The sequence below is a fragment of the Rhodoplanes elegans genome, from assembly GCF_016653355.1.
Lineage (GTDB): Bacteria > Pseudomonadota > Alphaproteobacteria > Rhizobiales > Xanthobacteraceae > Rhodoplanes > Rhodoplanes elegans.
Window position 1 is genome coordinate 1 of sequence record NZ_NHSK01000168.1, and the last position, 49,397, is coordinate 49,397.

General features: G+C 71.6%; 48 protein-coding genes and 1 pseudogene. 22 read left to right on the plus strand and 27 right to left on the minus strand.

Annotated elements, in window-relative coordinates:
- Positions 1-121 (minus strand): annotated as a pseudogene (locus tag CCR97_RS32350) (IS110 family transposase); the annotation flags it as partial.
- A 325-nt stretch (positions 122-446) separates the two neighbouring features.
- Here CCR97_RS32350 and CCR97_RS21065 point away from each other — a divergent pair.
- Positions 447-791: a hypothetical protein gene (locus CCR97_RS21065; RefSeq protein WP_111360567.1), complete on the plus strand. Its 345-nt coding sequence runs from the start codon at positions 447-449 to the stop codon at positions 789-791.
- A gap of 298 nt (positions 792-1,089) precedes the next feature.
- On the plus strand, positions 1,090-1,785 hold the full coding sequence (locus CCR97_RS21070) for a TerC family protein (RefSeq protein ID WP_111360568.1): 696 nt from the start codon (positions 1,090-1,092) through the stop codon (positions 1,783-1,785).
- 5 nt (positions 1,786-1,790) lie between these two features.
- Here the strand turns inward: CCR97_RS21070 and CCR97_RS21075 are convergent, their stop codons facing one another.
- The 4 genes from CCR97_RS21075 to CCR97_RS21090 all read right to left on the minus strand — a co-directional run bounded on the left by CCR97_RS21075 (position 1,791) and on the right by CCR97_RS21090 (position 5,934).
- Positions 1,791-2,399 carry a DUF2478 domain-containing protein gene (locus CCR97_RS21075; RefSeq protein WP_201159814.1) on the minus strand — a complete coding sequence of 203 codons (609 nt, stop codon included), beginning with the start codon at positions 2,397-2,399 and terminating at the stop codon, positions 1,791-1,793.
- Positions 2,400-2,495: 96 nt separating this feature from the next.
- Positions 2,496-3,203: a TetR/AcrR family transcriptional regulator gene (locus CCR97_RS21080; protein ID WP_201159815.1), complete on the minus strand. Its 708-nt coding sequence runs from the start codon at positions 3,201-3,203 to the stop codon at positions 2,496-2,498.
- A gap of 83 nt (positions 3,204-3,286) precedes the next feature.
- Positions 3,287-4,675, minus strand: coding sequence for an ABC1 kinase family protein (locus tag CCR97_RS21085; RefSeq protein WP_111359943.1), 1,389 nt, complete (start codon positions 4,673-4,675; stop codon positions 3,287-3,289).
- Between the two features lie 104 nt (positions 4,676-4,779).
- Positions 4,780-5,934 (minus strand): alpha/beta fold hydrolase, encoded by a 1,155-nt coding sequence (locus CCR97_RS21090; protein ID WP_111359942.1) that lies wholly within the window; start codon positions 5,932-5,934, stop codon positions 4,780-4,782.
- A gap of 289 nt (positions 5,935-6,223) precedes the next feature.
- Here CCR97_RS21090 and CCR97_RS21095 point away from each other — a divergent pair, with 289 nt between their 5' ends.
- Positions 6,224-6,412: a hypothetical protein gene (locus tag CCR97_RS21095; RefSeq protein WP_111359941.1), complete on the plus strand. Its 189-nt coding sequence runs from the start codon at positions 6,224-6,226 to the stop codon at positions 6,410-6,412.
- A 319-nt stretch (positions 6,413-6,731) separates the two neighbouring features.
- Here the strand turns inward: CCR97_RS21095 and CCR97_RS21100 are convergent, their stop codons facing one another.
- Both CCR97_RS21100 and CCR97_RS21105 read right to left on the minus strand, forming a co-directional pair.
- On the minus strand, positions 6,732-9,950 hold the full coding sequence (locus CCR97_RS21100) for an efflux RND transporter permease subunit (protein WP_111360104.1): 3,219 nt from the start codon (positions 9,948-9,950) through the stop codon (positions 6,732-6,734).
- A gap of 184 nt (positions 9,951-10,134) precedes the next feature.
- The gene (locus CCR97_RS21105) at positions 10,135-11,355 is read right to left on the minus strand and encodes an efflux RND transporter periplasmic adaptor subunit (protein WP_111355570.1); all 1,221 of its coding nucleotides are present in this window, start codon (positions 11,353-11,355) and stop codon (positions 10,135-10,137) included.
- A 104-nt stretch (positions 11,356-11,459) separates the two neighbouring features.
- Between CCR97_RS21105 and CCR97_RS21110 the strand changes: the two genes are divergently transcribed.
- Positions 11,460-12,059: a TetR/AcrR family transcriptional regulator gene (locus CCR97_RS21110; protein WP_111355571.1), complete on the plus strand. Its 600-nt coding sequence runs from the start codon at positions 11,460-11,462 to the stop codon at positions 12,057-12,059.
- Here the strand turns inward: CCR97_RS21110 and CCR97_RS21115 are convergent.
- From CCR97_RS21115 to CCR97_RS21140, 6 genes are all read right to left on the minus strand, one after another.
- Positions 12,056-12,715: a phosphoribosyltransferase gene (locus CCR97_RS21115; protein ID WP_111355572.1), complete on the minus strand. Its 660-nt coding sequence runs from the start codon at positions 12,713-12,715 to the stop codon at positions 12,056-12,058. The genes CCR97_RS21110 and CCR97_RS21115 overlap by 4 nt on opposite strands.
- Positions 12,716-12,768: 53 nt before the next feature.
- The gene (pncA, locus tag CCR97_RS21120) at positions 12,769-13,398 is read right to left on the minus strand and encodes a bifunctional nicotinamidase/pyrazinamidase (RefSeq protein WP_111355573.1); all 630 of its coding nucleotides are present in this window, start codon (positions 13,396-13,398) and stop codon (positions 12,769-12,771) included.
- 67 nt (positions 13,399-13,465) lie between these two features.
- Positions 13,466-14,290, minus strand: a complete 825-nt coding sequence (locus CCR97_RS21125; protein ID WP_201159816.1) for a universal stress protein — start codon at positions 14,288-14,290, stop codon at positions 13,466-13,468.
- Between the two features lie 93 nt (positions 14,291-14,383).
- On the minus strand, positions 14,384-14,944 hold the full coding sequence (locus CCR97_RS21130; protein WP_244670593.1) for an Hsp20/alpha crystallin family protein: 561 nt from the start codon (positions 14,942-14,944) through the stop codon (positions 14,384-14,386).
- 199 nt (positions 14,945-15,143) lie between these two features.
- Positions 15,144-15,668, minus strand: coding sequence for a phasin family protein (locus tag CCR97_RS21135; RefSeq protein ID WP_111355575.1), 525 nt, complete (start codon positions 15,666-15,668; stop codon positions 15,144-15,146).
- Positions 15,669-15,727: 59 nt separating this feature from the next.
- Positions 15,728-16,414 (minus strand): helix-turn-helix domain-containing protein, encoded by a 687-nt coding sequence (locus CCR97_RS21140; RefSeq protein WP_111355576.1) that lies wholly within the window; start codon positions 16,412-16,414, stop codon positions 15,728-15,730.
- 175 nt (positions 16,415-16,589) lie between these two features.
- Here CCR97_RS21140 and CCR97_RS21145 point away from each other — a divergent pair, with 175 nt between their 5' ends.
- The 6 genes from CCR97_RS21145 to CCR97_RS21170 all read left to right on the plus strand — a co-directional run bounded on the left by CCR97_RS21145 (position 16,590) and on the right by CCR97_RS21170 (position 21,315).
- Positions 16,590-18,131: a PAS domain S-box protein gene (locus tag CCR97_RS21145; protein WP_244670594.1), complete on the plus strand. Its 1,542-nt coding sequence runs from the start codon at positions 16,590-16,592 to the stop codon at positions 18,129-18,131.
- Positions 18,121-18,780 carry a response regulator FixJ gene (gene fixJ / locus CCR97_RS21150; RefSeq protein WP_111355577.1) on the plus strand — a complete coding sequence of 220 codons (660 nt, stop codon included), beginning with the start codon at positions 18,121-18,123 and terminating at the stop codon, positions 18,778-18,780. Before CCR97_RS21145 ends, fixJ begins: the two co-directional genes overlap by 11 nt.
- 202 nt (positions 18,781-18,982) lie before the next feature.
- Entirely contained in the window at positions 18,983-19,462 is a 480-nt protein-coding gene (locus CCR97_RS21155; protein ID WP_111355578.1) for a response regulator, read from the plus strand.
- Positions 19,463-19,622: 160 nt separating this feature from the next.
- Positions 19,623-19,871, plus strand: coding sequence for a nucleotidyltransferase family protein (locus tag CCR97_RS21160; RefSeq protein ID WP_338049123.1), 249 nt, complete (start codon positions 19,623-19,625; stop codon positions 19,869-19,871).
- Positions 19,871-20,218 (plus strand): HepT-like ribonuclease domain-containing protein, encoded by a 348-nt coding sequence (locus CCR97_RS21165; RefSeq protein WP_111355580.1) that lies wholly within the window; start codon positions 19,871-19,873, stop codon positions 20,216-20,218. The genes CCR97_RS21160 and CCR97_RS21165 overlap by 1 nt, the downstream gene beginning before the upstream one ends.
- 116 nt (positions 20,219-20,334) lie before the next feature.
- Positions 20,335-21,315, plus strand: coding sequence for an NADPH:quinone oxidoreductase family protein (locus tag CCR97_RS21170; RefSeq protein WP_170145691.1), 981 nt, complete (start codon positions 20,335-20,337; stop codon positions 21,313-21,315).
- Between the two features lie 132 nt (positions 21,316-21,447).
- On the opposite strand, the gene CCR97_RS21175 is transcribed toward CCR97_RS21170, so the two are convergent.
- Entirely contained in the window at positions 21,448-23,112 is a 1,665-nt protein-coding gene (locus tag CCR97_RS21175) for an MFS transporter (protein WP_111355586.1), read from the minus strand.
- 201 nt (positions 23,113-23,313) lie between these two features.
- Between CCR97_RS21175 and CCR97_RS21180 the strand changes: the two genes are divergently transcribed.
- From CCR97_RS21180 to CCR97_RS21190, 3 genes are all read left to right on the plus strand, one after another.
- Positions 23,314-25,374 carry a glutamate synthase gene (locus CCR97_RS21180; RefSeq protein WP_111355587.1) on the plus strand — a complete coding sequence of 687 codons (2,061 nt, stop codon included), beginning with the start codon at positions 23,314-23,316 and terminating at the stop codon, positions 25,372-25,374.
- Positions 25,375-25,527: 153 nt separating this feature from the next.
- Positions 25,528-26,385 (plus strand): substrate-binding domain-containing protein, encoded by an 858-nt coding sequence (locus tag CCR97_RS21185; protein ID WP_111355582.1) that lies wholly within the window; start codon positions 25,528-25,530, stop codon positions 26,383-26,385.
- Between the two features lie 4 nt (positions 26,386-26,389).
- Complete coding sequence (locus CCR97_RS21190; RefSeq protein WP_201159817.1) at positions 26,390-28,174, plus strand: ATP-binding protein; 1,785 nt, start codon at positions 26,390-26,392, stop codon at positions 28,172-28,174.
- Positions 28,175-28,459: 285 nt separating this feature from the next.
- Here CCR97_RS21190 and CCR97_RS21195 read toward each other — a convergent pair whose 3' ends face one another.
- Entirely contained in the window at positions 28,460-29,335 is an 876-nt protein-coding gene (locus CCR97_RS21195; RefSeq protein ID WP_111359102.1) for an HpcH/HpaI aldolase/citrate lyase family protein, read from the minus strand.
- A 161-nt stretch (positions 29,336-29,496) separates the two neighbouring features.
- Between CCR97_RS21195 and CCR97_RS21200 the strand changes: the two genes are divergently transcribed.
- Positions 29,497-30,228, plus strand: coding sequence for a DUF429 domain-containing protein (locus CCR97_RS21200; protein ID WP_111359101.1), 732 nt, complete (start codon positions 29,497-29,499; stop codon positions 30,226-30,228).
- Between the two features lie 169 nt (positions 30,229-30,397).
- Here the strand turns inward: CCR97_RS21200 and CCR97_RS21205 are convergent, their stop codons facing one another.
- The gene (locus CCR97_RS21205) at positions 30,398-30,682 is read right to left on the minus strand and encodes a DUF2312 domain-containing protein (protein ID WP_111359100.1); all 285 of its coding nucleotides are present in this window, start codon (positions 30,680-30,682) and stop codon (positions 30,398-30,400) included.
- A 162-nt stretch (positions 30,683-30,844) separates the two neighbouring features.
- Complete coding sequence (locus tag CCR97_RS21210) at positions 30,845-31,189, minus strand: DUF1244 domain-containing protein (RefSeq protein ID WP_111359099.1); 345 nt, start codon at positions 31,187-31,189, stop codon at positions 30,845-30,847.
- A 195-nt stretch (positions 31,190-31,384) separates the two neighbouring features.
- Here CCR97_RS21210 and CCR97_RS21215 point away from each other — a divergent pair, with 195 nt between their 5' ends.
- The 3 genes from CCR97_RS21215 to pyk are packed head-to-tail and all read left to right on the plus strand — an operon-like array spanning position 31,385 to position 34,730.
- Complete coding sequence (locus CCR97_RS21215) at positions 31,385-32,671, plus strand: glycerate kinase type-2 family protein (RefSeq protein WP_111359098.1); 1,287 nt, start codon at positions 31,385-31,387, stop codon at positions 32,669-32,671.
- A 29-nt stretch (positions 32,672-32,700) separates the two neighbouring features.
- A complete protein-coding gene (locus CCR97_RS21220; RefSeq protein WP_111359097.1) occupies positions 32,701-33,303 on the plus strand; it encodes a DUF1036 domain-containing protein in 603 nt (200 codons plus the stop codon).
- A complete protein-coding gene (gene pyk / locus CCR97_RS21225; protein ID WP_201159818.1) occupies positions 33,300-34,730 on the plus strand; it encodes a pyruvate kinase in 1,431 nt (476 codons plus the stop codon). Before CCR97_RS21220 ends, pyk begins: the two co-directional genes overlap by 4 nt.
- Positions 34,731-34,879: 149 nt before the next feature.
- Here pyk and CCR97_RS21230 read toward each other — a convergent pair whose 3' ends face one another.
- From CCR97_RS21230 to CCR97_RS21250, 5 genes are all read right to left on the minus strand, one after another.
- A complete protein-coding gene (locus tag CCR97_RS21230) occupies positions 34,880-35,455 on the minus strand; it encodes a tetratricopeptide repeat protein (protein ID WP_245429334.1) in 576 nt (191 codons plus the stop codon).
- Positions 35,456-35,664: 209 nt separating this feature from the next.
- Complete coding sequence (gene ykgO, locus CCR97_RS21235) at positions 35,665-35,790, minus strand: type B 50S ribosomal protein L36 (RefSeq protein ID WP_111359374.1); 126 nt, start codon at positions 35,788-35,790, stop codon at positions 35,665-35,667.
- A gap of 245 nt (positions 35,791-36,035) precedes the next feature.
- Positions 36,036-37,724 carry a methyl-accepting chemotaxis protein gene (locus tag CCR97_RS21240; RefSeq protein WP_201159819.1) on the minus strand — a complete coding sequence of 563 codons (1,689 nt, stop codon included), beginning with the start codon at positions 37,722-37,724 and terminating at the stop codon, positions 36,036-36,038.
- A 177-nt stretch (positions 37,725-37,901) separates the two neighbouring features.
- A complete protein-coding gene (locus CCR97_RS21245; protein WP_170145992.1) occupies positions 37,902-38,138 on the minus strand; it encodes an MJ0042-type zinc finger domain-containing protein in 237 nt (78 codons plus the stop codon).
- 136 nt (positions 38,139-38,274) lie between these two features.
- Positions 38,275-39,450: a DSD1 family PLP-dependent enzyme gene (locus CCR97_RS21250; protein WP_111359371.1), complete on the minus strand. Its 1,176-nt coding sequence runs from the start codon at positions 39,448-39,450 to the stop codon at positions 38,275-38,277.
- 212 nt (positions 39,451-39,662) lie between these two features.
- On the opposite strand from CCR97_RS21250, the gene CCR97_RS21255 reads away from it, so the two are divergent.
- Positions 39,663-40,022, plus strand: a complete 360-nt coding sequence (locus tag CCR97_RS21255; protein WP_111359370.1) for a hypothetical protein — start codon at positions 39,663-39,665, stop codon at positions 40,020-40,022.
- A 160-nt stretch (positions 40,023-40,182) separates the two neighbouring features.
- Positions 40,183-42,255 carry a methyl-accepting chemotaxis protein gene (locus CCR97_RS21260; RefSeq protein ID WP_201159820.1) on the plus strand — a complete coding sequence of 691 codons (2,073 nt, stop codon included), beginning with the start codon at positions 40,183-40,185 and terminating at the stop codon, positions 42,253-42,255.
- 87 nt (positions 42,256-42,342) lie between these two features.
- Here CCR97_RS21260 and CCR97_RS21265 read toward each other — a convergent pair whose 3' ends face one another.
- The 5 genes from CCR97_RS21265 to CCR97_RS21285 form a co-directional block, all read right to left on the minus strand.
- Positions 42,343-43,455, minus strand: a complete 1,113-nt coding sequence (locus CCR97_RS21265; RefSeq protein ID WP_111359810.1) for a M24 family metallopeptidase — start codon at positions 43,453-43,455, stop codon at positions 42,343-42,345.
- A gap of 83 nt (positions 43,456-43,538) precedes the next feature.
- A complete protein-coding gene (locus CCR97_RS21270; protein ID WP_111359811.1) occupies positions 43,539-43,940 on the minus strand; it encodes a carboxymuconolactone decarboxylase family protein in 402 nt (133 codons plus the stop codon).
- Positions 43,941-44,062: 122 nt separating this feature from the next.
- Complete coding sequence (locus CCR97_RS21275) at positions 44,063-44,362, minus strand: type II toxin-antitoxin system RelE/ParE family toxin (protein ID WP_111359812.1); 300 nt, start codon at positions 44,360-44,362, stop codon at positions 44,063-44,065.
- A complete protein-coding gene (locus CCR97_RS21280) occupies positions 44,359-44,646 on the minus strand; it encodes a type II toxin-antitoxin system ParD family antitoxin (protein WP_111359813.1) in 288 nt (95 codons plus the stop codon). The genes CCR97_RS21275 and CCR97_RS21280 overlap by 4 nt, the downstream gene beginning before the upstream one ends.
- 78 nt (positions 44,647-44,724) lie before the next feature.
- Positions 44,725-45,891, minus strand: a complete 1,167-nt coding sequence (locus CCR97_RS21285; protein ID WP_111359814.1) for a zinc-dependent alcohol dehydrogenase — start codon at positions 45,889-45,891, stop codon at positions 44,725-44,727.
- A 337-nt stretch (positions 45,892-46,228) separates the two neighbouring features.
- Here CCR97_RS21285 and CCR97_RS21290 point away from each other — a divergent pair, with 337 nt between their 5' ends.
- The 3 genes from CCR97_RS21290 to CCR97_RS21300 all read left to right on the plus strand — a co-directional run bounded on the left by CCR97_RS21290 (position 46,229) and on the right by CCR97_RS21300 (position 49,231).
- Positions 46,229-46,708 (plus strand): MmcB family DNA repair protein, encoded by a 480-nt coding sequence (locus CCR97_RS21290; RefSeq protein WP_111360494.1) that lies wholly within the window; start codon positions 46,229-46,231, stop codon positions 46,706-46,708.
- Positions 46,709-46,814: 106 nt separating this feature from the next.
- A complete protein-coding gene (locus CCR97_RS21295; protein WP_244670595.1) occupies positions 46,815-48,128 on the plus strand; it encodes a DUF898 family protein in 1,314 nt (437 codons plus the stop codon).
- 5 nt (positions 48,129-48,133) lie between these two features.
- A complete protein-coding gene (locus CCR97_RS21300) occupies positions 48,134-49,231 on the plus strand; it encodes a M48 family metallopeptidase (protein WP_338049124.1) in 1,098 nt (365 codons plus the stop codon).
- Positions 49,232-49,397 lie beyond the last annotated feature (166 nt).

Sequence of the window (49,397 nt, forward strand, 5' to 3'; positions counted from 1 at the left end):
ACGCCTCCACCTCCTTGCGACGAAGCCGCTTGCGCAGCACCGGCTGCTCGGCCGCGTCCACCCCGTGCAGTTGAAAGATATGCTTCGACGTATCCATTCCGATGCGGATACTCTGGCTCACGGACGGCCCCCTCGTTTGAGATCTTCACCGACCTCATTCTGGCACAGCGATGCCGTAGGGGGCCGTCCACACCATCAACCCCTGTCTTTCGTGAGTCACTGCCGCCGGGCGCACCGGGCGTATGGATCCCGGGCACGCGGACCTGCGGTCCGCGCCCCGGGATGACCATACTCTCGATTATCCGAACTCCGCGCGACGATCCCCCGTAGATCTACGCCCCCGGCGATGCGGATTTTCGCCGGCCGAACGGCTGCCTAACTCTATATGCACGGTGGCGCCTCCCGTCCTTGGGCCGGCGCCCGTCGCGCGTCACGAGGAGGGCCCGATGTCGCTTCTCCATCCGTCCTACGATCACGCTCCGCTCCGCCGCGAAGGCTCCGGCCCGCGCATGTTCGGGGTCTATTCGCTCGCCGCCGTGCTGCTCGTCGTGCTGGCCGCCCGCCTGGTGCCGAGCACGCTGGCGCTGCCGGCGCTCAGCCTCGCCGCGCTCGCCGCCGCCGGGCTCTTCGCGCTCGTCGCGACGCTGCGGAACGAGCCGCACAGCGGCGACGTTACGAGCTGGGACATCGCCGGCGTTCTCGCTCTGGTCGGCTTCTCGGCCGCCATGCTGAGCGAGGCCGAGCACGTCGTCTCGGCCTTCGGCCACATGCTGGTGGCGATGGCGCACTGACGACGGCGGAACGACGGCGAACTGATGTGAGTTGGTAAGAAGTCTTCGGGCGTCGATCCGCTTGCGGATCGCGTCCCGGCCGGTCCGGGCCCCTCTGGCAGCGTCCTGCTGCGATGTCGGACTGGAAGTCCCTTGGGAGTGGCCCGGTGCTGTTCGTCCTATCCTTCGGCGCAGATCCGCGTCGCGGTGAGCCGTTCTCGCCGCGGCGCAGCTGTGCTCCGACGGCGTCGCTTCAGGTTCTCTCCCGCCCGAAACCGGGCGCCCCGCGCGGGCGCATCAGCAGCAGGAGAGAGATTGGATGTGGGAGACCCTCACCACCGAGTTCCTGACGAGCAGCGCGCTCACCGCGCTGGCCCAGGTCGTGATGATCGACCTGGTGCTGGCCGGCGACAACGCCATCGTCATCGGCCTCGCCGCCGCCGGCCTTCCGCGTGAGCAGCGGGCGCGCGCCATCCTGCTCGGCATCGGCGCGGCGACGCTGCTGCGCATCGGATTCGCGGCCGTCACGACCCAGCTTCTGCAGATCGTCGGGCTCTTGCTCGCCGGCGGCCTCCTCCTCCTGTGGGTGTCCTGGAAGATGTGGCGCGAGCTTCGCGCCCAGCACGTCGTGGCGAGCGACGCCTCGGGGCGGGTGGACGACGTCCGCATCAATGCCGACGGCACGCTGACCGCCGTGACGCGGCAGAAGACCTTCGCCCAGGCGGCTTGGCAGATCGTCGTCGCCGACATCTCGATGTCGCTCGACAACGTGCTGGCGGTCGCCGGCGCGGCGCGCGAGCATCCCTGGGTGCTGGTCTTCGGCCTCGGCCTGTCGATCGCCCTGATGGGCATCGCGGCGAACTACATCGCCGCGCTGTTGCAGCGGCACCGCTGGGTGGCCTATGTCGGCCTCGCCGTGATCCTGTACGTGTCGCTGGAGATGATCTGGCGCGGCGGCCACGAGATCTGGCCGATCGTCGGCACGTATTTCGGCGTCTCGCCGGCGGCGGGCTGACGCCGTCACTCCGCGACGGCAGGCTCCGGCACGCGCCCGGCGACGGTCCGGGCGCGTGGCTGGCCCGCCCACCAGGCGTCGAGCGCATCGGCGTCGGCCGCGACCGTCACGGCCAGCGGCCCGGCGAAAGCCGACCAGGCGGCGGCGAGCGCCGGGGCCACCGAGGTGACGACCGGCAGGTCCGCCGCGATGGCGTCCTGGAACGCCTCGACGAGGCCGTGCCGGTCGACCTCCACCTTGCCGAACTTGGACAGGATCACGAGGTCGGCGCCGGCCGCGATCGCCGCCTGCACGAGGCCGCAGGCCTCGGCGAGGCCGCCCGGATCGAGATTGCAGGCGGTCGACTCGCGGCCGAGATTCTGGCTGATCGAGATGCGGCGGCCATCGCCGAGGTCGCGCAGGAACAGGCCCCCGCAGGGGCCGTCGCCGCAGTCGGCCTCCTCGACGACGCCGACCACACGCACCCCCTCGCGCATGCGCCGCATCGCGAAGGCGGCCATCAGGGCCTGGATCTCGGTGCCCGTGGTTCCCGACAGCGCCGCGACCGGAGCCTGCGGCTCGTCGGCCGCTGTCCCGTGGGCCGTCCCGCCGGGCTCTGGGAGGTCGCTGGTCATGCCCGCCATCCTGGTATCGGCCCAAATATCGACCTATCCTATATCGACCGAGGAACAGCTTCAAGGCGTCGCCCCGGGGTCGGCCGGCCGCCGGCCTCACGGCCGCTGCGGCCGCCGCGGCCCCGGCCGGCCGGGCTTCGGCGCCCCCGGCCCGCGGGCGCCATCGACGAACAGGCGGATTCCGCGGCGCAGCCGCTCGAGCTTCTTGGGTGTCATCCGGCCGTCCTCGAGACCGAGCACGACGAAGCGGCGCGGTCCGAGAACCGTCGCCTGCAGGAAGTGCTGAGCTGCGAACACGCAGTCGTCGAGCGCGAGCTCGCCGCGGGCGACCGCCTGCTCGAGGATCTTGCAGACCGCCCCGATCGAGCGGGCGCCGGCGAAGTCGTAGAGGATCCGGGCGAGCTCCGGGAACCGCCCGACCTGGGCCGTGACCATGCGGTCGAGCGCGACCGATTCGGGCGTGGTGCTGATCCGCAGAAGCTCGATCGCCACCCGCTCGAGCAGCTGCTCGATCGGCGCGCCGTTCGCCGGGACCGCATCCAGGCTCGGAAAGTTCCGCTCCGCCAGGCGGATCACCACGGCGGCGAACAGGTCGGCCTTGCTGCCGAACTGGGCGTAGAAGGCGCGCTTCGAGACGCGCGCTTTGGCGACCACGGTGTCGATGCCGGTGCGCTCGTAGCCGACGCCGAGGAACAGCGTGGTGGCGACGTCGATGATGCGGTCGGTGGCTTTCGCCGCTGGGTCCTTGTCCGGGGGGGCGGCGACGCGCTCCCGCGCAGGGGCGGACCTCTTGGATGGCGACATCACACCGGCTCACGGTTCGAGCGACAGGCTGTTCCTTTAAAGCAGTCGCGCCACGATGCAAGACGGCGGGTTAGGCTAGTACCCTAGCCATTACTAGAGGGGACCGGCAACCCGGCCCCGGTCAGTGCCCGGCGCTGCCGCTCCGCCACCTGGTCGACCGAGAAATGCTCGATCGCCTCGTTGAACAGGCGGTGATAGTTCAGCCGCGAATCGAGATGCAGGAAGACGCCGCCGAGCCCGATGGCGGCGCGGTCCATGAACACGAACTCCTGCGGGATCGTCACCGGCCCCTTCTCCTTGAGCGCGCGGTGCACCGTGAAAGCCTCGCGGCGGCCGTACTCGCCGGGCTTCACGCCGTCCGCGATGGTGCGCACGCGATCCTCCATCACGGGTCCGAAGATGAAGCGTGCCCAGATGTTGAGGATGTCGATCAGCTCGTTGGAAAGCCCGCGGAAGCCCCATGCCTCGTAGGCGGCGACGATCCGTTCGCGATCGTTCGCGAGGAGCCCGTGATAGAGGTCGACGACACCCGCGACGAAGCGCGGCGGGAAGATGCGGATGCAGCCGTAGTCGAGCAGGTTGATGCCGGCCGGCGCGCCGTCCACCAGGAGGGCCGTGTAGTTGCCGAGATGCGGGTCGCCGTGGATGACGCCGAAGCGACTGAACGGCAGCCACCAGGCGCGGTAGAGCGCCTCGGCGAGGCGGTTGCGGACCTCGATGTCGGCGGTCTTGTAGGCGAGCAGGCGCTGGCCCTCGAGCCAGTCGAGGGTGAGGAGCCGCTTGGTCGACAGCTCCGGCCGGACGCCCGGCACCTTCACGGTCGGCACGTCGGCCAGCACGGTCTGGTAGAGCCGGACGTGCTTCGCCTCGCGCTCGTAGTCGAGCTCCTCGCGCACCCGCGCGGCGATCTCCTTGGCGATCTCGCTGGTGTCGATCGCGGCGTCCATGCGCCGGTGCAGGGCGAACAGCCAGCCGAGCTGCTGGAGATCCGCCTCCACGGCCGACTGCATGTCGGGATACTGGAGCTTGCAGGCGAGCAGCGCGCCGTCGTGCGCGGTCGCCCGGTGGACCTGGCCGAGCGAGGCGGCGGCGGCCGGCTTGTGCTCGAAGTTCGCGAACCGCTCCTGCCAGCCCGGTCCGAGCTCGGCCTGCATGCGGCGCTTGACGAAGGCCCAGCCCATCGGCGGCGCCTCGCTCTGAAGCTTGGCGAGCTCCTCGGCGTATTCGGGGGGCAGAAGGTCCGGCACGGTGGCCATCAGCTGGGCCACCTTCATGATCGGCCCCTTGAGGCTGCCGAGCGCCGCGGCGAGATCGGCCGCGCCGGTCTCGCGATCGTGGCTGCCACTCAGCAGCCGCGTCGCCGCGAGCCGCGCCGCGACCCCGCCGACATTGGCGCCGACCCGGGCGTAACGCCTCGCCCGGGCCGAGAAACGGTTCTTTTCGAGATCGTTGGTCTTGTCGAGATCGCTCATGACACCCATTCGGCCGGAGTGTCCGATATAGGGATGCCGGCGGGCAAGTGCCACCGCGCGCCCGCGACAGCGTGAACGCGGGGTCAAGCGAGCGATTGCGAAGCTCAGGCGGCGCGGTCGCGGTCGGCGCGGGCGTCCGGCCGGTCGAGCCAGGCGACGATCGCGGGCCACGTCTCGGCGAGCGTCCGCCGGCCCATGAACAAGCCGAGATGGGTCGCCGGCGCCTCCATGGTGGCGAGATCGGCCGGCGGCGTGCCGAGCGCCCGCGCCGCGGCGAGCACCGCCGCGGTGCCGACCACGCTGTCGTCGCGCCCCGCCAGCAGCAGCACCGGCATCCGCACCGCTGCGAGGTCGATGCGCCGGCCGAGCGCCGTGAAGGCGCCGCGCACCAGCCGATTCTCCTTGTAGAGCCACTCGACGGTCTGCAGGTAGAACGGCCCCGGCAGGTCGACGGTCCAGTCGTACCAGTCGCAGAACCGCTGCAGCAGCGGCTCCTCGGCGGGCTCGGGCGCGAGGCCCGGATGCGGCGCGGCGACCTGCAGCTCGTGGCGGATCGCCTCCGGCGTGGTCGGCGCCGTGCCCCACAGGCCGAGCATGAGCTGGCCGAGCAGCCGGCCGTCGCCGAACCGCAGCAGCTCGGCGAACTGCGACAGCGGCGTCGCGGCGGCGATGCGGGCGAGCCCGGAGTCGCCGGCGGCGAGATCGAGCGGCGCGCCGGCGACCACCAGCCGCCGGACCTTCTTCGGGAACCGCGCCGCGAACAGCAGCGCCATCCAGCCGCCCTGGCAGACCCCGATCAGGTCGACCGGCCCGTCGAGGGCGTCGATCGCGACGTTGAGGTCGGCGAGCAGCGTGTCGATGGTGAACAGCCGCATGCTCGGCGTGGCCGGGCGCCAGGCGACGAGATGCAGGTCGCGGCGGCCGCAGGCGAGGAGGGTCTCGACCAGGCTGTGGCCGGGGGCGAAGTCGGCGACCGTCGCGCCGTGCAGCGCATAGGGCCCGCAGACGACGGTCGGCGGCGGCGCGGGTCCGGCCGCGGCCGGCGACGTCGCGGAGAAGTCGAGCAGCGTCAAGGACGGCAGCGTCAGCTCCGTGCGATGCGGGGTAGTCCAGGACGGGCGGGCGAGCGGCGGGCGCAGGCCCTCGTCGGTCGCCGCCCGGCGGGCGATCTCGTGCAGAAAGGCGGCGGTCGCCTCGCTGGCCGACACGGCCGCCAGCATCGGCCACAGCAACGCGGAGGGGAATGACGGACCCGGCATGGACGTCCCCCTGATACCGACGGCCCCGCCGGGATCGCGCAGCGAAGCTGCCGCGACCGCGACACCGTGACAGACAGGGACGTGAGGGTCCGAACCGCGGGCCACAAAGTCCGGGGCGCGCGAAGAAAGGGTACGCCTTCCCGGCGCGGCCGACAAGAACGACGGCAGGGTCGGGCATGGATGGGGCTGCCCACACTTGCGCTCGCCCCCTGCGGGGGCCCGCGTTCGCCCGGATGCCTCGGCGCGGCGAACCGGTTATGCTGCCTCCGTGTTCAGGAGCGGAGACCGCATGCCCTACATCATCACCGGACACGATACCGCCGGCGCCCTCACCCTCAAGCGCGAGACCCCTGCCGCCGCCATCAAGAAGGCGGACGAGCTGATGGGAGAAGGCGTCACCGGGGTCGAGATCACCGACCAGGACGGCCGCCACTACAGCGTCGCCGAGTTCGCCGAGCGCCACACCGAACGGGCGTGAAGGGCAGCGTCCCGCCGACGGGCCAGAGTGCCCGAATATCGCCGACTCGGCACCCCCTCACCCGGAGCTCACGCTGTCGCGCGAGCTCCGACCTCTCCCCGCTGGGGAGAGGTGACCGGAACTCGTCGCGGCTCTTCATTATCACGACGGCTGTTGATTGCGCCGGCAGAACGGCGCACGGATTTCGGCTGACCCGTGCAAGCCCGCGAAGCGCGGGACCCTTCACCTCTCCCCGGCGGGGAGAGGTCGACGCGCGTAGCGCGTCGGGTGAGGGGGTGCCGAGCCATCGCAGTCGCGACCATCCCCTCGAAAGCGGAACTCACTCCGCCGGCGCGCCGTGCGGTGCGACGGGGGCGGCCGGTGCGCCGGCGACTGCATGGGCCGGCGCGGCGCCGGTGTGTTTGAGCGGGCGGTTGCCGGTGAGGGCGCGCAAGAGCACGTAGAACACCGGCGTCAGCACGATGCCGAACAGCGTCACGCCGATCATGCCGGAGAACACCGCGACGCCCATGGCGCGGCGCATCTCGGCGCCGGCGCCGGTCGAGACGACCAGCGGCAGCACGCCCATGACGAACGCCATCGACGTCATCAGGATCGGCCGCAGCCGCAGCCGGCTCGCCTCGATCGCCGCGGCGACCGGCGCGCGGCCGGCGAACTCCAGCTCGCGGGCGAACTCGACGATCAGGATGGCGTTCTTGGCCGACAGGCCGACCAGCACGACGAGCCCGATCTGGGTGAAGATGTTGTTGTCGCCGCCGGCGATCCACACGCCCGTCATGGCGGCGAGGAGCCCCATCGGCACGATCATGATGATGGCGAGCGGCAGCGTCAGGCTCTCGTAGAGCGCGGCCAGCACCAGGAACACCAGCAGGATCGCGATCGGGAACACGATCACGCCCGAGTTGCCGGCGAGGATCTCCTGATAGGTCAGCTCGGTCCACTCGAAGTCGAAGCCCTTGGGCAGCGTCTCCTTGGCGATGCGGGCGATGGCATCCTGGGCCTGGCCGGTGGAGAAGCCGGGCGCCGCGGCGCCGTTGATGTCGGCGGCGAGAAAGCCGTTGTAGCGCATGGCGCGCTCCGGCCCGGACGACGGCTGCACCTTCAGGACGGCGGCGAGCGGGATCATCTCGCCCGTGGTCGAGCGCACCTTCAGCACGCCGAGATCGTCGGGCCGCGCCCGGAACGGCGCGTCGGCCTGGACGCGCACCGAGTAGGTGCGGCCGAACTTGTTGAAGTCGTTCACGTAGGCCGAGCCGAGATAGACCTGCAGGGTCTCGAACACGTCGGCCACCGGCACCGAGAGCTGGCGCGCCTTGGTGCGGTCGATGTCGGCATAGAGCTGCGGCACGTTGATCTGGAAGCTGGAGAAGGTGCCGACCAGCTCGGGCGTCTGCATCGCCTTGGCCGTGAAGGCGTCGACGGCGCTCTTCAGGGCGCCGTAGCCCTGCCCGGTGCGGTCCTCGATCTGCAGCTTGAAGCCGCCGATGGTGCCGAGCCCCTCGACCGGGGGCGGCGGGAACATGGCGACGAACGCCTCCTCGATGACGGCGAACTTCTTGTTCAGCTCCATTGCGAGCGCCGGGCCGGACAGGGCGGCGCTCTTGCGCTCCTCGAACGGCTTCAGCCCGACGAACACGATGCCGGCATTGGACGAGTTGGTGAAGCCCGAGATCGACAGGCCCGGAAACGCGATGGCGTCCTGCACGCCTTCGGTCTTCAGGGCGATGTCGCTCATCGTCCTGATCACCTCCTCGGTGCGGTCGAGCGTCGCCCCGTCGGGCAGGCGCGCGAAGCCGACCAGATACTGCTTGTCCTGGCCCGGCACGAAGCCGCCCGGCACCGCCTGGAACAGCCCGAACGTGACGCCGATCAGCACCAGATAGATCCCCATCGCGATCGCCCGATGCGAGATGATCCGTCCGACGCTGCTGCCGTAGGCGTCCGAGCTCTTGCGGAACGCGGCGTTGAACCCGCGGAAGAACCAGCCGAGCGCCCGGTCGAGACCGCGGGTGACCGCGTCCTTCGGCGCGTCGTGGCCCTTCAGCAGCAGGGCGGCGAGCGCCGGCGACAAGGTGAGCGAGTTGATCGCCGAGATGACGGTCGAGATCGCGATGGTGAGGGCGAACTGCCGATAGAACTGGCCGGTCAGGCCGGAGATGAAGGCGAGCGGCACGAACACGGCGACCAACACGAGGGCGATGGCGATGATCGGCCCTGACACCTCCTCCATGGCCCGGTAGCTCGCCTCCAGCGGCGACAGCCCAGACTCGATGTTGCGCTCGACGTTCTCGACCACCACGATCGCGTCGTCGACCACGATGCCGATCGCCAGCACCAGGCCGAACAGCGTGAGCGCGTTGATCGAGAAGCCGAAGGCGTGCATGACCGCGAAGGTGCCGACGATCGACACCGGCACGGCGAGCAGCGGGATGATCGAGGCCCGCCAGGTCTGCAGGAAGACGATCACCACCAGCACGACGAGCGCGATCGCCTCCAGCAGCGTGTGCACGACGGCCTCGATCGAGGCGCGGATGAACTGGGTCGGATCGTAGACGATCGAGTAGGTGACGCCCTCGGGCATGGCGCCCTGCAGCTCGGCCATCGTCTTGCGGACGTTGTCCGAGATGGCGAGCGCGTTCGAGCCCGGCGACTGGAAGATGCCGAGCGCCACGGCCGACTTGTTGTTGAGGAGCGAGCGCAGCGCGTATTCGGAGGCGCCGAGCTCGATGCGGGCGATGTCGGCGAGCCGCACCACGGCGCCGTCCTGGCCGGTCTTGACGATGATCTCGCCGAACTCTTCCGCCGTCTCCAGCCGGCCCTGCGCGTTGACCGAGAGCTGATAGTCTAGGCCGGCGGCGTTGGGCGGCCCGCCGATCACGCCGGCGGCGGCCTGGACGTTCTGGGCGCGGATTTCGCGCACCACGTCGCCGGGCGAGAGGCCGTGCTCGGCGAGCTTGGGCGGGTCGAGCCACACCCGCATCGCGTAGTCGCCGCCGCCGAAGATCTGCACGTCGCCGATCCCCTCGATGCGCTTGAGCCGGTCGCGCACGTTGAGGACGGCGTAGTTGCGCAGGTACGTGATGTCGTAGCGGTCGTTGGGCGACAGCAGATGCACCACCATGGTGAGGTTGGGCGAGCTCTTCACCGTGGTGATGCCGAGCCGGCGCACGTCCTCGGGCAGGCGCGGCTCGGCCTGGGCGACGCGGTTCTGCACGAGCTGCTGCGCCTTGTCCGGGTCGGTGCCGAGACGGAACGTGACGGTCAGCGTCATCAGGCCGTCGGTCGTCGCCTGGCTCTCCATGTAGAGCATGCCCTCGACGCCGTTGACGGCCTCCTCGATCGGGGTCGCGACCGACTCGGCGATGACGCGCGGCGCGGCGCCCGGATAGGTCGCCCGCACCACGACGGAGGGCGGCGCCACCTCGGGATATTCCGAGATCGGCATCACCCGCATCGCGAGGAGACCGGCCAGGAAGATCAGCACCGACAGGACGCCGGCGAAGATCGGACGATCGATGAAGAAGCGGGAGAAGGACATCGGGGGTGGTCCGTTTCAATCACGACCGGGAATCTGATCTGGTCGTTCCGGGGCGGCGCGAAGCGCCGAGCCCGGAACCCATACTCCCGGTGTTTCGAGAGTAACGAGCACCGGGGTTATGGATTCCGGGCTCGCGGACCTGATTGTCCGCGCCCCGGAATGACGGGGGACGAGTGTCGCCGCGCTACTGCGCCTCGCTCACCTTCACGCCGTCGGGCTTCGACCACGAGGCCGTGTCCATGCCGACCGGCTTGGGGTCGACGACGGCGCCGGGGCGCACCCGCTGCAAGCCGTTGACGACGATGCGCTCGCCCTCCTGCAGGCCGCTGGTGACGACGCGCAGCCCCTCCACGTTCGGACCGAGCCCGATGGGCCGGTAGGTGGCCTTGTTGTCGTCGCCGACGACCAGCACGAACCGCTTGTCCTGGTCGGTGCCGACGGCGCGCTCGTTGACGAGCAGGGCCGGCTCCGGCTTCGGCTGGCCCATGCGGAGCCGGACGAACTGGCCCGGCATCAGGGCGCCGCGCGGATTGTCGAACACGGCGCGCACCCGCACCGTGCCGGTGCGGCCGTCGACCTGGTTGTCGATGAGCTGCATGGTGCCGGCGAGCGGCTCGCCGCCACCGCGGTCGAGCAGCACCGGGATGCGGTCGACCGCGGTGTGGGCGTCTTCGGTCCGCTCGGCCGCCGCGATGGCATCGAGGGCGCGACGCACCGCCCCCTCGTCGGCGTCGAAGCGGGCGTAGATCGGATCGACCGAGACCAGGGTGGTGAGCACCGGCGCCGTCGCCCCGGCCGCCACCAGGTTGCCGACCGTCACGTCCTGGCGCCCGACCCGGCCGGACACCGGGGCGCGCACCTGCGTCCAGTCGAGGTTCAGCCGCGCCGTCGCCAGGCTCGCCTGCACGGCCTGGAGGTTGGCGGCGGCCTCGCGCTCGGCGTTGACGCGCTGGTCGAGGTCGCGCTGTGACACGGTGCGCGAGCCGAACAGCTGCTGGCCGCGCTCCAGGTCGTTGCGGGCGAGCGCCAGGCGCGCCTCGGCGGCCGAGACCTGCGCCTCGGCCCGGGCCACCTCGGCGGCGTAGGGGGCGGGGTCGATGGTGACGAGGAGGTCGCCCTTCTGGACCAGCGCGCCCTCGACGAAATGCACGTTCTGCACGGCGCCGGCCACCCGCGGCCGCACCTCGACCCGCTCGACCGCCTCCAGGCGGCCGGAGAACTCGGCGAACAGCGCGACCGGGCGGCGCTCCACGGCGGCGACCGAGACCGGCACGGCGGCCGGCGCGGCAGCGGCCGGCGTGCTCGACCGGGCCGGGCCGACGGCGAGCTGCGTCACGCCGGCGATCCCGGCCGCGACGATCGCCACCAGCGCGGTGCCGGCCAGAATGGTATGATGGGGGGTCATGCTGCGCTCCGTCCACTTCTTTAGCGGCCACTACATAAATGCCTGGACGGGGCGCGTCAAGGCACTTATATAGCGATCAGTAAAAAACAAGAAGGTGAACCGACTTGGCCCTGGGACGCCCGCGTACCTTCGACATGGACGAGGCCCTGGACCGCGCCCTCCAGGTGTTCTGGCGGCGCGGCTACGAGGGCGCCTCAATCGCCGAGCTGACCCAGGCGATCGGCATCGCGCCGCCGAGCCTCTACGCCGCCTTCGGCAACAAGGAAGGCCTGTTCCGCAAGGTCCTGGAGCGCTACGTCGCGGTGCGCACCAAGTTCTGGGACGAGGCCCTGGCGGCGCCGACCGCCCGCGAGATGATCTCCCGGCTCCTGCACGGCACCGCCGACTTCATGACCGACGCCTGCAACCCGCCCGGCTGCCTGCTGGTGCGCGGCACCGTCGCCTGCTCCGACATGGCGCAGGACATCCACCAGGAGCTGATCTCCAAGCGGCGCGAGGGCGAGCGGATGGTGTGCGAGCGCCTGCTCGCGGCCAAGGCGGCGGGCGAGCTGCCCGCCGACCTCGATCCGAAAGGCTTCGCGTGCTTCATCGCGACCGTGCTAGAGGGCATGTCGGTGCATGCCGCCGGCGGCGCGACGCGCGACGACCTGCACGCCGTCGCCGCGATGGCGATGCGGGCCTGGCCGGCGCCGGCCGCCGGCTAATCCGGGCCGGGTCGTTCGGCAGCGCGCCGGCCAGCGAGCGCCGTCAACACCTCGGCGTCCGGCACCTGATGGAAGTCCTCGTAGAAGGCGCCGATCGCCGGAAACCAGGCGGGCGTCTCCAGGCAGACGACGGCGTCCGCTTCCTCGCTCAGGGCGGCGAGGCTGTCGGGGGCACCGACCGGCACGGCGAGCACCAGCCGGGCCGGACCATCCCGCCGGAGTGCGCGCACCCCCGCCCGCGCGGTCGCGCCAGTGGCGAGGCCGTCGTCGACCAGGATGACGGTCCGTCCGGCGATCGTGGCGGGCGGCCGGTCGCCGCGGTAGCGGGCTTGGCGTCGGGCGATCTCGGCCTGCTCGTCGGCGCAGGCGGCCCGGAAGGTCGCCGCGTCGATCCGCGCGGCCTGGATCACGTCCTCGTTGCGCAGCACGATCGGCGGGTCGCCCTCGGCGACGGCACCCATCGCCAGCTCCGGCTGGTCCGGCAGCCCGATCTTGCGGACGATCAGGACGTCGAGCGGAGCCTCGAGCGCCGCCGCGATCTCGGCCGCCACCGGCACGCCGCCGCGCGGCAGCGCCAGCACCACGGGCGCCTCGTCCTTCAGATCCGCCAGCGCGGCGGCGAGGCGCCGCCCGGCGTCACGACGATCGACGAACATGCCGCCCTCCGGTTCGGGATGCGGCCGGCTCCCTGGGCGGACCGAACCCGTCGTCACATCGTCTCGGCGAGGGACACGCCGAGATCCACCAGCGTCCGCCGGGTGGCGGCGACCGAGCCGTCGACATCGATGCCGCGGCAGCCCTCCTCGACCACGGTCACGTCGAAGCCGAGCTGGCGCGCGTCCTCGGCCGAGAAGCGGACGCAGAAGTCGAGCGCAAGCCCCACCACGACGACACGGGAGAAGCCGCGCTCGCGCAGATAGCCGGCGAGGCCGGTCGGGGTCCGGCGGTCGTTCTCGAAGAAGGCCGAGTAGGAATCGATCTCGCGCCGAAAACCTTTGCGGAGAACGAGGGCGGCGTGGGGGATCCGCAAATGGCGATGGAACGCCGCGCCCTCGGTCTCCTGCACGCAATGGTCCGGCCAGACGATCTGGTCGCCGTAGGCCAGCGTCACCTGATCGAACGGCTGGCGCCCGGCATGCACCGAGGCGAAGGAGTGGTGCCCGGCCGGGTGCCAGTCCTGGGTCAGCACGACGTGCCGGAACTTCTCGGCGAGCCGCAGGATCGGCGCCACCACGGCGTCGCCGTCCGGCACCGGCAGCGCGCCGCCGGGACAGAAGTCGTTCTGGACGTCCACCACCAGGAGGACGTCGCGGTCGTCGATCGCCGCACCCACACCCATGTCGCTCTCCGCACTGTCCGGACCGCCGAGCCCGCACCGTCGACGGTATTTCGGTGCGCAGTATGGCTCAGTGCGACAGCAGGCAACAGACCGGGCTTCCGGTCAGAAGCCCGCGCGTCACCCCGCCGAACATCCATTCGCCGAGCCGGCTGTGGCCGTAGCCGCCGGCGACGATCAGGTCGACGCGCTCCTCGCGGGCGAGCCGGACCAGCGCCTCGGTCGCGCTGCCCTCGTCGTGCAGCGTGACGGTCGCCGCGACGGCGATGCGGTGGCGCGCCAGATAACGACCGACCTCGTCGAGGTTCTGCCGGGCCGCGGCCTCGTCGGCCGCCGGGCAGACCTCGGCGACCATCACCTTGTCGGCCTCGTGGAGGAACGGCAGCGCATCGGTCAGCGCGCGGCGCGCCTCGCGGGTGTCCTTCCAGGCGACCAGGATCTTGGCCGGCGCCAGCCGCTCGACGTCGGCCGGCACCAGCACGACGGGCCGGCCGGCCCGCAGGATCACGCTGCCGGGGTCGAGCGAGCGGAACACGTCGTCGGGCTGCGGCCCGCTGCCGATCACGATCAGGTCGGCGGCGCGCGCCGCCCGCGACACCGCCTCGATCGGAAAGTCGAGGCTGCCGCGCCATTCGACCGGTCGGTTGCCGGGACCGACCAGAGCGCGGAAATGCGCCCCGAGGCTGCCGAGCTCCTCGGTCATCGCCAGCTTCTCCTCGGCCGAGGGACCGAAGTCGACGACCAGGCCCTCCGCCGCGAACGGCGGCCGCGGGCCGACCCCGGCGACGCCGATCAGGGTCGCGTGAAACCGCTCGGCGAGGCCGCTCGCCAGCCGCACGCGGGCGTCCGACGCCGCGTCGATGCCGACATGAACCATCACGGTCGCATAGGACATGGCTCGCTCCTCACCTGGTTGGGCAGCCTCCTGGCCCGTGGCCCTGCCCCCGTCCCCGCGCCCGATCCCCGTGCTCGGCCCGCCGGCCGACGCTCAGCCCTTCGCCTCCACGGCGATGGTCTTGGCGGTCTTGGGCGGCTCCGCCGCCTTGGGCAGCGTGACGGTCAGCACGCCGTCGGCGACCCGCGCCGCGATGGCGTCCTCGGCGATGCCGGCGGGCAGCTGGAACGACCGCTGGAACGATCCGAAGCGGCGCTCGGCCACGTGCCAGCCCTCGCGGGTCTCGTCACGCTCCTCCTTCTTCTCGCCCTTGATGGTGAGAATGCCGTCGGCGAGCGTCACCTGGACGGCCTCCGGCGGAATGCCGGGCAGCTCGGCCGTGATCTGATAGGCCGCGTCGGTCTCGACCAGATCGACGGCGGGACGGCGGACGCCGGCCTCGTCGGCGAGCAGCGACGGCCGCATGGCGAAGAAGCCGCTGCCGAACGGGACGTCGAAGCCGCGTCCGAAGTCCTCGAACAGGCGGTCCATCTGGCGGCGCAGTCGCTCGAAGGGATCCCGGCCGGACAGCGCGCGCGGCGCGGGCGGGGTCGGCGACGGCATCTGCGACGGCTGTGTCGCGGGGGCCTGCACGACAGTCTCGGTCTCGGCCATGATGGTCTCCTTTTCGGATCTCGGGTGGTCTCCTTTCCGACCCCGCCGGACCTCGGCGGAGCGATGAACGAGGATAGGATCGGGCCGCCCGCGGGTGTTGACGGCGGTCAATTCCGCCCGGGCCACGGGCGCCGCGGAGCACGACGACAGGCGCACGGCAAAAGGCCGGACGCCGCACCGGTCAGCGCCGCCCGGCGTCCTAGGGATCGTCGCCGCCGGCCGGCGCGAAGCCGCGCGCCGCATCGCCCATCAGCTTCTCGCCGGCGGTCCAGAGGTCCTTGCCCTGGGTGAGCGCGGTTTCGAACTGGCGGGCCGCGAAGCGGCTCGACAGCGCGATCATGTCGGGCACCGAGGTGGTCTCCGCCATGGCGGCGGCGAAGCCGAAGCCGGCCGTCATGTTGGTCTCGAACGCGGCGAGCATCTTGCGGCCGAGCGCGGCGCCGTCGTGCAGCGCCTCCGAGAACGCCTGGTCGGTGAACGGCGGGTCGGTGAAGGCTTGGTCGGCGTCCTCCGGCCCGCGCGCGGGATTAGGTCCGGGTTCGGACCCGGGTGCGGCCCGGCCGGTCTCGCCCGCCGGATCGTCGGCGCCGGCTCGTCCGCGCTCACCGGCGCTCGCACGGGCGCCGGGTGGAGCGGTGCCGGACGGACCGGTGCTGGACGGATAATCGAGCGGGGGCAGACCCGGCATCTCGCCGGGCGGATCGGACGGCGTCTTCGCCGGCATGACACAACTCCTCGGCCCGGGCTCTCCCGGGACGCCCAAGGGGACCACCGAGGAGGCTTCTAGGCGTGCAGGCGCTTCAGCGCCTTGCGGTCGCGCAACACGATGCGCCGACAGGTCGGCACCGCGATGGCGCCCGTGCTCTCGAGCTGGGTGAGAGTCCGCGAGATCGTCTCGATCGTCAATCCGAGATAGTCGGCGATGTCCTGGCGCGACATCGGGAGCTCGATCTGGTCGGTCACGCCCATCCGCTCGGCAAGCTCGAGCAGGAAGCAGGCGACCCGCTCCTGGGCGCTGCGGATCAGCACCAGCATATGGGTGCGCACCTGCTGCAGCTCGCGCGCCGTCAGCGCCCACAGCATGTGGGAGACGCGATGCTCGGCCTCGGCGAGCGACACCAGGGCGCTACGCTTGATCACCAGAAGCACCGAGCGGGTCACTGCCTCGGCCGAGCAATGGTGGGCCGCGGTCGCCTCCAGGCCGAACACCTCGCCGGGCAGATAGAACGAGCTGATCTGCCGGCGGCCGTCGTCCAGCACCTTGTAGGTGCGGGCGGCGCCCGAGACCACCTTGTACACGTAGGTCGTCGGCTCGCCCTCGCCGAAGATCTCGGCGTTGCGGGCGAAGGCCATCCGCACCCCGAGGGCGTCCAGGCCGGGCGCCCCGCCGTTGCCCTGCTCGGCGGACCACCGATCCGCCGGCTTGGCCGGGTGGGTGGGGCTCAGCGTCTGCGCGTTCTGCATCAACATCGGCGCGGGCTCGCTCGGGGGCTGGCTCGCCTGGGGACTGGAAAGCCACCCTGCAACGTAGGAACGCGGACGGCGTCGCGAAATTCGGGTATGGTCCCTAAGGGCTGTCCCGGAGCAATCCGGATGGCCGAGACCCGGCCGCGGCCGCCCGGTGCCCGAGCCGGCGGAGATCGTGATGGCGGAGATCGAGCTGCGATCGTCGGACCCGCACCCGGCTGCCGCGATCGTCCCGCCCTCCGGGCGCGCCCGGCCGGTGCGGGAACGGGCCGTCTGGTACATCGCCGGGGCGGCGCTGCCGGTTCTCGCCTACCTGCTCCATCAGGCCGCATCCGGACTCTCCGAGGCGCAGGCCGATCTCGTCTTCATGGTGCCCCCGGTCCTGATCGTCGGAGCCTTCGGTGGGCTCGGCCCGGGCGTCCTCGCCACCGTGCTGGCGCTCGGCCTGCACCTGATGCCGTTCGGCGCGCCGCTCGGGGCGACCGGGCCGGCGCTGATCTCCGGCGCCACCTTCGGCCTGATCGGGCTCGGCATGGCGGTGTTCGGCGAGCGGCTGCGGCTCGCCCGCGACGAGGCGGCGGCCCGCACCCGCGGCCTGATGGCCCGCGAGGCGCACCTGCAGTCGATCCTCTCCAACGTGCCCGACGCCGTGATCATCGCCGACGAGCGCGGCCGCATCGAGCTGTTCAGCACCGCGGCCGAGCGGCTGTTCGGCTACACGGCCGCCGAGGTGCGCGGCAAGACGCTCGGAATCCTGATGCCGCAGCCCTACAGCGAGGCGCACCAGGGCCAGGTCGAGCGCTACCTCCGCACCGGCGAGCGCCACATCATCGGCACCGGGCGGGTCGTGGTGGGCGAGCGCAAGGACGGCTCGACCTTCCCGATCGCGCTGACGGTCGGCGAGATGCGGTCCGACGGCCGGCGCTTCTTCACCGGCTTCGTGCGCGACCTCACCGAGCGGCAGGAGACCGAGGCGCAGCTCCAGCGCCTGCAGTCGGAGCTCCTGCACGTCTCCCGCCTCACCGCCATGGGCGAGATGGCCTCGGCGCTCGCCCACGAGCTCAACCAGCCGCTGTCGGCGATCGCCAACTATCTCACCGGCTCGCGCCGCCTGCTCGCCGACCCGGCCGAGGACAAGCTCGCGATGGTGCGCGAGGCGATCGACGCCGCCGTGGCGCAGTCGCTGCGCGCCGGCCAGATCATCCGCCGGCTGCGCGACTTCGTCGCCAACCGCGAGCCCGAGAAGCGGGTCGAGAGCCTGAAGGCGCTGATCGAGGAGACGAGCGCGCTGGCCCTGGTCGGCGCCCGCGAGAGCGGCGTGCGGGTGCGGCTGATGCTCGACCCGGCGGCCGATCGCGTGTTCGTCGACCGGGTGCAGATCCAGCAGGTTCTGCTCAACCTGATGCGCAACGCCATCGAGGCCATGGAGGCCTCGCCGCAGCGCATCCTCACGGTGGCGACCGGCCCCGGACCGGACCGCAGCGTGATGGTGGAGGTCGCCGACACGGGCAGCGGCATCGCGTCCGAGATCGCCGGCCAGCTGTTCCAGCCGTTCGCCACCACCAAGGCCTACGGCATGGGCATCGGCCTGTCGATCTCGCGCACCATCGTCGAGGGGCACGACGGCCGCATCTGGGCCGAGCCCTGCCCTGGCGGCGGCGCGTCGTTCCGGTTTACACTGCCGGCCGTGGTGGGCGAGGAACTCGGCGATGTCGGCTGACGCGGTCGTTCATGTCGCGGTGGTTCATGTCATCGACGACGACGAATCGGTGCGCAAGTCGCTCGACTTCCTGCTGCGCGCCGCCGGCTTCCGCACCGCCACCTACGAGACCGCGACGGCCTTCCTGCAGGCGCTTCCCGACGTCGCGCCGGGCTGCATCGTCACCGACGTGAAGATGCCGGAGGTGAGCGGCGTCGAGCTTCTGAAGACGCTGCGCGCCCGCGAGGTGCGCATGCCCGTCGTCGTCATCACCGGCCACGCCGACGTGCCGATGGCCGTCGAGGCGATGAAGAACGGCGCCGTCGACTTTCTGGAGAAGCCGTTCGACGACGAGGTGCTGCTCGTCTCGATCCGCACCGCGCTCGCCGCCGCCGCCAGCGCCGCCGAGCGCGAGGCGGCCCGCAACGACCTGCGCACCCGCATTGCCGCGCTGTCGCGCCGCGAGCGCGAGGTCCTGGACGGGCTGGTCGCCGGCAAGCCCAACAAGACGATCGCCTGGGACCTCGGGATCAGCCCGCGCACCGTCGAGATCTACCGGGCCAACGTGATGACCAAGATGCGTGCGGTCAGCCTCTCCGAGCTGGTGCGCATGACCCTCCTGGCCGAGCTCGAGGACCAGCCGGCCGGCTCCGCCGACCCGGTGCGCTGACCGGCGCGCCGCCCCCGCCCGCCGCTCCGTCGCGACGCCGGCGTCATTTTGAGCGGCGTCAAGACACCGCCCGGGGATTGGTCTCTTCTCGCCTGCGGTCCCCGCCGGCATCCGCGCCGCGAGCGGCGGCGGCCCGATCCAATCGAGACGCCGCCGCGCGTCGGACGCGCGCGGCCATCGGCGGAGCCCGTGGTCCAGCGCCATGACACGGAACGATCCGGCCCGGAACGACCCCGCGCGCGACGGCGCCACACCGAACGGCGCCGGCGATCACCGCGACGCCGCGTCCCTGCCGACCATCGTGGTCGTCGACGGCGACCCGGCGTTGCGCCACGCGCTGCGCTTCGCGCTCGGGGTGGAAGGCTTCGCGGTGCGCGCCTTTGCCTGCGCGGCCGACCTGTTGTCCTCCGACGATCTCGCCGACCTCGCCTGCGTGGTGACCGAGGCGCGGCTGCCCGACATGGCGGGGCTCGATCTCGTCGCGCGGCTGCGCCGCCGCCGCGCCCGCCTGCCCGCCTTGCTGATCACGGCCGATCCGAGCCTGCGCCTGCGCCGCGCCGCCGCCGACGCCGGGGTTCCCCTGATCGAGCAGCCGCTCAACGGCGATAGCGTGGTGGAGGGCGTGCTGGCGCTGGTGGCGGGCCGGGATTCCAGCGATCACGGCCGGCCGGCGGAGGCGTGAGACCGCACCGGCGACCGACGCGGGCCGCGGCCAGGGGCTTCGGGCTTTGATGACGTCCGCGCGCCTGTGATACGCTCGGCTCATGACGACGACGTCCGCATCCCTGAAGCCCAGGTCCAGGGCGGAGGTTCTGGACCGGCTGCGGTCCGAGGCCGACGCCGTGAAGGCGCTCGGCGTCACGTCCCTGTATCTGTTCGGCTCGGCCCTGCGCGACGAGATCGGGCCGGCGAGCGACGTCGACGTGTTCGTCGACTACGATCCCCAGGGCCCCTTCAACGCCTTCGATCTTGTGGCCGCGAAGCGTCATCTGGAGGAGCAGCTCGGGGTTCGGGTGGATCTCACCACGCGCCGGGGCCTGCATCCGCTGATCCGGGCCGAGGTCGAGAAAACGGCCCTGCGCGTCTTCTGATGCCCGACCGCTCGCCACTCCTGCGCATCCACGACATGCTCAAGAGCATTCGAGGAATCGAGGAGGCGCTCGCCGGCGTCAGCTTCGACGACTATGCCGGGTCGTGGCTTCTTCGCTCCGCCGTGGAGCGCGGCATCGAGGTGATCTCGGAAGCGAGCCGGCATATCGGCGCCAACGCGAAGGCGCGGCACCCGGAGGTCCGCTGGAAGGACATCGCCGGGATCGGGAACATTCTCCGCCACGAGTATCAGACCGTCGACAGTCTGATCATCTGGAAAGCCGTCACCCACGACCTTCCTATCCTGAAACGCGCTCTGCTGGCGATCCGGGCATCGCTGGAGCGGTGACGCCGGCGTTGCAAACGCGACGGCGCGACACCGTGGCCCTCTTGTCGCCCGGTGAGTGAATGCGCGACAGTTCTGGTCGAGATCCGGTGCGCCGGATCGGCCGGAGGGGCTTCGTCATGACCACCACGATGCGCGCCTGGCGCTCGCTCGCGCCGGGGATCGACGGGCTCGCGCCGGGCGAAGTGCCGCGACCGGCGCCGGGGTCGGGCGAGATGCTGGTGCGGGTCGAGGCGGCGGCGCTGAACTTCGCCGACCTCCTGATGGCCGACGACCGTTATCAGGTGCGCCCGGCGCGGCCCTTCACCATGGGGCAGGAGCTGGCCGGGACCGTGGAGGCGGTGGGCGCGGGCGTGACGATCCCGGTCGGCACGCGGGTCGCCGGCAAGGTCGAGACCGGCGCCTTCGCCGACTACGCGGTGCTGCGTGAAAGCCTCGCGATGCGGGTGCCGGACGGGCTGACGCCGACCGAAGCCGCGGCGCTGCCGATCGTCACCACGACGGCGCTCGTCGCGCTGACCGAGAGCACGGTCGTGCGACCGGGCGAGACCGTGCTGATCACGGCCGCGGCCGGCGGCGTCGGGCTCGCCGCCGTCGAGGTGGCGAAGGCGCTCGGCGCCGTCGTGCTCGCCGCGGCGGGCGGCCCGGACAAATGCGCGCTGGTGAAGAGCCACGGCGCCGACGTCGCGATCGACTACCGCGCGACGCCGCTCGCCGAGGCCGTGATGGCGGCGACGGACGGGCGCGGCGTCGACGTGCTGCTCGACTCGGTCGGCGGCGAGGGCAAGGATCTCCTGCGGCTGCTCGCCTGGGGCGGGCGCCTGCTGGTCACCGGTTTTGCCGGCGGCACCATCCCGCAGATTCCGGCCAACCGGCTCTTGCTGCGGCGCCTCGCGGCGATCGGCGTGTACTTCCATCCCGACCATGACGGGCCGATGCTGGCGCGGATCGGCGCCCGCCTCTCCGAGCTGGCGGCACAAGGCAAGATCCGCCCGCATGTCGGCGCCGTGTTCGGCTTCGACGATCTTCCCGCGGCGCTCGCGGCGCTGCGCGACCGCGGCACCACCGGCAAGGTGATTTTGAACGTCGCCGCACCTTAGATCAGGGCTCTCCCACGTCGCCTCACGCTCCGCTCATGTCCGCGCAGGCGGGCATCCAGGAGCGTCTTGCCGTGTCGCCCTGGGTCCCCGCCTTCGCGGGGACGAGCGGAGTTCGGGGCTGGCGGCGGCGGCTCACGCCGTCTCGTCCGCCTCCTCGGGCCGCGCGTTTCGGCGCGGAAGATCGGTCGCGATCAGATGCGTCACGGTCGGGGAGCCGGGGCGGACGAGGGCGCGGATCTCGTCCTGCAGGGCGCGGGCGGCGCGGGTGATGCGCTCGTGCTGGCGCAGATGCTCGAGCCAGGACTCGACCATGAAGGTCTCGACATAGCGACCCTCGGTCGCGGCGTCGTCGAACAGGCCCCAGGCATAGGCGCCATCGCGACGGCGCTCGTGCTCCATCACGGCGAGCTTCTCCAGGAACGCTTCGCGGTCCTTCGGATCGATGCGGTACTCGACGCTCACCATCACGGGGCCGCGGTCGGGCGCCACCTCGTGCGACAGCACCGGCTGCGGCCAGTGCATCGACGGCGAGAGATCGACGCCGAGCCCGGTCTGCAGTTTTGCGCGCCGAGTCAGGGGAATGGCGGCCACCAAGCCGGCGGCCGCGACGACCAACGCGAGCGGCAGGCCGATCAGCCCGGCGAGCTTGCCCCACAGGAGGCTGCCGAGCGTCATGGCGGCCGACATCACGGTGACGAACACGGCGAGCCCGCGGCCGCGCACCCAGTCGGGCAGCGCCACCTGGGCCGAGACGTTGAGGCTCGACAGCACCTGGATCCAGGCCGCGCCGGCCACCACGCTCGCCGCCAGCGCCACGGCGGGATGGCGGGCGAGCGCGAACAGGAGGAGGGCCGCCGCGGTGGCGAGCGTCGCTCCCGCGACCAGCCGGTCGGCGCCGAGCCGTGCCTTCAGGCGCGGCAACGCCAGCGCGCCGAGGAGCGCGCCGACCCCGATGGCGCCGAGCATCAGGCCGTAGAGCTGCGGCCCGCCGGCGACGAGGTCGCGGGCGATCAGCGGCAGCAGCGCCCAGTAGGCGCTGGCGCAGACGAAGAAGCCGAGGCTGCGGGCGAGCGTCGCGCGCAGATGCGGGTTGCGCCGCGCGTGCCGCAGCCCGGTCCGGATGGCGTTGCCGAACCGCTCGGCGGGGAGCTGGCTGGCGCGGGCTGGCCTGCGCCGCCACCACACCAGCGCGCCGATCACCAGCAGGAAGCCGGCAGCGTTGATCAGGAACGGCGAGGCGAGGCCGAACGCCGCGATGGCGAGACCGGCGAGCGCCGGGCCGAGCGCCCGGCTGATGTTGATGCCGACGCTGTTGAGCGCGACGGCGCTCGGCAGATCGGCTTTCGGCACCAGCTGCGGCACCACGGCCTGCCAGGCCGGCGCCACCATGGCGGCGCCGATGCCGGCCGCGAACGTGAAGGCGAGCACCAGAGCGGGCGTCGCGAGGCCCGTGAGCACGATCAGCCCGAGCAGGGCGGACGCCACCATGGTGGACGCCTGGACGACGATCAGCAGCCGGCGGCGGTCGACGATGTCGGCCAGCGCCCCGGCCGGCAGCGCCACCAGCGCCATCGGCAGCATGGTCGCGACCTGGACGAGCGACACGGTGAGGGGCTGCGGGTCGAGCACGGCGATCAGCCAGCCGGCCGCCGCGTTGTACATCCACACGCCCACATTGCTGATGACGGTCGCGCTCCACAGCGCCGTGAAGTCGCGATGCCGGAACGGCGCGAAGGCGCCGCGCGATGGTCCCCCAGGGGGCAGTGGCGGCGCGGCGGCGGGGGGGAGCGCGGTCATGACCGTCACGCTACCGGCGCCCCGCCCGGCCAGCAACACGGCGAGGCCGCGCCCGCCATGCCGGCGGCGCCGCTCCGGTATTCCCATGGGGGTTCTTCGGCGCTTTTTGGCGCTGCCGCGAACCCCTTACGGATGCGATGTTTTCCCGGTCCGTAGTCGCCCGACTTGCGGTCCGGCCGCGGCCCGGCGAGCTTCGGCGCCATGGTCGATCTGGTCCCCATTCCGCTCGGCGTGCTCTGCACCCGCCTCTTCCGCGAACTCGCCCTCAAGCGCTCGGCGTTCGATCTGCCCCAGAAGTTCTTCGTGCAGGCGGCGCCCGGACGCGACTTGTCGGTGTCGTTCCACGGTCGCCGCGTCGCGACGCCGTTCGGGCCGGCCGCCGGGCCGCACACCCAGATGGCGCAGAACATCGTCTCGTCCTGGCTCGCGGGCGGGCGCGTGATCGAGCTGAAGACGGTCCAGATCAAGGATCGTCTCGAGCTGTCGCGCCCCTGCATCGACGTCGAGACGGTCGGCTTCAACGTCGAGTGGTCGCAGGAGCTCACCCTCGAGCAGTCGCTCGAGGAGTACGTCAAGGCCGCGATGCTGATCGAGATGCTCAAGGCCGACGGCGTCGTGACGGGGCTCGACGAGACCGTGTTCGACATGAGCGTCGGCTACGACCTCGCCGGCATCCGGTCGGAGCGGGTGCGCGCCTTCATGGCCGGCATGATGGACGCGAGCGCCGTGGTCGAGCGGCTGCGGGCCGAGATCCCCGACGAATGGGCGCGCTTCCGCGACCTCGCCTTCCCGACCCGCCTCTCCGACACGCTGACGCTGTCGACCTTCCACGGCTGCCCGCCCGAGGAGATCGAGAAGATCGCGGCCTTCCTCTTGGAAGAGGTCGGGATCGACGTCATCGTCAAGCTGAACCCGACGCTGCTCGGCCGCGAGCAGCTCACGACGCTGTTGCGCGAAAGACTCGGCTACACCGAGCTGACCGTGCCGGACGCCGCCTTCGACAAGGACGCGACCTGGACGCAGGTGACCGGCTTCGTCGACCGGCTCGGCCTCCTCGCGGACAAGCTCGGGCGGCGCTTCGGCGTGAAGTTCTCTAACACGCTGGTGGTGAACAACCACAAGAGCTTCTTCGCGGCCGCCGAGACGAACATGTATCTGTCCGGCCCGCCCCTGCACCCGATCGCGATCGCGCTGGTCGACCGCTTCCGCAAGGAATTCGGCGACCGCTTCCCGATCTCCTTCTCGGCCGGCATCGACGAGGGCAATTTTTCCGATGCGGTGGCGCTGGGTCTGACGCCCGTCACGGTCTGCACGAACTTCCTGAAGCCGGGCGGCTATCGGCGCGGCTACCGGTTCTTCCAGGTCTTGACCGCCAGGATGGCCGAGCTCGGCGCCGACGACATCGACACCTACGTGATCAAGGCCTTCGGAAAGGCGGAGGCGGCACTCGACACGCTCGGCCTCTCGCCCGAGCAGACGGCCGCCTGCAAGGCGGCGCTGACCGCCGGCGGCGATCTGCGCGCTGCGGCCGGCAGCGCCTTCGCGGCCTGGGTGTCGGCGGCGCGGCTCCTCAACACGACGGCCTATGCGGCGCAGGTCGCGGCGAGCACCCGCTACAATGCGGCCGAGCATGCGACGCCGCCCAAGAAGATCAACTCCAACCTCGTGCTGTTCGACTGCCTCACCTGCGACAAGTGCATCCCGGTGTGCCCGAACGACGCGAACTTCACCTTCGCGATCCCGCCCGGCGAGACGCCGATCGAGCGCCTGATGAAGACGGCGGACGGCTGGACGGCCGAGCCGATCGGCACGCTCGTGCTGCAGAAGCCGCGCCAGATCGGCACCTTCGCGGACGCCTGCAACGAATGCGGCACCTGCGACGTGCTGTGCCCGGAGGACGGCGGCCCGTATCTGGTGAAGCCGATGTTCTTCGGCAGCCGGACGGCCTTCGACGACGCCCCCCGGCGCGACGGGTTCGTCCTGGAGCGCATCGAGGGCGGCATGCGCATGGTCGGACGCTTCGCCGGGCGCGTGGTCCGGCTCGAGGTCCCGGGCGCGGGCCCGCGCGTGCGCTACGCCGGCGAGGGCTTCGACCTCACCCTCGACCCGGCCGATCCGGCCGGCACGGTCGAGGGCACGGCGGAGGGCACGATCGACCTGGGTTATTTCCGCATCATGGAAAAAATCCTCGCCGCCGTGACGGCGCCGCAGGCCGTGAACTTCGTCACGGCCGGCCTGGAGCGGGCCGGCAGCCCGGCTTGACGAGCCGGGGGCGGCACGGCCCGCCCGACAGGACTAGCCTGCCCGAACGAAAGGTGCGGAAAAGGACGTCGTCGAAACGGTATTCTGCTGGCTGCTCTCGACCTTCCGGCTGCTTTCACTAGGATACGTGTGGTTGCGCCGTCAGGAGGAGAGATGTCCCCCGTGGGACTCGCGAGTGCCGCCTTCGTTCCCCGGAGGACTGCCTGCCGCGGTCTCTTCGTCGCGGCGCTCGCGCTCGCATCGTGGGTCGCTCCTGCCGCCGCCGCCGCGGACGTGGTGCGGATCGGCGGAACCGGCATGGCGCTCGCCGCGATGCGGGAGATCGGCGCCGCGTTCACGGCCGCCGAGCCCGGGACCATCGTCGAGGTGCTGCCGAGCCTCGGAACCCCAGGGGGCCTGCGCGCCCTGCAGGAACGCGCCGTCGATATCGCCCTCACGGGACGACGGCTGACCGACGCCGAGCGGGCCAAGGGGCTCGTCGAGGCGTTATGCCTGCGCACCCCGCTCGCCTTCGTGTCGGCCCATCCGGCCCCGCCCGGCCTCCGCGGCGCCGACCTGCCCCGCCTTTATTCCGAGTCGGCGCCACGCTGGCCGGACGGCAAGCCGCTGAACGTGATCATGCGCACCCGGGCCGGATCCGAGAACGACTACCTGGTCGCCTTCCAGCCGACCATGGCGTCGGCCCTGGAGACCGCCTATGGCCGCTCGGGGGTGCCGGTCGCGACCACGGATCAGGAGAACGCCGATCTGGCGCAGCGCGTCGAAGGCTCGTTCGCCGTGATGAGCGTGCTGCAGCTGCGCGCCGAGAAGCTCGATCTGCGGCCGGTGGCGCTCGATGGCGTCGAGCCGCGGGCCGTCACCCTGGAAGACCGGACCTATCCGTTGTGGGTGGCGGTCTGCGCCGTGGTGACGGGCGAGCCGCGCCCGCAGACGACCCGCCTTCTGTCCTATCTGCGATCACCGGCCGGGCTCGGACTGCTCCGGACCTACGGCGCCATTCCGGTCGAGTAGCGCGATGAGCCCGTCCCAAGCCTTCAGGATTCTGAACCGCTCCGTCCGCACGGTCGTGCTGGCGGTCACGATCCTCACCGGCCTGGTCGGACCGCTGGTGTTCGGGCTCGACCTCTATCGCAGGGAGGAGGGCAGACTCGGTTACCGCGCCGAGCTGGCCGCGCGTCGGATCGCCGAATATGCCTACACGCAGGGCGACGCTTGGCGATTCGCCTCGCACCGGCTCGCCGACTTCGTCAACTACTACCGGATCGGCGAGAGCCTGAGGGTCGTCGATGCCAAGGGCCAGCAACTGGCCGAGGCCGGTCCGGCGCTCGCTTCGCCGACCTACGCGGTCGAGCGGCCGATCGTCGTGCGGGGCCAGACCGTCGGCACCGTGCAGGCGACCGCCGACCTCTGGCCGCTGCTGATCGAGACCGGGCTCGTCCTGCTGCTCGGCCTCGTGGCCGGCGCCGTGATCCTGGTGTGCGCCTATCTGGTCCCGATCCGGGCGCTGAAGCGCGCCACCGACGAGCACGAGGAGGTGCAGCGCAGCCTGCGCGAGCAGATCGACCGCACCGCGAAGGCGCTCCAGCTCGCCGAGGAGGCGACCGCCGCCAAGTCGGCCTTCCTGGCCATGATGAGCCACGAGATCCGCACGCCGATGAACGCGGTGATCGGCCTGTCCTCGGCGCTGCTCGACACCAAGCTCGACGCGGAGCAGCGCCATCTCGCCGAGACGATCGCCGGCTCGGGCGGCGACCTTCTGCGCATCCTCAACGACGTGCTCGACTTCTCCAAACTCGACGCCGGCCGGCTCGAGCTCGAGGCCGCGCCGTTCTCGCCCGCCACCGTGGTCGGCAAGATCGTCTGCATCGTCGGGCCGCGGGCGCACGACAAGGGCCTGACGCTGCGCGTGCTGGTCGATCCCGGCCTGCCGGCCGAGCTGATCGGCGACGGCGCGCGGCTGCGCCAGGTGCTGCTCAACCTGATCGACAACGCGATCAAGTTCACGGCCGCCGGCACGGTCGAGGTGCAGATGTACTGCACCGGCCGGAGCGCGACCGAGGCGACCCTCGAATGCACCGTACGCGACACCGGCATCGGGATCGCGGCGGACAAGATCGACCGGCTGTTCACCGAGTTCGGCCAGGCCGATCGCTCGATCTCCAGCCGGTTCGGTGGAACCGGGCTGGGGCTCGCCATCTGCAAGCGCATCCTCGACCTGATGGGCGGCACCATCCGGGTCGAGTCGCAGGCCGGCGCCGGCACCACGGTGACGGTGACGCTGACGCTGCGGATTCCCGAGACGGCCGCGCCGCCGGTGGCGGTCGACGCCGCCGCGGCCGGCGGGGCGATCACGGCGCCCGCCGCCGCGGCAGCGCGGCCGATCCGCGTGCTGCTCGCCGAGGACAACGCGACCAATCAGCTCGTCTTCGCCAAGCTCCTGCAGGGCGTGCCGTCGACCCTAGTGATCGCCGCCAACGGTCGCGACGCGGTCGAGCAGGCGCGCGCCCACACCTTCGACATCGTGTTCATGGACATGCGCATGCCGGAGATGGACGGGCTCACGGCGGCCCGCGAGATCCGGGCGCTCGGCGGCGCGTGGAGCCGGATCCCGATCGTCGCCCTCACGGCCAACGCCTTCCCGGAGGACGCCGCGGCGTGCCACGCGGCGGGCATGACCGACTTCATCGCCAAGCCCCTCTACAAGGCGGCGCTGCTGCAGCGGCTCGCCCCGGTGCTGGCCGGGCTCGCCGCCGAGGCGCCGACCACCCCGGCGCCGCCGGCCGCGCCCGCGGCGGCGTAATATCCAAGCGGAGCCTTTTGGAACGCGGCTCGCGCCAAAGACCCTGAAACGGTCCGGGACGTGGGCTCGCACGAGGACTCGTGTCCCGGGCACGGGGCGACGCGCCGTGAACCGGGACCCAGAGCGATCAGGCGAGGAGCTCGCCGTGCTGCCCGTCGTTCCGCCCCTGGGCCCCGGCTCTGCGGCGCATCAGGCCTGCGGCCTGACGCGCCTTGTCCGGGGCACGAGGCCCGATACCCGGAGAGGCGTTTCCATCTGACGGTGCGACATCGGCGGCTGGCCGCCTCACCCCGCGCCGATCGCGTCGGCGATGGCGACGGTGCGTTGGGCCATCTCGGCGTGCAGGCGCTCGACCATGCGGCCGTCGATCTGCACGACGCCCTTGCCGCGGTTCTCCGGCTGCTCGAAGGCGGCGATCATCTTGCGGGCCAGCGCGACCTCGTCGGCGCTCGGCGAGAAGACGGCGTTGCACGGCGCGATCTGGTTCGGATGGATCAGCGTCTTGCCGTCGAAGCCGAGGTCGCGGCCCTCGCGGCACTCCTGCTCGAAGCCTTCCATGTCGGAGAGCGTGTTGTAGACGCCGTCGACGATGTCGAGCCCGTAGGCGTGGGCGGCGAGCACGCAGGTGGCGAGCCAGCCGGTCATCGGCGCGCGGCCGGGCACCAGGCGCACCCGCGTCTCCTTGGCGAGATCGTTGGTGCCCATCACGAAGCCGCCGAGCCGCGTCTCGGTGTCGTTGGCGCAGGCGGCGAGCGCCTGGATGTTGAAGATCGACAGCGGCGTCTCGACCATGATCCAGATGCGGACCTTGCTGTCCGCGTGCATGTCGAGGAGGCGCTGGCCGATCATCTCCAGCGTGTCCGGGCTCGACACCTTCGGCACGAGAATCACGTCCGGCTTGGCCGGCACGACGGCGTCGAGGTCGTCGCTGAACCACGGCGTGTCGACGCCGTTGACGCGCACGAACACCTCGCGGCGGCCGAACCCGCCCGCCTTGACGGTCTCGGCGACCAGCTTGCGGGCCTCGCCCTTGGCGTCGGGCGCGACCGAATCCTCGAGGTCGAGGATCACGGCGTCGATCGGCAGGGTCTTGGCCTTCTCCATCGCACGGGGGTTGGAGCCCGGCATGTAGAGCACGCTGCGGCGCGGTCGGATCGTCATGATCTGTCTCCGGAAGTTTTGGGCTCGCGCCGGGGGTGCGGGGCGGAGCGGCGCCGCGACCCTAGAGCATTTTTTTCCGGTGTGGGAACCTCCCCCGATCAAGGAATCGTCGCGGTTCGGAGCGGGCCGCGCGGGCCGCCCTATGGGGAGAACGGGCGCTTATGGATGATCAATGGCTGGCCGGGGTCGACGGCTGCCCGGGCGGCTGGATCGCCGCTTTCGTCGCGCCGACTGGAGACACCGTGCGGGTGCGGGTCGAGCGGCGCTTCGCCGACATCGTCGCGGCGCCGGAAGCGCCGGCCGTGATCGCCGTCGACATGCCGATCGGGCTGCCCGACCGCGTCGGCCCCGGCGGTCGCGAGGCGGAGAGCGCCGTGCGGCCGTTGCTCGGGGCGCGACAGTCCTCGGTGTTCTCGGTGCCGTCGCGGGCGGCCATCCACGCGCCGGACTACGGCGCGGCCTGCGCGGCGGCGCTCGCCAGCTCCGACCCACCGCGAAAAGTGTCGCGGCAGCTGTTCATGCTGGCGCCGAAGATCCGCGAGGTCGACGCGCTGCTGGTCGCCGACCCGGCGCTGGCGGCGCGCGTCTTCGAGGTGCATCCCGAGGTGGCGTTCTGGCGGATGAACGGCGAGGCGTCGCTCGCCGAGCCCAAGAAGGTGAAGAGCCGGCCCTACGCGCCCGGCCTCGCGCTCCGCCGCGACCTGCTGATCGGCGCCGGCCTGCCGGCGGCCGTGGTGCACGCGCCGCCGCCGAAGGGGGCCGGACCGGACGATCTCCTCGATGCGCTCGCCTGCGCCGTCACGGCGCGGCGTCTTCGCACCGGCCTCGCGACGCCGTTCCCCGATCCGCCGCCGCGCGACCGCCACGGCCTGCGCATGGCGATCTGGGCGTGATCACGCCGGCGATGGCGCTGATTCAACCCTCATGGTGAGGAGCGCTCCGCAGGAGCGCGTCTCGAACCATGCGGCCGACGGCGACGTTCCGGGAGCCGTCCTCGCCCTTCGAGACGGCTGTTTCGCAGCCTCCTCAGGGTGAGGACGGGGAGGGGTCGTCTTCGCCGCCTCACATCATGCCGAGGGCGGCCTTGTAGGTCTCCAGGATCGCCTCGTGCTCGGCGCGCTCGTCCTTGTCCTGCTTGCGCAGGCGGATCACGGCGCGCAGCGCCTTGGTGTCGTAGCCGTTGCCCTTCGCCTCGGCGAACACGTCCTTGATGTCGTCGGCGATCGCCTTCTTCTCCTCCTCGAGCTTCTCGATACGCTCGACGAAGGCGCGGAGCTGGTCCTGGGCGAACCGCTCCGCGCGATTCTTGTCGGCACGGGCATCGGCGGCGGCGGCGGTTGCGGGCATGTCGGTCCTCGACGGAAAACGTGTTTCGGCTGATACGGGCCAATTCTGCCCGCCCGTCAAGGCGACGCGAGGGCAGGACGGCCGCGATCCACATCATCCACACGCCCGCACAAAAAAGCCGGCCGTGTGGGCGAAAAGCCTCGACCGTGGATCGTGGCGCGCTCAGCCGTGCGTGTGAGTCTTGGCGAAGGCGGCCTGCTGGGCGGGGCTCGCCCCGCGCTGGTAGGTCGCCTTCCAGGTCTCGTAGGGCATGCCGTAGACGGCCTCGCGGCTCTGGTCCTTGGAGAGCGGCACGCCGGTCGCATCCGCCGCGTCCTTGAGCCAGTTGGACAGGCAGTTGCGGCAGAAGCCGGCGAGATTCATGAGATCGATGTTCTGCACGTCGGTGCGGTCGCGCAGATGGGCGACCAGCCGGCGGAACACGGCGGCTTCGAGCGCGGTGCGGACCTCCGGATCGAGGGCGTCGAGGGAACCGGACAGGTCGGGACGGTCGGGGGTCTGGGTCATGATGGGTCTCCGCTGATCGGCAAGATAGGGTGGCCCGCGCGGGCCCGCCAGCCGCGCGCCGGTCGCATGCCGGTCGTGCCCGGTGCCAGCGTAGTTCTCCGGGATGCTTTCTTCCGGCGAGGCCTTATAAGGCGAACGCTCCGCGGCGTGCCGCGACGCTGCCGTGGCGCGCCGACAAAAACATCAGAGGTTGCAATGAGCGCGAGCCGCGATCTGCTGGTCAAGCTGTACGAGGCGGCCGTCGCGGCCGCGCATCCTTCGGTCTGCCTGCCCCCGGCACTGCCGGCTCCTCCGGAGCGTGGCCGGATCGTGGTGCTCGCCGCCGGCAAGGCCGCCGGCGCGACCGTCGAGGCCGTCGAGGCGCATTATCTCGACAAGCTGCGGCTGCCCAAGGACCGGCTGACCGGCATCGCGGTGACGCGCCACGGCCACGGCCGCAAGGGCCGGGTGATCGAGGTGGTCGAGGCCGGGCACCCGGTGCCCGATGCGGCCGGCCTCGCCGGCGCCGAGAAGACGCTGGCGCTCGCCGACGCGGCCGGACCGGACGATCTCGTCCTGGTGCTGGTCTCGGGCGGCGCCTCGGCCAACTGGATCGCGCCCGCCGAGGGCATCTCGCTCGCCGCCAAGCAGGCCGTCACCCGCCAGCTCCTGCGCTGCGGCGCAACGATCGGCGAGATCAACACGGTTCGCAAGCATCTCTCCCGGCTGAAGGGCGGCCGGCTCGCGGCGCGCGCCCATCCGGCCAGGGTGGTGACGCTATCCATTTCCGACGTGCCCGGCGACGACCCGAGCGTGATCGGCTCGGGCCCGACCGTGCCGGATCCGACGACGCTCGCCGACGCCCGCGCGATCGTCGCCCGCTACGGCCTCGACATCCCGGACGAGATCAAGGCCGCGCTGGAGAACCCGGCGAACGAGACGCCCAAGCCCGGCGATCCGGCCTTCGCGGATCTCGACTACCAGATCGTGGCACGGCCGCAGGACGCCTTCGAGCAGGTCGAGGCGGCGGTCCGGGCGTCCGGGCTCGACTGCCTGCTGCTCGGCGACCGGCTGGAGGGTGAGGCCCGCACCGTGGCGACCCAGCACGCCGCCATCGCCAAGGAGTTCGTCGCCCAGCACCGCCGCGCCGTGATCCTCTCGGGCGGCGAGCTGACCGTGACGTTGCGTGGCAAGGGCCGCGGCGGGCCGAACCAGGAATACGTGCTGGCGCTCGCGGCCGCCCTCGACGGCCTGTCCGGCGTGGCGGCGCTCGCCGCCGACACCGACGGCATCGACGGCGGCGGCGGCAAGGCGGACGATCCGGCCGGTGCCTTCGTCGACGAGACGACGCTGGCACGGGCTCGCGGCCTCGGCCTCGATCCCGCCGCGTTTCTTGCCGACAACGATTCCACCGGCTTCTTCGAGCGGCTCGGCGACCTGTTGCGGCCCGGGCCGACCTGCACCAACATCAACGATTTCCGGGCTATTCTGGTCGACCGGTGATCGGCCCGGCAGGGACGACACCGACCGGAATGGAACAGCGCGAGGATCTTCCCACCGTCGCCCGCCGGGCGCTCCTGACCGGGGCGCGGCGGGCCGCGGCCGTTTGCGTTGCGATCGGCGCGGCCGGCGTGCTCCTCGTCGGCGCGGGCAGCCCCGCCCGGGCGGATTTCCGGATGTGCAACAACACGGCCGGGCGCGTCGGGGTCGCGGTCGGCTACAAGGACGGCGACGGCTGGGCGACCGAGGGCTGGTGGAACCTGCCGGCCCGCACCTGCGAGACGCTGCTCCGTGGCACGCTGGTTGCACGATACTATTACATCTATGCCGTAGATTACGACCGGGGCGGCGAGTGGTCCGGTCAGGCCTTCATGTGCACGCGTGACAAGGAGTTCACGATTCGCGGGACAGAAGACTGTCTGGCGCGCGGCTACGACCGGACCGGCTTTTTCGAGGTCGACACCGGCGAACAACAGACCTGGACCGTGCAACTGACCGATTCCAACGAGCAATCCTCGCAGCGGCCGGCCGGGGCTCCGCCCCCGCCTCCCGGCTCGCCCTCCTTCATGGCGGTGCCGCCCGCGCAAGGGCGTCCGCCGAGCCCACAGCCTTTCCCCGGAAGCCCCCCTCGATGAGACGCCAGCGGCGCGTGAAGATCGTCGCCACCCTCGGACCCGCCAGCGCCGACCAGGCGGCGATCGCCCGCCTGTTCCAGGCGGGGGCGGACGTGTTCCGCATCAACATGAGCCACACCACGCCGGAGCGGCTGCGCGAGATGGTGCGCATGATCCGCAGCGTGGAGGAGGAGCTCGCCCGGCCGGTGGGCATCCTCGCCGACCTGCAGGGCCCCAAGCTGCGCATCGGCACCTTCGCGACCGACGCTGTGATGCTCGACCGCGGCGCGACCTTCGTGCTCGACGCCGACCCGACCCCGGGCACGGCCGAGCGCGTCCACGTTCCGCATCCGGAGGTGCTGTCGGCGCTCGAGCCCGGCCACAGCCTGCTGCTCGACGACGGCAAGCTGCGTCTCAGCGTGGTCGAGGCGACGCCGAGCCGGGTCGTCACCCGGGTCGAGGTCGGCGGCAAGCTGTCGGCCCGCAAGGGACTGAGCCTGCCCGACACGACGATTCCGCTGCCGGCCCTGACCGAGAAGGACCATCGCGACCTGGAAGCGGCGCTCGACGCCGGCGCGGACTGGATCGCCATGTCGTTCGTCCAGCGCGCCCAGGATCTCGCCGCCGCGCGAAAAATCACCCGCGGCCGGGCCGGGCTGCTCGCCAAGATCGAGAAGCCGCAGGCGGTGCGGGATCTCGCCGACATTCTGGACGCCGCCGACGCCCTGATGGTGGCGCGCGGCGATCTCGGCGTCGAGATGCCGCTGGAGAAGGTGCCGGGCATCCAGAAGCAGATCACCCGCGAGGCGCGGCGCGCCGGCAAGCCCGTCGTGGTCGCGACCCAGATGCTCGAATCGATGATCTCGAGCCCGGTGCCGACCCGCGCCGAGGTGTCGGACGTGGCGACCGCGATCTTCGAGGGGGCCGACGCCGTGATGCTGTCGGCCGAGTCGGCCTCCGGCCAGTACCCGGTCGAGGCGGTCGCGACGATGAACCGGATCGCCGAGGAGGTCGACCACGACCCGACCTACGAGACCGTGATCCAGGGCCTGCGGGCGCCGCCCGAGCGCACCGGCGCCGACGCCATCGCGGCCGCGGCCCGCCAGATGGCCGAGACGCTCGATCTCTCGGCCGTCGTCTCGTGGACCTCGTCGGGGGCGACCGCCTTCCGGGTGGCGCGCGAGCGGCCGAGCGTGCCGGTGGTGTCGATCTCGCCGAACCTCGCGACCGGCCGCAAGCTGGCGCTGGTGTGGGGCGTGCACGCCGTGGTCGACGCCGACGCCCGCGATCCCGACGACATGGTCGAGCGCGCCTGCCGCACCGCCTACGCCCAGGGCTTCGCCCGCGCCGGCGACCGCATCATCATCGTCGCCGGCATGCCGCTCGGCATGCCGGGCGCCACCAACATGGTGCGCATCGCCTATGTGAGCCCGAAGGCGGCCGAGTAGGCGGCTTTCCCTAAGACCGTCATCCTGAGGTGCCCGGCAACGCCGGGCCTCGAAGGATGCGGCCCCGACCCGGCCGTCGCCCTTCGAGGCTCGCCTCCGGCGAGCACCTCAGGGTGACGGAGAAAGGTTGGCTGGTCGGGCGAGCCGCCTCAGATCGGTCGGCCCTCGACCTTCTCGCCGAGGCTGCGGACTTTGTCGGCCATGCCCTTGAGGTGCGGGTTGACCTCGAGCGCCTTGCGATAGGCGCCGAGCGCGTTCTTCTCGTCGCCGATCTCCTGCATGATGGTGCCGAGCCCGGCCAGCGCGCCGAAATGGCGCGGCTCGCGGCGCAGCACCTGGCGCAGGTCGGCGAGCGCGCCGGCGTAGTCCTTCTTCAGGAAGAAGACGGTGGCGCGGCGGTTCCAGCCTTCGACATAGTCGGGCTTGATCTCGACGATCGCGTCGAGGAGCCGGATCGCCAGCCCGTGGTCGTCCTTGTCGATCGCCGCCTTGGTGCGGGCCATCAGCAGGTTGACGGTGTCGCTGCCGGAGGCGAGCCAGACCGCCCAGATGCGGTTCTCGACCGCCTTGGCCGTGGTCTCGTCGGGGGCGACCTTGAGGGCGCCGAACAAGGTGTCGAGGTTGCGGGTCGGATCGCCCTGCGGCGCCTTCGGCACCTTGGCGGGCGGCTCCACCCAGTCGGGCTCGGTGCCGGGCGTGGCGCCGGGCGGCGTCGCTTGCGCCACGGCGGGCGCCAGAGCCGCGGAGAACGCCAAAAGGCCGCCGGCGGCACAGGCCGCGGCGACCGATCGAAGGGCGGGATAGCGTCTGAAGACCGGCCGTCGACTGCTCATCCGGGCAGTCTAGGGCGCCCGGCGCGCGCCCGGCAAGGGCGCGGCCCGGCCGGCCCGATCACGGCCGCGCGAGACGGCCGCCGGACCGGCGTCGCAGCACCTCAGCCCTGGCGGGCCTTGAAGCGGCGCTGGGTCTTGTTGATGATGTAGACGCGGCCCTTGCGGCGGACCAGGCGGTTGTCCCGGTGGCGCCCGCGCAGCGACTTGAGCGAGTTGCGGATCTTCATGGCTCGTCCTCGGCACGCCGTGGGTCGAGGCCACGGGTGAATGGGCAAAACGATCCTCACGCGGCCGGGCTTTTTCGCCCGGCGGGCGGGGATCGGGTGAAGGCTCGAGCGCTGCGGCACGGCCCGGGGCCGGTCGTCGCCCGTCGGGGGCGGAAAATAGGGAGGACGGCCGCGCGGGTCAAGCCGCGAGAACGCCGGCCGGACACCCGCCCGGCATCCCGTCTCCCACGGCCCTCATAGCGCGCTCACGCCGCCGTCACGGCGGCCAGGAAGCCGTCGACCTCCTGACGCAGCCGGCCCGAGCGGGCCGAGAGCGCGCCGGCGGCGCCGAGCACGTCGGCGGCCGCCCGGCCGACCGCGCCGGACGCCTCGGTCACCCCGCCGATGGTCGCGGCGACGTGGTTCGTGCCGGTCGCCGCCTCCTGGACGTTGCGGGCGATCTCGCGGGTCGCCGCGCCCTGCTCCTCCACGGCCGAGGCGATGCCGGCCGTGATCTCGTCGATGCTGGTGATGGTCGTCCGGATTCCTTCGAGCGCCGCGACCGCCTCGCCGGTGGCGTTCTGGATCTGCTGCACCTGGGCGGCGACCTCCTCGGAGGCCTTGGCGGTCTGGGTGGCGAGGCTCTTCACCTCGGTCGCCACCACGGCGAAGCCCTTGCCGGCCTCGCCGGCCCGCGCCGCCTCGATGGTGGCGTTGAGGGCCAGCAGATTGGTCTGGCCCGCGATGGTCTGGATCAGGGCGACGACGTCGCCGATCTTGCGGGCGTCCTCGGCGAGGCTGCGCATGACCGCGTCGGTGCGGGTCGCATCCCCGACCGCCCGCCGGGCGACCGCGGCCGACTGCGCCACCTGGCGGCCGATCTCCTGGCTCGACGACGACAGCTCCTCGGTCGCCGCGGCGACCGAGCGGACATTGGCCGAGGTCTGGTCGGTGGCGGCCGCGACCGTCCCGGCGAGCGACCCGGAGGTCTCGGCCGACTGGGTCATGGTGCGGGCACGCGCCTCCATGTCGACGGCGCCGCGCGACACCTCGGCGATCAGGCTGCCGACCGTCGCCTCGAAACGGCCGGCGAGCGCCGCCATGGCGCTGCGCTTGTCCTCGGCGGCGCGGCGGGTCGCCGCCTCCTGCTCGGCCTCCAGCCGCGCCTTGGCGGCGGCGTTGTCCTTGAACACCTGCATGGCGCGGCCCATGGCGCCGAGCTCGTCGCGGCGCTCGGCCTCGGGGAACGACACCCCGAGATCGCCGGCCGCGAGGGCGCGCGTCTTGGCGCCGAGCGCCTGGATGGCGCGGGCGAGGTTGCGGCCGACGACCGCGATCATCACCAGCGCCGGCAGCGCGACGACGGCGAGGACGGCGGCGAGCTTGAAGGCCATCGCGGTGAAGTCGGTCCACAGGTCGTCGGTGTAGACGCCGGTACCGACGAAGATCTTCCACGGCGCAAACGCCTTCACATAGGTTAGCTTGGGCACCGGGGGCGAATCCTTGTCGCGCGCCCACATGTATTCGATGGTGCCGGCGCCCGGCCCGGTCGCCACCTTGACGAACTCGCGCACGATGTGGACGCCGTTCGGATCCTTGAGGTCGCTCAGATCCTTGCCGATCAGCGCCGGGGCCAGCGGATGGGCGAAGCCGACATGATCGAAGCCGTGGGCGAACAGATACTCGTTGCCGGCGTAGCGCAGGCCGTGCAGGGCGTCGCGGAAGCGCGCCATCGCCTCCTCGCGGGTCAGCTTGCCGGCCCGCTCGTCCGCCTCGAACTTGGCGGCCAGCGTGTGGCCGACCTCGACGATCTGCTTGAGCGCGGCGACCCGGTCCTGGTGCATGCGGCTGTAGGTGAACCACAGCCCAGCCCCGGCGACGGTCGCGCAGGCGAGCCCGGCCAGCACGACCAGGGCCCACACCTTGACCTTGATGGAATGAAGTACCCCCGACATGGCGCCGCATCCTCGTGCCAGCTTTCCGGGGGTTCGTCGGTTGCGCGCCTATTCCTCTAATGGGGGATTAATACGGCTATGGCCGGGTCGGCTCGGCCGCCCGGCGCAGCGTACAGCCCCTTGTGCGCGAGCGCGTCGCAGCCCCGCCGCGATCGCGCGGGGGCGGTGTCGCCCGGCTCAGCGCTTCTTCTGCCGGCGCTCCGGCATCTGGTGGACACCGATCTCGGCCTTGTGGTGAAAGCTGCGCTGGCCGCAGCGGCTGCAGCGCACCGAGAACTCGTCGATGATCGTCTCGAAGCGCTGCACCATGTTGGCGGTGCCGCATTTCGGGCAGGCGACGACGGCGCGCGCCCAGGTACCCTTGGTCGCTGCCTTGCGGCCCGGCGACGGCTGGCTCGTCGAACTGAAAAACATGCGGTCTCGTCCTCCGGCCCCCCGGCCCGAGGACGGTAGTTCCACACCAGGATCGACAGCCCGTAAAGTTCGATCGTTCGGATAAGTAAACGGTTGATCACGCCGCGCGGCGCAATCGCCGGGAGCGCTCTTCGCGTCAGCCCGGCGGCACCGGGACGCGGCGGCCGCGGGCATCGATCGGCCAGACGTCGACCAGCCGGTCGCCGCGCACGCAGTGATACGCGTCGTGGAGCGCGACGGTCGGGTCGCAATGCGGCACCGTGCATTCGATCACGGTCCCGAGCGGCGGGGGCGCGACCCCCGCCGGCAGGACGAGGCGGCCGTGCTCGTCGCCCGCGAAGGCGTAGGCCGCGCCGGCGAGCGGGCCGGCCACGACGGTCGGCAGCGGACCGTTGAGCGCGAACGCCTTGGTGCCGCCGTCGGTCGTCACCTGGCCGGGCGCGTTGGCGCTGGTCACCGCGACGGCGACGAACAGGGCCGGCCGGAACGGCCACGACGCGCCGGGCGCGTGCTCGACGGCGCCGTACTCGGCATCCATCACCACGTAGGAGCCGACCTGCAGCTCGGTGAACGGACCTTCCGAATCGATCGCGTGCGTGCCGGTGCCGACGCCGGTGACGATCGCCGGCGCGAGGCCCTCGGCGCGCAGCTCGGCGACCAGCGCGGCCACCCGGGCCTGCGCCGCGCGGGCGAGCGCCTCGCGCTCGGCCCGGGTCGCGACGTGCTGGAGATGGCCCGCATAGGCCTGCACGCCGCGAAACCGCAGCGCCTTCCACGAGGCGATCTCGCGGGCGAGCCGGATGCCTTCGGCGACGCCGGCGACGCCGGTGCGGCGCTGGCCGAGATCGAGGTCGACCAGCACGCCGAGCGTTTTTCCGCGTGCGCCGGCGGCGGCGTCGAGAGCCGCGACGTTGCCGGCGTCGTCGGCCACCACCATCACGTCGTCGGTGCGGTCGAGCAGGTCCATCAGCCGCGCGATCTTACCCGCCGTGACCAGCGGCGACGTGATCAGCACGCCGGGCAGGCCGGCCGCGACCATCACCTCGGCCTCGTCGAGGGTGGCGCAGCAGATGCCGATCGCGCCGGCCGCGATCTGCCGCTTGGCGAGCGCCGTCGACTTATGGGTCTTGGCGTGCGGCCGCAGCGCCACGCCGGCGGCGCGGGCGATCTCCGCCATCGCGGCGAGATTGAGCTCGACCGCATCGAGATCGAGCACCAAAGCGGGCGTATCGATTCTCTCACGCGATCCGGGGACGCCGAACAGGGGGCCGGAGCGCGCGCCGGTCGGCGGGTCGGCGAGGTCGATGGTCATGGGCGGGCTCCCGGGCGGCGAGGCGCCATCAAAGCCGCGATCGGCCGCACCGGCAAGCGCGATGCGGCGTGGCCGGGGCGGTACTTCGCTGTTGGAGCGCGGCCCGAACCGCGGCACAATACGGAGGGCACGGTAAAGCGCCGTCGCGTGTCGCCCCGTAAGAGAGCGGTAATTCCGCTTTGCTAGACGGTCATGGCCGAGGAGGACTTCCCATGCGCCTGTCGCCGCTCGCATTCGCCCTGATCGCCGCCGCTCTCGTTCTGCCCGCGATGGAGCGCCCGGCGCTCGCCTCCGACCAGGTGCCGACCTTCGACGTGCGGCCGAGCTGCCGCGGCGGCTCCGACACCGAGGCGGCGCTCAAGAGCTGCCTGCAGTCCGAGGCGGACGCCCGCAAGCAGCTCGTCGCCGACTGGAGCAAGTGGACGCCGAAGCAGCGCCAGGGCTGCATCGCCGAGGCCGGGACCGAGCAGCCGAGCTATGTCGAGCTCCTCACCTGCCTGCAGATCGACAAGGAAGTGACGACCCTGCCGAACCAGAAGATCGATCTCGGCCCGCTGCGCAAGATCGACTGATCCGCCCGGCGGGCGCCGGTTGCGCGACGCGGCCCCACGACGCCACCCGCGCGGCACGAGCCGCGACGGTCGCACACCGGCCATGCCACCCGCCTTTTTAGCCATTGGGTTACCTCGGTAAGAGATGATCCGCTCCCATGACGTGTCATGGGAGCGTGGAATGACGTCGCGGTCGGTCGGAACACTTCTCACATCGGTGCTGGTGCTGCTCGCCGGCGGCGTGCTGATCTCGACCGGCCTGCGCATGGTCGAGGCGGTCGGGCAGTTCCGGGCGAGCAGCGAGGCGCAGACGCTCGCCGCCGCCGACAAGACGATCTTCGAGGCGATCCGGGACATCCGCGGCCAGCGCGGCACCGCCATGACGGCGCTCATCGCGGAGGACGACCCGACGCCGAAGCTCGATGCGCTGCAACGGACCGCCACCGCCCGCTACGAGGCGACTCGCGCGGCCCTCGCAGCCGTCGATGTGCCGGGTCGGGACGACCTCGACCAGGCGATCGCCCGCGAGTGGGGCGTCGCCGAGTCGCATTACCCGCTCCTGCTCGCCGAGGCCAAGCGGCCGCGCAAGGAGCGCGATCTCAAGCGGATCGCGGCCTGGCAGAACTCGCGCGGCATCTTCGAGCAGCTAAACAACGCCTCCAGCGTGGTGTCGAACCGCGCCCGCATGAGCCACCCGCTGATCGGCGAGATGGTCCAGGTGCGCCGGCTCGCCTGGCAAGCCCGGGACCGCTACGGCCTGCAATGCTCGCTGCTGCGCGCCAATGTCAACTCCGGCCAGGCGGCCAGCGAAGCCCAGAAGGTCACGCACGGGCAGCATCGCGCCGTCCTCGCGTCGAGCCTCGCCGGCATCGACGAGCTGCTCGCCCGGCCGGGCGCACCGGCCGCCGTCGCGGCGTCGTTCCGCACCGCGCACGGCCAGATCGACGCCGCCAACGCCAAGATCGACCAGGTCACGTCGCGGCTGGGCACCGGCACGGCCCCGCTGATGCCGCCGGCCGAGTGGACGGCCGCCTGCCAGGCACCGTTCGACGCGATCGTCGCGGTGGCGATCCAGGCGCTCGACGAGGCGATCGCCCAGGGCAATCGCGACCGGGCCGCGGCCCTCACCAACCTGGTGGTCCAGTCGGTCGCCTTCGCGGCGGCGCTCGCCGTCGCGCTGTTCGGCTGGATCGTGGTGCGCCGCCGCTTCGCCGCGCCGGTGCGCTCGCTGCTCGGCTCGATCGAGCGGCTGCGCGCCCGTGACTACGCGACGCCGGTGCCGCCGCCCGCCCATCAGGACGAGTTCGGCGCCATGGCGGTGGCGCTGGAGAACCTGCGCGAGAGTGCCGCGACGGCCGAGCGGCTCTCGGCGGAGCACGAGGCCGCGCAGCAGAGCCAGCTCGCGCGCGCCGGCACGGTCGACGCCGCCTGCGAGAGCTTCGACAGCACCGCGAAGGCCGTGATCGACAGCCTCGGCCGCTCCGCCGGCGAGCTGCGCTCGACCGCCGCGGCGATGCGCACCATCGCGGGCCGGTCGAGCGAGGAGGCCGCCGCCGTCGCGGCCGCCGCCGACCAGGCGACCATGAACGTCCAGGCGGTCGCCGCGGCGACCGAGGAGTTGTCGCATTCGGTGAGCGAGATCTCGCGCCAGGTGCAGGCGAGCGCGTCCGGCGCCCGCGAGGCGGTGGTTCAGGCCGAGCGCACCAACGCGACCGTCGACGCGCTCGCCACGTCGGCCAAGCACATCGGCGCCGTGGTCGAGCTGATCACCCAGATCGCCGGCCAGACGAACCTGCTGGCCCTCAACGCGACGATCGAGGCGGCGCGCGCCGGCGAGGCCGGCAAGGGCTTCGCCGTGGTCGCCCAGGAGGTCAAGCGGCTCGCCGGCCAGACCGCCCAGGCGACCGACGACATCGCCCGGCAGGTGGCCGACATCCAGTCGGCGACCGAGACGGCGGTCGGCGAGATCCGCTCGATCGCCCACACGATCGGCGGCATCGACGAGAAGATGGCGGCGATCGCGGCCGCCGTGGAAGAGCAGGGCGCCGCCGCGCAGGAGATCTCGCGCAACGTCCAGCAGGCCTCGAACGGCACCCAGGCCGTCACCCGCACCATCGGCAACGTCGCGGCGCTGAGCCGCGAGACCGGCACGGCGAGCAATGCGGTGCTGGAGTCGGTCGAGACCATGGCCTCGAACGCCGACCATCTGAGCGGCGACGTCGAGAGCTTCCTGCGCCGCGTCCGCGCTGGCTGAAACGAGGCGATCTGGGGCCGCCGGGAGGCGGCGGTCCAGGCCACGGCCCCGGTCGCCGCCGACCGGAGCCCGTGCATCGGCGGACCGCTAGACCACCAGCAGCCGGTCGGTATTGGAAAAATCCGACAGGAGCTCGCAGCCGGTCTCGGTGACCAGCACCATGTCCTTGTTCTGCATGCCGAAGCCGAAGCCGGTCTCGTAGATCAAGGGCTCGATGCCGAGCACCATGCCGGCCTCCAGCGGCTGGTCGGCGGTCGGCCCGAGATACGGGTCCTCGTGCAGATGCAGGCCGATGCCGTGGCCGATGAAGGAGATGCGCGGCAGCTTCAGCTCTTCCGTCATCGTGAGGTAGCGCTCGTAGATGGCCCGGGTCGACGCGCCGGGCCGGATCTCGTCGAGCAGCATGTGCTTGCAGGACGTGAGATTGGCCCAGATGCGTTCGGCCTCGGCCGGCGCCTTGCCGATCGCCGCCGTGCGGCAGACGCCGGCGTGATAGCCGTCGATCATCGGGAAGATCTCGACCCGGCAGACGTCGCCGGTCTTCAGCACCCGCTCGGTCGGGCCGACATTCGGGAACACGCTGCGCTCTCCGGTGGCGACGATCATCAGCTTGAAGTACTCGGCGCCCTGCTCGTAGACGCCGCGGGTGAGGCCGGCGGCCAGATCCATCTCGGTCTTGCCGGCCGCGACGGCGTGATACGACTCGGTGATGGCGCGGTCGGCGATGCGCGAGAGCTTTCGCAAGATCTGGATCTCGCCCGGCGTCTTGAGCTGGCGCAGCCGCGCCAGCATCGCCTGGGCCGGCGCGAAGGTCGCGCGCGGCAGGCGCGCGGCGAGATCCGCGTAGTCGGCGGCCGGCAGGTAGTCGAGCTCGAGCCCGATGCGGGCGTTCGCGAGGCCGTGCTTCTCGAGCGCCGCGGCCAGCACCGCCATGGCGTCGAAGGAGAACTCCTTCCACACCGCGATCTCGGTGCCGGGCGCCTTCGCCCGGATCGTGCTCGCCTCCATGTCGACGACGACGAGCGAGACGGCGCCGTCCGCCGTGACGATCGCCATGGCGTGCCGCCAGCGCATCAGCGGCTGGGTCGGCGACACGAAGCCGGTGACATAGGCGAAGTTCTCCGGCGAGCACGAGCAGATGGCGTCGAGGCCGGCCGCCTTCATGGCGGCGACCTCGCGGGCGATCACGTCCTGGCGCATCGAGGATCCTGGCTGGGGGCGAGTTTGTATACAGGGCGAGACGGAGATCGGAGAGGATCAGATGTCGGACCGTGAAGCAAGTCTCAGGCCGGCGATCCGACGTCGAGCAGGCCGAGCTCGCGCAGAATGCTCTCGGCCTCGCCGATCGCGTGATTGCCGGCCGGCACGCCGCAATACAGGGTCGACTGCAGGATGATCTCCTTGATCTCCTCGACCGTCAGGCCGCCGGCGAGCCCGGCCCGCACGTGCAGCTTGAACTCCTCCCAGCGGCCGAGCGCGATCATGGTGGCGAGCACCATGCAGCGCCGCGTCTTCTGGTCGAGCCCCGGCCGGGTCCAGATCTCGCCCCACACGATGCGGGTGATCATCTCTTGGAACTCGGTGTTGAAGCCGTTGCGCTTGGCGATCGAGCGATCCACCCAGGCATCGCCCAGCACGGATCGGCGCGCGGCCATGCCCTTCTCGTAGCGGTCGTCGGCGGTCATTGTGATGCCCTCCCGTCATGGCCGGGCTCGTCCGGGCCATCCACGTTTTATTTGACGGCAGGCCTACAAGACGTGGATGCCCGCGACAAGCGCGCAAGGCGGACGACGGCGGGTCGCCGCTTTCATTCATCCGGGAACAGGATCGATGTATAGTCGCGCGCCCCGTGCAGAACGTGGAGCACCTGAACCTCGTCATCTTCGATGCGATAGAAGATCAGGTAGTTCCCATGTGTCCGACGCCGAATGCCGCGGTCCTCCCAGTGGGGGATCAACGGAAAGGCGCGTGGACTGGAGGCGAGCTGGCGACAGCGATCATACAGCTCGGCCACGAAGGATTCGGCCCGTTCCGGATTGTCGCCCGCGATGGCGCGGCCGATCTCGACGAGATCGGCCAACGCCGCCGCGGTGACGACGACCTTCATGGGTCGAACGACTTGTCCGGCAGGCCGAGCGCGGTGCGCAGCTGCGCGAACGCTTCATCGAGCGGCACGGTCCGCCCCGCATCGGCATCGGCGATCCCGCGGCTCAGGGCCGCTTCCAGGGCCCGAAGCTTCGCAGCCCGGTCGCGCTCCTTCAGATACCGTTCGCGGACGAGCTCCCGGATGTACTCGCTGCTCGACGCAAAGGCGCCACGCCTGACCTCGTCGCGGACGAACTGCTCCAGCTCGGCCGTCAGGGTGAGGGTCATCTGTCCGGCAGGCTTCATTGCGATCTCCCGGCGCGAGTGAGCACCAGTGCAATATAGTGTATCACACTGCGCCCGCCAGCACTGCCGCCGAAACGCCTACTCCGCCGCGACCTGCCCGGCCGCGACGCCGCGCGGCTTGACCACCACCTTGATGGCGCCGTCGCGCTTCTCCTTGGCGTAGAGGAGCGCCGTCGGCAGGTCGTCGAGCGCGAAGGTGTGTGTTAGCAGCGGGCGGGCGTCGAACTTCTTGTCGCGCATGAGGGCGCAGGCGCGGTGGACGGCGCGCTTGCCCTCGCCCCTGATGCCGAACAAAGCGATGTTGTCGCGCACCAACCGGCCGACATCGACGTTCGTCGCTTCGGCCGGGAAGGCGGCGAGGCAGACCCGTCCGCCGCGGCTCGCCATCGCGATCGCCTGGCCGATGGCGACCGGGGCGCCCGAGCACTCGACCACGTAGTCGGCCCCGTGCGGCCCGACGATCGCCTTCACGGCGGCGACCGCATCCACATCGCGCCCCTCGGCGCCGCGCACGTCGATCGCGTGGTCGGCGCCGAGGCCGGCCGCGATGGCGAGGCGCTGCGGCGACAGGCCCGTCACCACCACGGGCGAGGCGCCGAGCGCCTTGCCGACCGCGGCGACGAACAGGCCGATCGGCCCCTCGCCGATGACGACCAGACTCTCGCCCGCCACCAGCCCACCGATCTCGGTGAGCGCGTACATGGCCGTGCCGGCCGTGACGACGAGGGTGCCGAGCTCGTCGGAGATGTCGTCCGAGAGCCTCGCCATCGTGTTAACGTGGTTGACCTGGTACTCGCAGAAGCCGCCGTCGGTCGTGAAGCCGTTGGCGCGATGGCCCTTGGCCCGGTTCCCGTAGTTCAGGCAGGCCGTGTAGAGGCCGGCCCGGCAGCGCCGGCACTGGCCGCAGCCGGCATGGATCTCGACCGCAACGCGGTCGCCAATGGAGAACTCGTCCACGGCCGGCCCGAGCGCCACCACGGTGCCCATGTATTCGTGGCCGGGCGTCCACTCCTTGTGGAAAGGCGGCCCGCCGTCGACGATCGCCGGCCAGCCGTACCAGATGTTGTCGATGTCGCTCGGACAGATGGCGACCGCGTCGATGCGCAGCAGCACCTCGGCGCGGCCCGGCACCGGGACCGGCTTCTCGGTGCGGCGCAGCTCGCCCGGGCCATCGAGCACCCATGCCGTCATCCGCGGCGGGATCGGGAACGCCGCGCTGGTGGTCACGCCGTCCGGGGTCGTCATCGGGGCCTCTCCTGAACCGAGGGCTTTGCACAGTTGCTCCGTCGTCCCGGGGCGGCGCGCAAGCGCCGAGCCCGGGACCCATACCCCTGTCTGCCGTGAGCCACTATCGCCGGGCGTATGGATCCCGGGCTCGCAGACCTGCGGTCCGCGCCCCGGGATGACGAATTCTGCAAAGCGCTCGAAACGTCACGGCGCCGAATGCTAACCCGAGCCGCCGCGTCGGCGCGATCCGCGCCGCCGCCCGGGCAGGGCTGCGGCCGGAGCGGAGCCGGCGATCGGCGCACGACCAGCACACCGGCTGCTTTTCCGGCCCGATTCGGCGTGGCATGGTCCGCCGATGCCGAGCGCCACCGCCCCGAGTCTGCCGATCGACGGACGCCAGTCGGCGACCGCGCTGGCGGTCGCGCGCGGCACCCAGCGCCTGCTCCTGTCGATGGGCTTCGCCTGCGTATGCGAGCTGCCGCTCGCCTCCGGCCGCCGTGCCGACCTCGTGGCGCTCGGCGGCGAGGGCACGGTGTGGATCGTCGAGATCAAGTCGTCGGTCGAGGATTTTCGGGCCGACCACAAGTGGCCGGACTACCGGCTGCACTGCGACCGGCTGTTCTTCGCCACCGCCCCGCACGTGCCGTCCGCGATCTTTCCCGCGGACGCCGGCCTGATCGTCGCCGACGGCTTCGGGGCGGAGCTGCTGCGCGACGCGCCCGAGCACCGGCTGCACGCCGCGACCCGCAAGCACATGACGCTCGCCTTCGCCCGTGCCGCGGCGCTGCGCCTACAGTCGCTCGCCGACCCGCACGGCCGCTTCGGCGACGGGTGACGCGACTGCCGCGAACGTGACGGCCGGCTCGCGACACAATGGATGGGGATCCCGGCGGGATCGGGTATCATGTTAAGGAGCGGCCCCGTCGGGCCGGCGAGGCAGCATGGACATGCGCAACTTCTCCTCCGAGCCGTCGCCGCCGCAGCCGTGGGGCGCTCCGCCCTCTCCGGAGCCGGGGCCGGAGAGCGTGCAGGCGCCAGCCGGCCCGACGACCGCGAGCTCCGGGCAGGTGACCTTCACGGGGCTGCGCGGCGACTTCTTCAGCCTGGTGGTCGCCGGCGGGCTCCTGCAGCTCGTCACGGTCGGCTTCTACCGGTTCTGGCTGGTCACCGACATCCGCCGCCATCTGTGGCGCCACACCCGCATCGGCGCCGACGCCCTTGAATACACCGGCACGGCGCGCGAGCTCTTGATCGGCTTCCTGGTGGCGCTCGCCATCCTGGCGCCCGTCTACGTGCTGTACTTCCTGGCCGGCCTCGTCGCCGAGGAGTACGCGGCTTTCGCCAGCGTGCCGCTGGTGCTGGTGCTCTACGTGTTCGGCCACTACGCGACCTACCGAGCGCGGCGCTATCGCATGACCCGCACCTCGCTGCGCGGCCTGCGCTTCTGGATGACCGGCTCGGCCTTCGCCTATGCGGGCCGGGCCGCCTGGTGGGACTTTCTCACCGTGATCACGCTCGGCCTCGCCTATCCCTGGCGGGCCGCCGCGCTCGAGCGCTACCGCATGCGCAACACCCGCTACGGCACGCTCGAGGGTGGCTTCGTCGGCACCGGCTGGCGGCTGTTCGTCCGCGGCGCCTGGATGTGGGTGCTGGCCATGGTGGTGCTCGCCGGGATGATCGCGGCGGCGGCCGGCATGGCGAGCGCCGGCGCGCTCGCGTCCCTCGCTGGCGACAAGGACGAGGTGGAGACCATCCTCGGCCTCGTCTCGCTCGGCGTCGTGCTGCTCGTGGTCCTGCTGCTGCCGCTGTGGCCGATCTTCCGGGCGACCGAGCTGCGCTGGCGCATCGAGGGCACGCGATTCGGCCCCGTCTCGCTGCACTCGTCCCTCAGGCGCCGCACCGTGCTGGGCTGCTACGCCGCCGCGCTCGGCGTGTCGATGCTGGTCGGCTCCGCCGGCAGCGTCCTGTTCGGCACCGCCACGATGGTGATGAAGAACCCGTTCGAGCACATCGAGACGGCCGGCCTCGGCGGGCAGATCGGCGCCTTCGCCGTGATCGCCGTGATCTATCTCCTGATGCTGTTCGGCTTCGGCGTGGTGAAGCGCGTCTTCGTCGACCGCGGCGTCTGGGCGGCCGTGGCCGCGACCACCACGGTGGTCGGGGTCGAGGCGCTCGACCATGTCGCGGCGGCCGGCGAGGCGGCGGGCAGCCTCGGCGAGGGCCTCGCCGACGCGCTCGACGTCGGCGCGATCTGACCGCCGTGAGCGCGCCGGCGCACGGACACGCCGTCTGGTGGGACGGCGTCACGGCGCGCCGGCGCGACGTGACGCTGCGGCTCGATCCCGACGCACTGGCGATCCTGGAGAACGGCGCCGAGACGGCGCGCTGGCCGTGGCCCGATCTGCGCCGCCGCGATGCGGGCCCGGACGTCACCCGGGTCGGCTGCGTCTCGGCCGAAGGTCTCGCGCGGCTGGACGTAGCGGACCCCGGCCTCGCCGCCGCGATCGTCGCCCGCGCGCCCGCCTTCGAGACGGCGACCGGCGGCGGCCGGCGGTTCCGGACGAAGGTCGTGATCGGCTCGCTCGCCGTCGCCGTGTCGCTCGTCCTCACGACGCTCTATCTGCTGCCGCTGGTCGCCGAGCGGCTGGTGCCGTTCGTCCCGGTGTCGTGGGAGGAGCGGCTCGGCGGCATCGCCGACAAGCAGGTGAAATCGATCTTCAGCGCCGAGACCTGTGACGCCCCGGCCGGCCGGGCGGCGCTCGATGTGCTGACCGCGAAGCTCGTCGGCGCCGCCGACGTCGGGACCGGGCAGGCCGGCGAGGGCGTGCGCATCGCCGTGCTGCGCTCCGCCACCAAGAACGCCATCGCGCTGCCGGGCGGCCGCATCTACCTGTTCGACGGGCTGTTGCAGATGGCCCGCAGCCCCGATGAGATCGCCGGCGTGCTGGCCCACGAGATCGGCCACGCCAAGGCGCGCGACGGCTTGCGCAGCCTGATCCAGGCGGGCGGCTCGTCGTTCCTGCTCGGGCTCCTGTTCGGCGACGTCACCGGCTCGTCGACCGTGGTGTTCGCGGCGCGCCTGATGGTCGACGGCTCGCATTCGCGCGAGGCGGAGCGCGCGGCCGACCGCGAGTCGGCCCGTATCATGACGTCGCTCGGCCGCCCGGCCGCGCCGATGGCGGCGTTCCTGCTGCGGGTGACGGGCGAGAACGCCGGCAAGGGCATCAGCCTGCTGCTCACGCATCCCCTCAGCGAGGAGCGCCTCGCAGCCCTGAAGGCCCTCGACCGCGGCACCAGCGAGCCGCCGCTGCTGGACGAGACTCAGTGGCAGGCCCTGCGGGGGATCTGCCGGAGGTGACGTATTTGACTCGACCCTGGTCATGGCCGGGCTCGTCCTCATAGGCGCTAAGATAAAGTTGGGCATTGGGTCATCTGGAGGCGTCGTCGGCGGGACGGCTCGGTCGATTGGCGTTGGCGGCTGCGGATGATGTCGAGGATGGTTTCGAGATCAGGCGGCGGCGCGA

Excerpts from the sequence above, each read along its gene's own strand:
- CCR97_RS21105 (WP_111355570.1), bottom strand. The coding sequence starts at position 11,355 with ATGACCCCCCATCATACCATTCTGGCCGGCACCGCGCTGGTGGCGATC.
- CCR97_RS21240 (WP_201159819.1), bottom strand. The coding sequence starts at position 37,724 with ATGTCGGGGGTACTTCATTCCATCAAGGTCAAGGTGTGGGCCCTGGTC.
- CCR97_RS21165 (WP_111355580.1), top strand. The coding sequence starts at position 19,871 with ATGCCCGACCGCTCGCCACTCCTGCGCATCCACGACATGCTCAAGAGC.
- CCR97_RS21255 (WP_111359370.1), top strand. The coding sequence starts at position 39,663 with ATGCGCCTGTCGCCGCTCGCATTCGCCCTGATCGCCGCCGCTCTCGTT.
- CCR97_RS21085 (WP_111359943.1), bottom strand. The coding sequence starts at position 4,675 with ATGAGCGATCTCGACAAGACCAACGATCTCGAAAAGAACCGTTTCTCG.
- CCR97_RS21125 (WP_201159816.1), bottom strand. The coding sequence starts at position 14,290 with ATGTCCTATGCGACCGTGATGGTTCATGTCGGCATCGACGCGGCGTCG.
- ykgO (WP_111359374.1), bottom strand. The coding sequence starts at position 35,790 with ATGAAGATCCGCAACTCGCTCAAGTCGCTGCGCGGGCGCCACCGGGAC.
- CCR97_RS21130 (WP_244670593.1), bottom strand. The coding sequence starts at position 14,944 with ATGGCCGAGACCGAGACTGTCGTGCAGGCCCCCGCGACACAGCCGTCG.
- pyk (WP_201159818.1), top strand. The coding sequence starts at position 33,300 with ATGAGACGCCAGCGGCGCGTGAAGATCGTCGCCACCCTCGGACCCGCC.
- CCR97_RS21275 (WP_111359812.1), bottom strand. The coding sequence starts at position 44,362 with ATGAAGGTCGTCGTCACCGCGGCGGCGTTGGCCGATCTCGTCGAGATC.
- CCR97_RS21215 (WP_111359098.1), top strand. The coding sequence starts at position 31,385 with ATGAGCGCGAGCCGCGATCTGCTGGTCAAGCTGTACGAGGCGGCCGTC.
- CCR97_RS21070 (WP_111360568.1), top strand. The coding sequence starts at position 1,090 with ATGTGGGAGACCCTCACCACCGAGTTCCTGACGAGCAGCGCGCTCACC.
- CCR97_RS21090 (WP_111359942.1), bottom strand. The coding sequence starts at position 5,934 with ATGCCGGGTCCGTCATTCCCCTCCGCGTTGCTGTGGCCGATGCTGGCG.
- CCR97_RS21190 (WP_201159817.1), top strand. The coding sequence starts at position 26,390 with ATGAGCCCGTCCCAAGCCTTCAGGATTCTGAACCGCTCCGTCCGCACG.
- CCR97_RS21185 (WP_111355582.1), top strand. The coding sequence starts at position 25,528 with ATGTCCCCCGTGGGACTCGCGAGTGCCGCCTTCGTTCCCCGGAGGACT.
- CCR97_RS21270 (WP_111359811.1), bottom strand. The coding sequence starts at position 43,940 with ATGACCGCCGACGACCGCTACGAGAAGGGCATGGCCGCGCGCCGATCC.
- CCR97_RS21170 (WP_170145691.1), top strand. The coding sequence starts at position 20,335 with ATGACCACCACGATGCGCGCCTGGCGCTCGCTCGCGCCGGGGATCGAC.
- CCR97_RS21140 (WP_111355576.1), bottom strand. The coding sequence starts at position 16,414 with ATGTTGATGCAGAACGCGCAGACGCTGAGCCCCACCCACCCGGCCAAG.
- CCR97_RS21065 (WP_111360567.1), top strand. The coding sequence starts at position 447 with ATGTCGCTTCTCCATCCGTCCTACGATCACGCTCCGCTCCGCCGCGAA.
- CCR97_RS21175 (WP_111355586.1), bottom strand. The coding sequence starts at position 23,112 with ATGACCGCGCTCCCCCCCGCCGCCGCGCCGCCACTGCCCCCTGGGGGA.
- CCR97_RS21290 (WP_111360494.1), top strand. The coding sequence starts at position 46,229 with ATGCCGAGCGCCACCGCCCCGAGTCTGCCGATCGACGGACGCCAGTCG.
- CCR97_RS21135 (WP_111355575.1), bottom strand. The coding sequence starts at position 15,668 with ATGCCGGCGAAGACGCCGTCCGATCCGCCCGGCGAGATGCCGGGTCTG.
- CCR97_RS21115 (WP_111355572.1), bottom strand. The coding sequence starts at position 12,715 with ATGTTCGTCGATCGTCGTGACGCCGGGCGGCGCCTCGCCGCCGCGCTG.
- CCR97_RS21200 (WP_111359101.1), top strand. The coding sequence starts at position 29,497 with ATGGATGATCAATGGCTGGCCGGGGTCGACGGCTGCCCGGGCGGCTGG.
- CCR97_RS21245 (WP_170145992.1), bottom strand. The coding sequence starts at position 38,138 with ATGTTTTTCAGTTCGACGAGCCAGCCGTCGCCGGGCCGCAAGGCAGCG.
- CCR97_RS21295 (WP_244670595.1), top strand. The coding sequence starts at position 46,815 with ATGGACATGCGCAACTTCTCCTCCGAGCCGTCGCCGCCGCAGCCGTGG.
- CCR97_RS21280 (WP_111359813.1), bottom strand. The coding sequence starts at position 44,646 with ATGAAGCCTGCCGGACAGATGACCCTCACCCTGACGGCCGAGCTGGAG.
- CCR97_RS21210 (WP_111359099.1), bottom strand. The coding sequence starts at position 31,189 with ATGACCCAGACCCCCGACCGTCCCGACCTGTCCGGTTCCCTCGACGCC.
- pncA (WP_111355573.1), bottom strand. The coding sequence starts at position 13,398 with ATGGGTGTGGGTGCGGCGATCGACGACCGCGACGTCCTCCTGGTGGTG.
- CCR97_RS21100 (WP_111360104.1), bottom strand. The coding sequence starts at position 9,950 with ATGTCCTTCTCCCGCTTCTTCATCGATCGTCCGATCTTCGCCGGCGTC.
- CCR97_RS21285 (WP_111359814.1), bottom strand. The coding sequence starts at position 45,891 with ATGACGACCCCGGACGGCGTGACCACCAGCGCGGCGTTCCCGATCCCG.
- CCR97_RS21220 (WP_111359097.1), top strand. The coding sequence starts at position 32,701 with ATGGAACAGCGCGAGGATCTTCCCACCGTCGCCCGCCGGGCGCTCCTG.
- CCR97_RS21260 (WP_201159820.1), top strand. The coding sequence starts at position 40,183 with ATGACGTCGCGGTCGGTCGGAACACTTCTCACATCGGTGCTGGTGCTG.
- CCR97_RS21155 (WP_111355578.1), top strand. The coding sequence starts at position 18,983 with ATGACACGGAACGATCCGGCCCGGAACGACCCCGCGCGCGACGGCGCC.
- CCR97_RS21075 (WP_201159814.1), bottom strand. The coding sequence starts at position 2,399 with ATGACCAGCGACCTCCCAGAGCCCGGCGGGACGGCCCACGGGACAGCG.
- CCR97_RS21265 (WP_111359810.1), bottom strand. The coding sequence starts at position 43,455 with ATGCGCCAGGACGTGATCGCCCGCGAGGTCGCCGCCATGAAGGCGGCC.
- CCR97_RS21205 (WP_111359100.1), bottom strand. The coding sequence starts at position 30,682 with ATGCCCGCAACCGCCGCCGCCGCCGATGCCCGTGCCGACAAGAATCGC.
- fixJ (WP_111355577.1), top strand. The coding sequence starts at position 18,121 with ATGTCGGCTGACGCGGTCGTTCATGTCGCGGTGGTTCATGTCATCGAC.
- CCR97_RS21145 (WP_244670594.1), top strand. The coding sequence starts at position 16,590 with ATGGCGGAGATCGAGCTGCGATCGTCGGACCCGCACCCGGCTGCCGCG.
- CCR97_RS21195 (WP_111359102.1), bottom strand. The coding sequence starts at position 29,335 with ATGACGATCCGACCGCGCCGCAGCGTGCTCTACATGCCGGGCTCCAAC.
- CCR97_RS21250 (WP_111359371.1), bottom strand. The coding sequence starts at position 39,450 with ATGACCATCGACCTCGCCGACCCGCCGACCGGCGCGCGCTCCGGCCCC.
- CCR97_RS21180 (WP_111355587.1), top strand. The coding sequence starts at position 23,314 with ATGGTCGATCTGGTCCCCATTCCGCTCGGCGTGCTCTGCACCCGCCTC.
- CCR97_RS21080 (WP_201159815.1), bottom strand. The coding sequence starts at position 3,203 with ATGTCGCCATCCAAGAGGTCCGCCCCTGCGCGGGAGCGCGTCGCCGCC.
- CCR97_RS21095 (WP_111359941.1), top strand. The coding sequence starts at position 6,224 with ATGCCCTACATCATCACCGGACACGATACCGCCGGCGCCCTCACCCTC.